The sequence below is a fragment of the Microbacterium helvum genome, from assembly GCF_014779795.1.
GTDB lineage: Bacteria > Actinomycetota > Actinomycetes > Actinomycetales > Microbacteriaceae > Microbacterium > Microbacterium helvum.
In genome coordinates, this window is record NZ_JACXZS010000001.1 from 1 (window position 1) to 55,906 (window position 55,906).

Sequence of the window (55,906 nt, forward strand, 5' to 3'; positions counted from 1 at the left end):
GACTGCTGTCGGAAGTCGTCGCGACGGCCGGCCTCGTCTTCCTGATCTTCGCGCTCGCGCGCACGGGACGATCCCACCTGGCGGCGCCCGCGGTGGGCGCGTACATCGGTGCGGCGTACTTCTTCACCTCGTCGACGAGCTTCGCCAACCCCGCGATCACGATCGGGCGGATGTTCAGCGACACGTTCGCGGGCATCGCGCCCGCGTCGGTGTTGCCGTTCATCGGAGCGCAGCTCATCGGCGCGGCACTCGGGTACGCGATCGTCCGCTTGCTCTTTCCGACGCCGCTCGTGGAGCAGACGTTAGCGTCGTAGGCGTGGCGAGCATCGACCTGCGCCGTGCCGGTCTGGCACCGCTCTACCTGGCGGGCTTCACGACCGCGTTCGGCGCGCACGGTGTGGCGAGCGTCCTCGGGTCCGAGTCCGAAGACATCGGGCTCTCACTGCTCGGGCTCGGCGCGGTCCTCGCTCTCTATGACGTCGCCGAAGTGCTCCTCAAGCCGATCTTCGGCGCGCTGAGCGACCGCATCGGCACCAAGCCGGTCATCGTCGGCGGCCTGCTCGGCTTCGTCGCTGCATCCCTCATCGCTCTCATCAGCCCCACCCCGCTCGTCCTCGGACTCGCCCGTCTCGGCCAGGGCGCCGCAGCATCGGCGTTCTCGCCCGCGTCGTCCGCGGCCGTCGCGCGGCTGGCCGGCAAGGAGAGGCTCGGCCGGTACTTCGGGCGCTACGGCGCCTGGAAGAGTCTCGGCTACGTCCTCGGGCCTCTCATCGGCGTGGCCCTGACGTACACGCTCGGGATCGCGTCGCTCTACATCGCCCTCGGCGCACTGGCCGCCGCGGCGGCGCTCTGGGTGCTGCTCGCGATGCCGTCCCTGCCGGTGGTGCCCCGGCCGCGATACACGCTGGCCGATCTGGTACGCCAGACCACGGAGCGCAGCTTCCTCGTGCCGACCCTGCTGCTGGCGACCAGCACGGCGGTCCTGGGCGTGGCCGTCGGGTTCCTGCCGCTGCTGGCCACGCGGCTCGACCAGCACCCACTCACCGGCGCGGCCGCCGTCGCCGTCCTCGCCCTCGTCTCGACGGTGGCGCAGCCGCTCGTCGGGCGTCTGCGCGACACCGACCGGATCACCACCCGCGCGGGCGCGGTGGCCGGCCTCGCGATCGCCGCGGCCGCCACCGCGGCACTCGCGCTCGCTCCGTCTGCGGTCGCGCTGTTCACCGCGGCGGTCGCCTTCGGCGCGATGGTCGGCACGGTCACGCCGCTCGCGTTCGCACATCTGGCGGCCGCGACGCCGGACGAGCGGATGGGCCGCACGATGGGCAACGCCGAGCTCGGCCGAGAGCTGGGCGACGCCGGCGGTCCGCTCCTGGTCGGGGCGGTGGCGACAGCCTGGACCCTTCCGGCCGCGCTGCTCGTGCTCGCCGGCATCACCGCGGGATCGGGCGCCATCGGCTGGGCGGCGCTGCGCACACCGAAAGCCGCCGACAGGTCCGACGTCGCCTGACCCGTTCGCGTCCCGTCACCCCTCGCTGGAGTCGATCGGGGTCGGCGTCGGCTCGTCCGGCGCCGGCTGGGTGAGTTCTTCGAGGGCCATCTCGAGGGCGCTGACCGTCGCGGCGTCGACCGCCCCCGTCGGCTCCACCCCGAGCTCGGTCTGCAGCTCGACCACCGCGTCGGTCAGCTCAGGCGTCCACACACCGTCGACCGGCCCGTCCCAGAAGCCGAGCAGTGCGAGAGTCTGCTGCACGGCGGCCGTGCTCGCGATCGACTCCTGGGCGGCCGCGCCGCCGAGAGCCGCGAGGTCGGCCTCAAGCGCAGCCGCCGTGGCATCGTCGACCGTTCCCGTCGCAGGCAGGCCGTTGGCCTGCTGCAGCGCCTCGATCGCGGCGACCGTCTCGGGTCCGTAGACGCCGTCGACCGCTCCCGCGTAATAGCCCGCGTCGGCGAGGTCCTGCTGCAGCGCCGAGGTGTACGCGCTCACGGCCTGCTGCGCCTGCAGCACCTGGTCCTCGGCGATGCAGCCGGCATCCGCGTACAACCGCAGCCACGAGAACTCCAGTGCGACGACGGCGCTGTTGAACTGCTCCGACGCGGCCGCCAGCGGGGTGTCGTCGGTGATCGCCCCCTGTGCATCCGCGAAGTCCGATTCGGCCTGCTCGACCCGCTGCACGTCCGCCTCGGGCACCACCGCGGTCGGCGTCGGCTGCGGCGTCGCCACGGCCGCGGGGGTCGCCGACGGACCGGCCTTCGCCTGCTCGAGGGCCGCCTGCGCGTCGGCCAACTCCGCCTGCGCGACTGCCACCTGCTGTCGGGCGGCGATCGCGGCTTCGGCACCGTCGAAGGCGTCTTCGCGCGGCTCCACCAGGTCGGCCCCAGCCGCGCGGACGTCTCCCACGGTCGGCGCGGTGTCGTGAAGGACGTCGCCGTAGCGATCCAGCGCCAGGATGTAGTCCTTGCTCGCGTCGCAGAACGCGTTCGCGGCGTTCGCGGCATCCTGTTCGGCCTGGGTGAGAGCCTTCTGCTTCGCGGCGACACGCGTCTCGGCGCGATCCACCGGCGAGCCCTCGCTCGCGCACCCTCCCAGGCCGAACCCCAGGATGACGACGCCGATCGCCCCACCCGCAGTCACGGCCCACCACTTCACCGACCTGACGCGCACGGCGTCCTCCCCTCGCAGCACCACTGGCGCACACGCTACTGGCCAGCCTGCGCGACCATCTCACCCGAATCGGATGATGTCCCGTCGGCACCCCGAGCGGCACAGCACTGCCGCAGGCGGCGGGGTCGCTAGAGTCGCGACATGCGGATCGTCGTCTCGGGAACGCATGCGAGCGGCAAGAGCACCGTGATCTCGGACTTCACCGCCCGCCACGCAGAGTACGTCGCCCTCTCCGACCCGTTCGACCTGATCGACGAGGCGTGGGATGCGCCGGGCGCGGCATCCTTCGCGGTCCAGTTGCGCATCGCCGCCGATCGGCTGCTCGACGACGATCTCGGCGACGACGTGATCGCCGAGCGCGGTCCCCTGGACTTCCTCGCGTACCTGCTGGCGCTGGCTGAGCTGTCCGGCGGCTCGGTCTCGCGCGAGCTTCTGTCACGCGCCACCGCGCTCGCCGCCGAAGCACTGCGCACGTTGGACCTGCTCGTCGTGGTGCCGCTCGATGAGCGACATCCACTGGTGCACGACTTCGACGAGCACGCCGAACTGCGGGAGACGATGAACAGCGTCCTGCTCGATCTCGTCGACGACACCGACCTCATCGGAGACCTGCGGGTCATCGAACTCGCGGGCAACCGCGCGCAAAGGCTCGCCGCACTGGAGTCGGCCACGGATTCCGCGCGCTAACGCGCTCATCCTCGATCAAGCCTGTCAGACGGCCGTTGCGCGGTGTCGGCGGCCCCTGAGATCGTGGAGTCCGACGCAGGAGGCGGACGATGGCGACACTCGGCAACATCACGTTCTACGCGGACGACCCGCGCATGCTGGCCCACTTCTGGTCGGCGGTCTTCGGCTACCCGGCGGCGGAGTGGGAGGATCCGCTGCGCCAAGAGCTGCTGGACTCCGGGCTGACGGCGGACGATCTCGATAGACGCGCCCTCGCCGAGGATCCCGAAGGACGAGGCCCGCGCCTGTTCTTCCATCACGCAGACGGTGCGAAGACCGGACGCAACCGCATCCATCTCGATGTCAACGTGCCGCGTGACCCCGGCGACCCTCGCTCGCACGACGAGATCCTCGCCGCCGAGAAGGACCGGCTCGTCGGGTTGGGAGCGACCGTGGTGCGGGTCATCGACCAGGAGTGGGGGCCGTGGGGCGAGCACTACTACCAGCTGCAGGATCCCGAGGGCAACGAGTTCTGTCTGCAGTGACCTTCCGACCCCGACCTTGCGGTGCGGCACCCGCGCCGCGGAATGAAAGGATCGAGGCATGAGCGCACGCACCCCGCAGCCCGTCGCGTACCAGCGCAATGCGCTCGCCCCGGGCGTACTGGCGGCGATCGCGCTGTTCCTCGCCCCGCTGCTGATCGGCAACGACTGGTTTCTGCTGATCAGATTCGTGGTCGCCATCTTCGCCGTCATCGTCGGGTGGTTCGCGATCCAGGCCAAGCAGTGGTGGTGGGTCCCGGTGTTCGCGGCGATCGCGGTGATCTGGAACCCGGTCTACCCGTTCGAGTTCAGCGGCCCGTTCTGGGTCGCCGCGCAGCCCGTCGCCGCGATCGTGTTCCTCGTCGCGGGCGGGCTGATCAAGTACCAGCCGGCCGAGAGCGACAGCAAGAAGCGCTGATCTCGCACCGGGACGCGGGTCAGTCGAGGGCCTCACGGAGCCTCCTCTCGCTCGCGCCCGTTCAACGACCGGGAAGAGCGGGAGCGCACCCTAAGCTCACGCTGTGAGCACGTTCGTCGCCGATGATCTGGCGCAGCTGCGACCCCGGCTGCTGGCCTTCTGCTACCAGATGCTCGGGTCGCCGTTCGAGGCCGAGGATGCCGCCCAGGACGCGCTCGAACGGGTGTGGCGGTCGCGTGAGACCTTCGATCCCGCGCGGGCGGGCCTTGCCACCTGGGCTTTCCGCATCGCCCGCAACGTGTGCATCGACCGGCTGCGCGAGACGCCGCGCCGCCCGCTCCCCCGCGATCTGCGGGCGCCGGGGATCGAGGTCGGCGCACCGCTCGTGCCGGCGTTCGACGTGCCCTGGCTCATGCCGGCGCCGACCGGCTGGGTGGCGGCATCCGAGGTCGAGACCGCAGCCGAGCGGCGCAGCGACGTGCGCCTCGCTGTCACCGCGATGCTGCAATCGCTGTCGCCGCTGCAGCGGGGCGCGTATGTGCTCCGCGACCTGATCGGCCTGTCGGGCGCCGACACCGCCGCCGTGCTGGAGGTCTCGGTCGCCGCCGCGAACTCCGCACTGCAGCGTGCCCGTGCGGCGATCGCGGCCGGGACTCGGCGTCCGCACGACCTCGCGCCCGAGGCCGTCGAGGGCTACGCCCGCGCGATCGAGCGGGCCGACGTCGACGCGCTCGCGGCGCTCGTGTCGGACGACCTCGTGTTCGAGATGCCGCCTGTGCCCGCGTGGTCGACGGGCCGCGAGACCTACCGCGCGTTCATGGCGGACTTCTTCGAACGTCGCGGCACCGCGTGGCAGACGGCGCCGCTCTCGGCGAACGGGCAGCGCGGCATCCTGCTCTCGCGCGTCACACCGGACGGACTCGAGCCGCACACCGTCCACCTGTTCGACGGCGACGCCTCCGGCGCGATCGGGCATGTGCTCGTGTACCAGGACCCGCGCCTCTTCGCGCTGCTGTCGAACGGATCCGCCGCGCAGCGATGAGTTCGTGGCATCCCCTCCGTATCTCTTGGTGAACCCGCTCCACGCGGGACGACACGAGGAGGACGACATGGGCCGATTGATGGTCGTGCAGTACATCACGCTCGACGGCGTGGTGGAGGATCCCGACGGCCGCGGCGGCACGCCGTTCGGCGGGTGGGCGATGGCCTACGGGCCGGAGGGGGTGGCGGGCGACAAGTTCCGTCTCGGGAGCATCTTCGACACCGGCGTGCTGCTGTTCGGGCGCCGCACGTGGGACCACTTCTCGACGCTGTGGCCGACGCGCGACAATCCGTTCGCACGGGCGATGAACCGCGCCGAGAAGGCCGTGGTGACGAGTCGTCCGCTTCCCGGCGGCGTGTGGGCGAACTCGCACGCCGTGCCCGGAGACATCGCCGGCTGGGTCACCGCGACCCTCGCGACCCGCGACGTGGTCGTGATCGGCAGCCACTCGGTCGTGGATGCGCTGCGCTCGGCCGATCTCGTCGACGAGTACCGGCTGATCACGTTCCCGACGGCCGTCGGCGAGGGGCGCCGGCTGTTCGGGGATGCCGTGCAGCTCGACCTCGTGTCGTCCGAGCTCACCGGACCGGCGAGCCTCACCGTGCACCGGACGCGCCGCACCGCGGCGTGAGGCGGCGTGAGGCGGCGGCGGTCGCGCCGGGCACAGCCTCCCGGTGCGGCCGGACGCCGTCGCTACACGCCCATCCCGCGGCGCAGCGTCGCGAGCCCGTAGTCGAAGGCCGCGTCGACGTCGCCGCCGAGGCGGAACGATCCGGCGAGCTCCATCTGGACGAAGCCCGTGACCCAGGCGGTCACCAGGCGTGCGGCGTCCAGGGCGTGCTCCTCGCCGGCGAGCTCGCCCGCGCTGCGCACGATCATGAGGCCGGCGCGATCGAGCGGCTCCTGCGGGGCATTCCTGCCGAACATGAGGCGGAACCCCTCCGGACGGTCGTGGGCGAACGCGCGGTAGGCGCGCGCGAGGCCTTCGAGAGAACGATCGGATGCCTCCAGCCGCCCGGTGAGGTCCGCGACGGTCGCGGCGGCCACTTCTTCGACGAGTGCGTCGCGGTCGCGCACCCGCTTGTACAGCGAGGGCGCCCGCACGCCCACGCGCTGGGCGACGCTCTGCATCGTCAGTCCGGCGAGCCCGGTCTCTTCGAGCAGGTCTCGCCCGGCGGCGACGATCTCGGCGTTCGTCGTGCGTTCCGGAGTCGGCATGAGGAATCCTCCCGATGGCTATTGACGTGAGCCATGATAGCTACGTATCGTAGCCATGCCAACCCCACGGCCCACACCCCAAGGACACGCCATGAAGCTCGCTCCCCACCTGCACCGCATCGGAAACGACATCGTCGCCGCCTACCTCATCGTGACCGACGAGGGCGTCACGGTGGTCGACGCCGGCCTTCCCGGTCACTACGGCGACCTCGTGCGCGAACTGAAGAGCCTCGGGCTCACCCCCGCCGACGTGAAGGGCGTCGTGCTCACCCACGGCGACAGCGACCACATCGGGTTCGCCGAGCGTCTGCGCCGCGACCAGGGCGTGCCCGTCTACGTGCACGAGGCCGACGCCGAGCGGGCGCGCACCGGCGAGAAGGGCAAGGTCGAGATGCCGCCGATGAAGCTCGGCCCCACGGTGGGCTTCTTCGCCTACGCGCTGCGCAAGCGGGCGATGCCGACGAAGTACGTGACCGAGGTGGTCGAAGTGCACGACGGCGATGTGCTCGATCTCCCCGGTTCGCCGGTGATCGTCGGGATGCCGGGGCACTCGGCCGGCAGCATCGCCGTGTACTCGCAGACGGCGGACGCCGTGTTCGTCGGCGATGCGCTGACCACGCGCCACGTGCTGACCGGCCGCGCCGGACTCCAGCCGGCGCCCTTCACCGACGACCCCGCCGAAGCACTCGAATCGCTCGATCGGCTCGCCGGGCTGCAGGCGTCGTGGGTGCTGCCCGGGCACGGCACGCCGTGGCGCGGCTCGCCCGCCGACGTCGCGGCCGAGGTGCGCAAGAGCGCGGCCTAGCAGGTCCGTCCCCCGGCCTCAGGGGTCGGTGCGCGTGCCGCGCACCGACCCCTGATCGTCACACCGGGCGCGCCGCGGCGAACAGGTTCGCGGGGTCGTACTCGAGCTTCAGCTGACGCAGGTGAGAACGCGCCGCACCGAACCCGAGCGACCGGTCGGCGCCGGGCGCATCGATGAAGGTCAGCGCCAGCGCGTCGGTGTGCCACGCGGCCAGGGCATCGACGCCGGCGTGCACCGCGGCGGTGGCCGCCGGCGCCGCCTCGGGTACGGGCACCATCGCGACCGAGTGCAGCGCATACTGCCCCGCGAGCGAAGCGATCGCACCGCCGCCCTCGGGCCGACGGTTCAGCGCGCCGCCCAGATGACGCAGCTCGTGCACGAACAGGCCGGGCTCGTCCGCAGCGGCCACGAACGCGTCGACCGCTGCGGCCGGCAGCTCGTCCAGCATCGCGTGCCACGTCGCCGACGGCGACGGCTCGGGCGGGTCCATGTGCACCTGCACGAGGGCCGGCGCCGGGATACGGGCGAAGGTGTCCATCTCAGGCTGCAGCGCGCGCAGCGGCCCGAGAAGAGCGGATGCGACGGCATCCGTCTCTTCGATGGCGCCGTCGATCACCACGAGCGAGCGTCCCGACAGGAACGGGGGCAGCTCGGGCAGCGGCGGGAGGTGCAGGATCCGCAGTGCGGTCGTGGCGGACTCGGGAGCCGTCGCGGTCCACTTCGCCCAGGCGTGCGCGACCTCGCTCGCGTGGGAGGCATCCCACAGCAGCATGCCGGCGAAGATGTCGGCGACCGGCAGCAGGTCGATCTCGATCGCGACCACGACGCCGAAGGCGCCCGAGCCGCCCCGCAGCGCCCAGAACAGGTCGGCGTGCTCGTCGGCGCTCGCGCGGACGATCGTGCCGTCGGCCGTGGCCACCTCGACGGCACGCACCGTGTTGACGGCGAGACCGTGCGCGCGGCCGTAGAACGACAGGCCGCCGCTGAGCAGATAGCCGACGACCGACACGTCGCCGGCGCTCCCGTGGGGAGCGGTGAGACCGTGCGGCGCGGCCGCCTCGAGGACGTCGTTCCACAGCGATCCGCCGAGCACGCGCGCGGTGTGCGCGGCCGCGTCGACCTCGACGCCGCGCAGTCCCTTCAGCGACACGATGACGGTGTGGGTCAGGTCGGTCTCGCTGAGCGCGGCGGCGGCGTGGCCGGTGGACTGCGGCGCGATGCGCAGTCCCGACAGCACCGCGGCGCGCACGACGTCGACGACATCGGCTGCCGAGCGCGGCACGGCCACGGCGAACGGGTTCTGCACGACGGCGAGGTTCCACGGCGTCCGCGCGGCGTCGAACCCGGCGTCGCCGGGGAGGAGCACCTTGTCGCCCAGCGCGGCGCGCAGCTCTGCGGCGGCGGCACCGGCGGCGGCGTGAGGGACGTCGATGGCGAGGTCGTTCAACGACATGGGGATGCCTTTCGGTCGAGGTGGGGCCACGCTCCCTGCGCAGCACACCCCGTGATGGAGCGGCATGCCCCGCTCCTGATACACGTCAGCCGTCGAAGTCCTCGGGTTCGACGTCGTCGAGGAACTTCTTGAACTCGTCGAGCCGCTCGGCGGCGTCGGTGTCGGTGAGCACGTCGGGCACCCCGGCTTCGGCGATGACCTCGTCGGCGACCCACATCGCGGCGCCCACCCGCGACGCGAGGGCGATCGCGTCGGAGGGCCGCGCGTCGACCACCCGATCGCCCAGAGCGGTCGACAGCGTCACCTCGGCGTAGAACGTGCCGTCCTCGACGCGGGTCACCTCGACGCGGGTCGCGACCGCGTCGAGCGCGGCGAGCATCGAGCGCATCAGGTCGTGCGCGAGGGGACGCGGCACGTCCGCGTTCTCGACGGCCACGAGGATGGAGGTGGCCTCGAGCTGCCCGATCCAGATCGGCAGCACGTAGCCGTCGCCGGGCATCTGATCGACGGGCTTGAGCAGCAGGACGTGCTGACCCGAGGCGTCGAGGGCGACGCCGGCAACCCGGACCTGGACCATGCTCACATCGTAGGCACGGCATGCGCACCCGCACAGGGGTGCACACGCCGTGCCGGCCGATGCGGGCAGGTCAGCCGACGCGGACGGGCACCGTGCTCGTCGTGACAGACGCGGCGACCCGCGGGATGGATGCCGTGACGCGGCTGCGTCGGGCGGCCACGGCCGCGACGACCATGACCGCGAACCCGGCCGCCGAGATCGCCGCGCCGATCCAGACCGGCGCCGTGTAGCCGAGACCGGCGCTGATGCCGACCCCGCCGGCCCAGGCGCCGAGCGCGTTGCCGACGTTGAATGCGCCGATGTTGGCTCCTGACGCGAGCGTCGGCGCACCCCCGGCGTAGTCCATGATGCGGCTCTGCAGTCCGGGCACCGTGCCGAACCCGAACGCACCCATGAGCACGAGGGCGACGATCGTCGCCAGCTGAGATCCCGCAAGCAGCGCGAACGCCACCAGCACGACCACGAGCGCGCCGATGAGGACCACGAGCGTCAGATCGAGGCGACGGTCGGCGAGGCGACCGCCCAGCCAGTTGCCGGCGACCAGGCCCGCGCCGAACAGCACCAGCAGCCACGGCACGGCGCCGGCCGCGAATCCGCTCACCTCGGTGAGCGTGTAGGCGATGTAGGTGAAGGCGCCGAACATGCCGCCGAAGGCCAGCACGGTGACGGCGAGCGAGAGCCACACCTGTGTCGAGCGGAAGGCGCGCAGTTCGCGCCTCAGGCTGATGCGCTCCTGCGGCCCCTTGGCCGCGGGGACGAGCGCTGCGATGCCGGCGAGGGCGAGCACGCCGATCGCCGAGATGACCCAGAAGGTCGACCGCCAGCCGAACTGCTGACCGATGAAGGTGCCGAACGGCACGCCGAGCACGTTGGCCGCGGTGAGTCCGGTGAACATGATCGCGATCGCGCCGGCGCGCTTCTCGGGAGCGACGAGGCTCGCGGCGACCACCGAGCCGATGCCGAAGAACGCTCCGTGAGAGAGGGCCGCCAGCACACGACCCGTCATCGCGAGGGCGTAGTCCGGCGCGACGGCCGTCAGCACGTTGCCGGCGATGAAGAGCACCACGAGGCCCAGCAGCACCGGCTTGCGTGGCAGTCGGGTGGTCGCCGCCGTGAGTCCGAGGGCGCCGACGACGACCCCGAGCGCGTAGCCCGAGATGAGCCAGCCGGCCGCGGCCTCTGTCACCCCGAAGTCCTGGGCGACCTCGGGCAGCAGGCCCATGATCACGAACTCGGTGAGTCCGATGCCGAATGCGCCCATGGCGAGGGCGATGAGTCCGAGTGGCACGGGGGTTCTCCTGTTACACTGAGGTTTAGTTGCACACGCGGGATATTGCGTGAGCGAGATATATAGTTGCACACGCTAGATATTTGCGCAAGCAACTATCTCTTCACTTCGATCCAGGAGGACTTCATGGGCATCGCCGACGACGCCGTCGAAGTGCGCGCACAGGGCTGGCGCACGCTCGCCGCCCTGCACGGACTGATCGACTCCGAGCTGGAACGCGCCCTGGCGGCATCCGTCGAGCTGTCGGTCGTCGAGTACACGGTGCTCGACGCGCTGAGCCGGCAGGACGGCTGGCACATGCGCATGCAGCAGCTCGCCCGCGCGACCGCCCTCAGCCCGAGCGCGACCACTCGGCTCGTCAACCGCCTCGAAGACCGCGCTCTCATCACGCGCATCCTGTGCGCGGACGATCGGCGCGGCATCTACACCGAGCTCACCCCCGCGGGGCGTGCGCTCTACGAGCAGGCGCACCCGATCCACGACGAGACGCTCGCACGGGTGCTCGCCGAGGCGGCACAGCAGCCCGAGCTCGCGCCCGTCGTCGAGGTGCTGCAGGCGGGCGTCGTCCAGCCCGCCTGAACCGCGTCCTACCCGTGACCGGCCGCCGACCCCGCCGGCTGCGCCAGCGGACCGCCCAGGAACCGCGCGAACCACCGCCCGCTCTGCTTGGGCGTGCGCCGCATCGTGTCGTAGTCGACATGCACGATCCCGAAGCGGCGGGTGTATCCCCACGCCCACTCGAAGTTGTCGATGAGGGACCAGGCGAAGTACCCGCGCAGCGGCAGTCCTCGGCGGATCGCCTCGCTGCACGCGTCCACATGCAGGCGCAGGTATGCCGTGCGCTCCGGGTCGTCGACAGTGCCGTCCGGCCCGACCACGTCCTCGTAGGCTGAGCCGTTCTCGGTGATGTAGAGCGGCAGACCGGGCGCGCGGTCGGCGGCCATCTCGAGCACGTCGACGAGCGCGTCGGGGTGGATCTCCCACCCCATCTGCGTGCGCGGCGCGTCGGTGCCGACGAAGGCGACAGCCTCGCTCCCCGGGTACGCGCTCGGCGCGGCCTGCTGCGCCTCGAAGCCGGCGGCGTCGGTCGTCAGAGCATGGTCGGCCGGGGCGCCCGCGGCGACCGTGTGCCTGCTGTAGAAGTTGACCCCGAGGAAGTCGATCGGCGCCGAGATCGCTGCCAGATCCTGCTCCGATACGTTCTCGGCGAACCACGCGCTCTCGCCGAGGTCCGCCACGACGTCGGCCGGATACCCGCCGCGCAGCACCGGGTCGAGGAACAGCCGGTTGCTCAGGCCGTCGATGCGTCGGGCCGCGTCGAGGTCGTCCGCCGAGTCGCTCGCCGCTCGCACCGAGTACAGGTTCAGGGTGATCCCGGCGGTCGCCGCCGGGCTGTGCCGACGGATCTCATCCAGCCCCCATCCGTGCGCGAGCAGCAGGTGGTGCGCCGCCCGCGCCGAACCACTCCCCTCGTGCCGGCCCGGCGCGTGGTGTCCGCTCGCATACCCGAGGAACGCCGAACACCACGGTTCGTTGAGGGTGATCCAGTGCGAGACGACATCGCCCAGCCCCTCCACCGCGAGTGCGGTGTACTCGGCGAAGCGCGACGCGGTGTCACGCTGCATCCAGCCGCCCTCGTCCTCGAGCGTCTGCGGCAGGTCCCAGTGGTAGAGGGTCGCCCACGGCGTGATGCCGTGCTCAAGGAGTGCGTCGACGAGCCGGCGGTAGAAGTCGATGCCGGCCCGGTTGACGCCGCCCCGCCCGTCGGGCTGGATGCGCGGCCATGCCAGCGAGAAGCGGTACGCGTCCAGGCCGAGGTCGGCCATGAGCGCCACGTCCTCACGGAAACGGTGGTAGTGGTCGTCCGCGATATCGCCCGTGCTGCCGTCGGCGATGGCGCCCGGCCGGCGGCTGAAGGTGTCCCAGATGCTGGGAAGTCGTCCGTCGGCCACCGTCGCGCCTTCGATCTGGTACGACGCGGTCGCGGTCCCCCAGACGAATCCCGGGGGGAAGGCGGTGCGGTCCATGTCAGTGCTCCTTCGCGGGTGCGAGCCAGTCGCCGTCGCCGTTCTCGTGCAGCGCGATGAGCACGTCGTCGCGCTTGATGCCGAGAGCCGCGAGCCGATCCGCCACGAGCTGCGCACCCTGTTGCTTCTGCTGCGGGCTGTAGCCGTTGAAGGCGAGGATCTGCACGAACACGATGTCGGAGCGGTCGGCGTCGGGGAACGTCCGGCTGTAGAAGAGATCGCCGAGCTGGTGCACCTGGAAGATCTGGAACAGGTCGTCGGCCGGCATCCCCCACGCCTCGACGAGAGCGCCGTGGATGGCCTCGCTCATCTGGGGACGCAGCGGCGCCAGTCGGTCATGGATGTCGACACGGACAAGGGGCATAGATCTCTCGCTCTCGATGGGGGTGGGGTGGGTGGATGCCGCATCAGCGGCCGGCCGGTGCGTCCAGCCAGTTCTCGGCGGCAGGGACGAGCGACTCGAGCTCCTGCCACAGCGCTTCCGGAAGATCGGCCGTCGCCGCCTGGATGGTCGACTCGATGCGGGCGATCTTGCTGATGCCGACGATGGTCGTCGCGAACCGGGTGTCCCGCGTCGAGAACCGGATCGCCGCGGTGGCGAGATCGGTGCCGTGGCGCTCGCACACTCGGCGCATCTGTGCGACGGCGGCGAGGGTCGCGCGCGGCGCAGGCCGATAGCCGTAATTGGTGTTGCGACCGGTGGGATCGGCGAGGATGCCGCCGCCGAGCACCGCCGCGTTCACGACCGCGACGCCCTGGTGGTGAGCGCGTTCGATGAGCGGGCCGGCGCTGCGGTCGACGAGCGTCCAGCGGTTGTGGACCAGGAGGACTTCGAACACGCCCAGTTCGAAGTACCGTGCCATCTGACGGACGTCACCGCCGGCCAGGCCGATGTGGCCGACCTCTCCTCGGTCACGTGCCGCGACGAGCGCCTCGACCGCGCCGCCCGGCCGCGTCATCTCGTCGAAGTCATGGAACTCGGGGTCGTGGAGGTGCACGACCGGCAGCGGCGCGATTCCGAGCCGCTCCGCGCTCTCGGCGAGCGAGCGGCGGATGCGGTCGCCGCTGTAGTCCGAGCCGGCCGGGTCGACCTTCGTGATCACGACGGCATCCGACGGCAGGCCGCCGTTCTCGGCGATCGCGCGGCCGATGCGCTCCTCGCTCCTGCCGCCCGAGTAGCCGTTCGACGTGTCGATCGTGCGGATGTCGCTGTCGAGTACGGCACGCACGAGATCGATGGCATCGCGTTCCGCGACGTCGTAGCCGAAGTTCTCGGGCATGCCGCCGAGCGGCCCGCCGCCCAGGGTGACGGGGCTCACCTCGACGCCGGTCGCGCCGAGGGGGTTCAGCTTCCAGCGCACCTCAGGCACCGCCGACCGCGAGCACCAGCCCGTCGGCGTCGGCGACGAGCGTGCGCCCTGCCGCGTCCGCGACGGGCACGGCCGCCTCGGGGAGCGCGCCGTCCAGCTCGACCGCGGCGAAGCCCGGTGCATCGACCTGCGGCTCGCGCCGGTTCGTCTCGGCCGCGCCGAACTCGAAGATCTCGATCGAGCTGTCGCCGCCGCGCAGGTACGTGATCTCGAAGCCGCGCGGATCCGACGGCTGGTGGATGCCGCCCATCAGCGTGTAGCCGAGCCCGCGGAAGAACTCGTGGGTGGCCGGGGCGTCCGCCACGGTCTCGGCGACGTGGTCGAAGCGGGGGCGGTCGGGGTCGCCGAGCCCCCAGTCGGCGTCCACCGCGTCGCGGTCGTAGACCTCGTGGTACTGCAGCGGCCCCTCGACGAGCTCCAGCAGCGTGCCGTCAGGGTCGTAGAAGAAAGTGATCCGCACATCCCCCTCGGCGTGGATCGGCTCCAGCTGGAAGGGCACGGCATCCGCGCGCAGCCGCTCGACGCGCTCGTCCAGGTCGGAGACCTTGAACCCGACGTGGCGGAACCCCGCCTGCAGATCGTCGGCGATCCATGTCGAGTCGGCGGGTGCGTCCAGACGCGTCAGCCGGATCGTGGCGGTCACGGCGTCGAGCACCGCGCCGTCGGAGGTGACCTCGACGGGGACGACGTCCAGGTGGCGTGTGTAGAAGTCGACCGCACGCGAGATGTCGGCGACGTTGATGAGTACGGATGTGATGGCCAAGGGAGTTCCTCTCTCTACTTCATGACTTTGGGGTAGTAAGTACTGGGCAGTCGTCGGCGCCTCGCCCGATCGCGGTGGATCAGGCCTCGAGAGCGACGGCGGCGGGACGGGACGAGCGGGCGTGCGGCGTCAGCACGTACTGCAGCGCGAGGGATGCCGCCCCCACTGCCGCGGCGTCGATCCCGGGGTCCGACAATTCGACCGAGACGCCGTGCACCGCGCGTGTGCGTGCGAGCGCGCGGACGGCATCGCGGATGTGCCGGACGTACACGGCCCCGGCATCGGCGAAGCCCGGACCCGCGAGATACAGGCGATCGAGATCGAGCAGGTTGACCACCGACAGCATCGCGACCGCGACGTACCGGGCCGAGCGCTCGATCAGCGCGAGGGACCGCCCCTCGCCGCGCGCGGCCGCCCGGGCGATCGCCTGGAAGTCGTGCCGCAGGTGGGCGTCGCCGCCGGCGAGCGACAGCTCGGCGCGCAGACCTTCGTCCGCCATCGCCTGCGCGACGATGGCACGCGGTGCCGCGAGCATCTCGAGGCATCCGCGAGAACCGCACCAGCACCGCGGACCGTCGATCTCGAGCACCATGTGGCCGATCTCACCGACGTTCGCCGAGACGCCGCGGCTCAGCCGACCGTCTGTCAGCAGGCCCAGGCCGAAGCCGTTCGACATGTACAGGGTCGCGAAGTCGTTGCTCGCCGCCAGGCGACCGACCCAGAACTGTCCGAGCGCCGCGCACGCTGCGTCGTTGTCGCGCACGGTCGGCAGACCGGTCGCGGCCTCGAGCGCCTCCTGCACCGCGAACGACTCCCACTCGTCGGCGGTGAGCGAGAGCCGCTCGGCGCCGCCGCGGATGTCGAGGCCGGCACCCGCGACTCCGACGCCGACGACGGCGGCCACGGGGATGTCGAGCTCGTGGAAGACGCGTTCGAGCTCCTCCCCGATCCTGGCCACCACCTCGCTCGGCAGCGCCTGGCGGATGCCCGGGGTCACCAGCTGGCCGACCACGTTCCCGCCGAGATCGGTGACCACGTAGGTGAGCCGCGCGTCGTCGAGCGAGAGCCCCACCGCATAGCGGGCCTGCAGGTTGAGCTCGAGCAGGCTCGGCCGCTTGCCGCCGGTCGAGTCGCCGTAACCCGTCTCGACCACCAGCCCGACGTCGATGAGCGATTTGATGATGCGGGTGATGGACGTCGCGGTGAGACCGGACATCTCGGCGAGCTCGATGCGACTGACGGTACCGCTGGAGCGGATCATGTCGAGCACCGCCGAGCGCGTGTTCTCGAAGGACGGTCCTAGCCGCCGTACGCCCGTCATGCGCTCTCCCGCCTCACGATGAACGGATCCGGCGCCCGGTCTGCGCGGGCCTCCCCGCCGCCGATGGTCGCCAGCATCCGGTGCCCCAGCAGCCGCCCGATCTCGCCGCCGCGACGGTCCACGGCGGTCAGCGACGGCGTCGCGCTGCGGCACAACGCGGAATCCGTCCACGAGACGATCGCCACGTCGTCGGGCACGGTGAGCCCGCGCGCGATGAAGGCCGAGGCGGCGGCAGCCGCGTGGACGTCGCTGTCGAACAGCAGCGTCGCCGGGCCCGTCGCGAGCACCGCTGACGCGGCTGCGACGGCGGCTGCGGCATCCCGCTCCACATGCACGGTCTCGAAGCGGTCTCCGACGGCGTTCGCGCGCGCCTGCGAGGTGACCGAGTCGCCTGGAGAGGCGAGGTAGACCGTTCGCTCGTGCCTGCCGGCTGCGAGGAAGCCGCTGATCACGTCGACCGACGCGGCGGCATCGACGACCACCGCAGGGAAGTCGCCCTGCTGCGAGACGTCGGCGATCGCGGCGAAGAGCACGCCGAGCGAGCGCAGCAGCTTGACGCGCTCGTCGCCGCGACCTGCGCCGAGCAGGACCACCCCCGCGATGCCGTCGGACGCGGCCCACAGCCGGTACATGCGGCGCTCCGACGCGGGATCGTGCACGACGCGCGTGAACAGTCCGTATCCCTCCGCGATCATCGGCTCGGCCAGGGCGTTGACGAGTGCGGCGACGAAATGGTCGTCCGTGCTGTCTGCCGGGATGGCGAGGCCGATCCCCGTCATGCGGTCTCCGTCGCTGGTCTGTGCGCCCTGGCGCTGCTGGTCGTGCGGCCGGGGGCTTCGCGCACCGGGCCCGGCTGTGGTCGTGATCGCGCTCATCCTAGGATCGCCTACTTGATCGCACCGGCTGCCATGCCGCGCTCGAACTGCTTCTGCAGGGCGACATAGGCCACGATCGTCGGGATGGCCGTCACCACGGCGGCGGCGAGCACCTTCGGGATGTCGTCGTTGTACTGCCGGCGGAAGAACTCCGGCAGAAGGGTCACCACACCCATGTCGTCGTTGATGAGGAACACCTTCGGGAGCAGGTAGGCGTTCCACGCGTTGATCAGCACGAGCACGAGCAGGGCGACCGCGATGGGGCGAGCGAGCGGCAGCAGGACCGACCAGAACATGCGCACCGTCCCGGCGCCGTCCAGTCGCGCGGCTTCGAACAGCGTGTCGGGGATGCCGTCGACATAGCCGCGCGCGATCAGCACCGTGAACGGGATCTGGAGCGCGGCGATCGGCAGGATGACCGACCAGAAGGTCCCGAGCAGCCCCAGCGCGACGGCGGTCGAGTACAGCGGCGCGATGAGCACGACCTCGGGCAGCGTCAGCGCCGCCATCATGAGCCAGAAGAACAGCTCCTTGCTGCGGATCCGGAGCTTGGAGAAGCCGAACGCGGCCATCATCGTCGCGATGTAGATGATGACGATCGACCCGGCAGCCACGATCGCGGAGTTCACGAAGAACCGGAAGAAGCCCGGGACCGAGACGACGGCCGCGTAGTTGCCCCAGCCTGCGCCCTCGAACGACTTCGCGACCATCGTGTAGATCGGGATGAGGAAGGGGATGACGGCGATCGTGAGCACGATCTGAAGCACGGCACGGGACGTGCGCGAACGGGTCTCAAACATCGACGCCTGCCTTCACTGCCTTGGCGACCTTGGCGCGCCGCTCGCGCGAGCGCAGCTGGATGATGATCGAGGTCGCGACGGCGATCACCAGCAGGATGACCGAGAGCGCCGACGCATACCCCAGGTTGCGATCGGAGGCCGCGATCTCGGAGTAGATCATCGTCCCGAGGAACTCGGACGAGTGGGCGGGACCGCCCTGCGTGATGAGCCACACGTTGTCGAAGAGCTTCAGCGCCGTGATCAGGTTGAGGATCGCGAGCGAGATCGTGATCGGCTTCACGTTCGGCAGCACGAGCGAGAACAGGATGCGGAGGTTGCCTGCTCCGTCCACGCGGCCGGCCTCGATCATCTCGGGGTCGATCTGCGTCATGGCGCCGAAGTACAGGATGAATCCGAACCCGATAGAGCCCCAGCATCCCACCAGGATCACGACCATTAGCGACGTCGTCGACTGACCGATCCACGACTGCGTGAGCGCGCCGAGCCCGAGCGCCTCGAGGATCGCGTTGACCGTGCCGTTGCTCTGCCACACCTGGATGTGCGCCGGAGCAAGGGTCGCCGGGGCGACCACGACCGGGATCACGATGATCACCTTGTAGAGGCCGCCGAGCCACACCTTCGAATGCAGCGCGGCCGCGAAGAAGACGCCTCCGACCACCTGGACCGCGAACACGATCACGAAGTAGACGACGGTGTTGCGGATCGCCGTCCAGAACACCGGGTCGGTGAACGCCTCGACGTAGTTGTCGACGCCGACGGGGTTCATCGGCGATCGTCCGCCGCGCCAGTCGAAGAACGAGATGTAGCCCGAGTAGACGATGCTGTAGTAGATCAGCCCGACCGAGATCACCAGCGCGGGGATGATCCACCGGAATCCGCCGGGGATGAGGGGGACGCCGCGGCGGCGCCGTCCCCCCTTCTCCTCCTGCATGTCTGGCCGCGCCGGTTCGACGGTTCGCGGGGCGAGGGATGTCATGTCGTCACGTCCAGGGTCTCGATGCGGGTGGATGCCGGTTCCGACGGTCACTCGACCCCGACGGTGCTCGCTTCGGAGGACTGCTGCAGCTGAGCGGCGATGTCTTCGACCGACATGTCGATCGTCGGGTCGAGCACCTGCTGGATGGCGACGACGATCGCGTCGAGCGTCGACGAGGTGGTCTGCCACTGGCGGGACTGCGTCGTCGCAGTGCTGTCGGCGATGAGCTGCTCGATGGCCGGCTGCTGCACGTCCTCGTCGACCAGCGTGATGGCCGACCAGTCGGGCGCGACACCCTGCAGCGCAGGCAGCAGGTCGATCGCATTCGCGACGTTCTGCTGGCCGGCCTCGGACATGGTCATCCAGGTCACGAACGTCTTGGCGGCGCCGATGTTCTTCGAGTCCGCGTTGATCGCCAGACCGTAGTCGACCTCGCCGAACGGCACCGACCCGTTGCCCTTGCCCGCGACGTCCGGGAACTCAGCAGGAAGCTGCACGAAGCACTGCGGGTCGCTCACGCCGGCGGACTCCATCGCAGACTTGCACGACTCGGCGCCCGAGTACTGCGTGTACCAGAAGCCCATCTGCACCATCGCAGCCTCGCCCTTCATGAACATCTCGTTCGCGAGCGGGTACTGCCCGGCGTCCAGCGCATTCGAGGGGATGATGCCGTCGTCCTTCATGTCTTCGATGATCTGCAGCACCTCGACGCCCTCGGGGTCGTCCCACTTGGCCTTGCCGGTCGCCGCAGCGAGGAAGAAGTCGGGATCGACCGAGTTCGCGATCGCGTGGTACATCTCGGTCGGGAAGGTGTCCTCGCCGCCGGCGCCCATCGTGAAGCACGTCTTGCCGATGGCCTCGATCTTCGCGCACGCGTCGACCCACGAGTCGTAGTCGGTCGGGACCTCGGCGCCCGCCTCGTCGAAGATGCCCTGGTTGTACCAGACGAACCCGGCCGACATCCCTCCGAGCGGCAGCGAGACCTGCGTTCCGTCCGTCATGCGCAGCTGCTCGGCGTATCCGCCTCCGAACTTCGACTCCCAGTCACCGCCGAGGGTGTCCTCGGCGAGCGGGGCGAGGTCGATCGCGTACGGACCCCACAGGTCAGGCGTGCCGCCCGCCGCCGAGAGGTCGAACACGTCGGGACCCTTGCCCGACTCGAGGGCGGGGACGATCGTGTTGCGGAAGTCGACGTTCTCGAAGTTGCGGTACGCGACCTTGATGTCGGGGTACTCCTCGTTGAACGCCGCGATGTACCGCTCGGCGACCGGGGTGTCAGGGGTCCATCCCCACCACGTCACCTCGCCGGAGTCGGCAGGGGCGGCATCCGCGTCGCCGCCGGCGCCGCCCGCGCACGCCGTCAGCGAGATCGCGGCGATCGCCGCCACTCCTGCGGCCGTCAGAAACCGGGACTTCTTCATTGCAGTTCCTCTCACTTCGTTGTGCTCGGCGGGCCGGCGATGCGGCTGCCTCTCAAGGGATCGGCGTCGCGATCGGGCCGGTTCGGGTGTGCCGGATCGCGTCGACTCTGGCCACGATAGCCACGATCAGTCCGATTGGGAAGTACTTACTGAACTTTTGTTAGTTAGATTCCTGACCCGGTGATCCTCGCTGAAGGTCCGCGGCGAGGACGACGCGTGCGGCATCCCATTCACCGGAATGGATGCCGCGAGCGTACGGTTGCAGACGACATGGAACGATTCGGAACCCTCTCGTTCGGCCATTACGGCCCGCTCGGTGGCGGTCGTCAGCTCACCGCGGCGGACTCGATGCTGCAGGCGATCGACCTCGCGCAGGGCATGGACGAGCTCGGCGTGAACGGCGCATACTTCCGCGTGCACCACTTCGCCCGCCAGCAGTCCTCGCCGATGCCGCTGCTCGCGGCGATCGCGGCGCGCACCGAGCGCATCGAGGTCGGCACCGGCGTCATCGACATGCGCTACGAGAACCCGCTGTACCTCGCCGAGGAGGCGGCGGCGGTCGACCTGATCTCGGGCGGGCGGCTCGCGCTGGGCGTGAGCCGCGGCTCACCCGAATCCGTCGTGCGCGGGTACGAGGCGTTCGGCTACACGGGATCCGAGGATCCGCGCGGGGCCGACATCGCCCGCGAGCACTTCGACCTCTTCCTGCGCGCGATCGACGGCGAAGGGCTCGCCGAGCGCGACGCTAACTCGCCGTTCGGCGGAGGCAGCGGACTGCAGCGCATCGAACCGCACTCCCCCGGCCTGCGATCGCGCATATGGTGGGGCGCCGGCAACCGCGACAGCGCGGAGTGGGCCGGGCGCACGGGCGTCAACCTCATGTCGTCGACGCTGCTGACCTCGGCCGACGGCCGCCCGTTCGACATCCTGCAGGCCGAGCAGATCGACGCGTTCCGCGCCGCCTGGCGCGAGGCAGGTCACTCCGGCACGCCACGGGTGTCGGTGAGCCGCTCGATCTTCCCGATCACGACCGCGGAAGAAGAGATGTACTTCGGCGGCAGGCAGGACGGCGATCAGATCGGCATCATCGACGGCATCCGCTCGACCTTCGGCAAGACCTACGCGGCCGCGCCCGACGTGCTCGTCGAGCAGCTCAAGGACGACGCGGCGATCGCCGCCGCCGACACCCTGATGCTCACGATTCCGAGCCAGCTCGGCGTCGAGTTCAACCTGCGCGTCGTCGAGTCGTTCGCGAAGTACGTCGCCCCCGAGCTCGGCTGGAGATCCACGCGCGCCTGACCCTCCTCCGCTGCACTCAGGTTCTGATGACCAGGAGGCATCCGAACGCGAGCGCCGCAGGACGCTGCTCACTCCAGCAGGACGTCGGGCCCGTACGCGCCTGCCGGCGGTGGCGAGCCGGCGATGCGCGTCGACCTGCGCACCACGAGCTCGGTCTGCAGTTCGGTGCGCTCCGGCAGCGGATGGATGCCGGCGGCCGCGGCCGCGATCAGACGCACCGCCTCGGCCGCCATCTCTCCCGTCGGCTGGCGCACGGTCGTGAGCGGCGGGCGCAGCCACTTCGAGGGCGCGATGTCGTCGAAGCCGACCACCTGCACATCGTCCGGGATGCGAAGGGCGCAGTCCGCAGCCGCCGCGTACACACCGTAGGCGATCTCGTCGGAGCAGGCGAACACGCCGATCGGCTCGCCGCCGGCCGCCGCCGCACGCAGGTGCTCGCGCACCGCTTCGCGCACCGGGCCCGACTCCCACGGTGCGCTGATCTCGGTCACCGTGAGCGTCGGATCGTGCTTCGCGGCGGCCTCGATGAAGCCCGCGATGCGTGCGCGCCCGAACCGGTAGCGCGGTTCGCCGCTGATGATGAACAGGCGACGCGCCCCGGCGGCGAGCAGGTGCGTCGCTGCCGCCGCGCCGCCTGCGCGGTCGGTCGCGCCCACGGCGGGGACAGAGCGACGCAGATCGGTGCGAGGATCCATGAGCACCACCGGGATGCCCGCCCGCTCGAGAGCGTCGAACTGTGCGGTCGTCGGGGCGATGAGCGCCAACACGACGCCCGCCGACCCGCGATTCTGGATGCGCGTCGGCCAGTCGTCCTCGGGGGTGTCTCGCTCGCTGGTGACCACGAGATCGAAGCCTGCTTCAACGGCCGCCGCGCGTGCGCCGCCGATGACGGCGACCGACCACGGCTCGTCGAACTGGCCGAGCACCAGATCGATCAGCCGCACCGTTCCCGTCCTCGGCCTTCCCCGGCGCTCGTCGCCGCGCCGGTACTGCAGCCGGTCGGCCGCGGCGAGGATGCGCAGTCGGGTCGCCGACGACACGTCGCCCCGCCCGGCGAGGACCCGCGACGCGGTCGACACGGCGACGCCTGCGAGCGACGCGACGTCTGCGATGCGGGTTCTGGGAGCCGACACCCGACCATTATCGGCGTATCGCCGATAACGGTGATCTCGGGCCGAGTCGGCACGGAGCGAGCGGACGCGCCTCAGCGCAGCAGGTGTGCCTCGGCCGCGGTGACTCCCGCACCGAGCGTGACAGTCGCCTCGGCGGAGCCGTCGGCGATGCGGTAGTCCCCGGCGAATCCGTCCACCCGCACCCGGCCCGCATGATCGGTGCGCACGGTCGTCGGCGCGTACCACCACTCGCCCCGCACCAGTTCGCGAAGGGCCTCGTACGCCGGCTTCAGGCTGCCGTCGGCGCGCGCCAGTCCGCACGGCGCGCCCAGCCAGGAACGGGCGTCGCCGAACCCCCAGTAGGTGATCGACGCCACGGCCGGGTGGGCGACGAGCGCGCGATACTGGCGGACGATCTCTTCGGCCTGGCGCGCTTCGCCCTCGGGCGTCGACGGCCACTGGTCGACCACATAGTCGTTGAGGTCGTCGATGTGCGCGGGCATGAGGTCGCCCGAGACGAGCGTGGTCTCGGTCCAGTGCAGCGGCAGGCCGAACCTGGCGAAGCGGTCATTCACCTCGTCGAAGCGCTCTTCGCCGCGGAAGCCCTGATGCTGGTGCGACTGCAACCCGATCGCGTCGATCTCGATCCCCGCCGCGAGCACGTCTTCGATGAGGTCCTCGTACTCGGGACCGAGATCGAAGTCGTTGATGACCAGGGTGGTCGCGGCTCCCGGGCGGCGCGCCTCCTCGACGGCGAGCGCCACCATCCCGGTGCGGCCGTGGCGCTCGCAGATGCGGGTGATCGCGTTGCGCACGCCGTCGGGCTCGTTCGTGAAGCGCGGCATGATGACCGCTTCGTTGATCACGTCCCAGCTGTCGATGACGCCGGCGAAGTCGCTCACCTCGCGGCGGATCCGGGCGCGGAGCATCTCCTCGGCCTCATCCAGAGGCAGCCGATCGACCCAGCCCGCCTTGACCGTGTGCCAGACGAGCGGGTGGCCCTTCAGTCGCACACCGCGGCCGGCGAGCGACTGCGCCTGGCGCAGCATCTCGGTGTGACGGGTGACGCCGGGTCGTGGTTCGTATCGTCCCCAGTAGAACGTCAGCGTGGCGGTGTCGAAGAGCTCCAGCCACGGTGCGAGCTGCTCGTCGGCTTCGGGCGCGGTGCATCCGAAGCCGATGGAGTGCCGCTGCTGCGAGATCGTGACCGCGCTGTCTGCGAGAGGTGCGCCGTCGGCGCGGCGCAGCGTGATCGTCGCAGAGGTACGACGGTGCGAATAGGGGTCGATGCCCATCGAGTGCTCCATGGTCGGTCGGATGAAACGAGCGCTCGCGTCGGAGATGAGGGGAGGGGCCCGGACGCCTGAAGGTACGGCGCGGCGAATGCGCGCGTCAAGAAATCGCAGGCGGATGCACCGAGTTCTATTGCGCGAAAACCTCGCCGCGGATCTACCGCAGCTCGGGACGCCGCCCTCAGTCGAGGATCTCGACGCCCGTGATGCGCAGCTCCTCCACGTCGAGCCTGGTCTGGATCTGCGTCACGACGGCATCGTCGACGGCACCCTCGCGTCGCAGGCGGTAGAGCACCTCGCGCTTGCGGTCGAGCACCGCGATCCGCAGCTTCGAGTACTCCTCGTCGCGCTCACGAGGCGAGGGGAGCGGCTCGGGCGCTGCCACCATCACGGCTGTGGCATCGAGCGAGGCCTCAGCCGCGGCATCCGGTTCGCCGATGCGGCGGTCGAGATCCGCGATCTGACGGTCGACCTCGGCCTGCTGACGAGCCTGCACGCGCTCGTTGTTGCGCTCGAGGTACTCGTAGTAGTCGCGCGTGAGGCGGTCGCGGATCTCTTCGCTGATGCCGTGGTCGTGGGCGAGTTCCTTGACCGCGGTGAGAGCGGCGCCCGTGATGGCGCGCTCCGCGAGCTCCAGCTCCTGCTGCATGCCGAGGTCGTCGGGGAAGCGCGCCCAGCGCACCGCCGACGGCAGCAGAGGTCCCTGCACCAGGAGCGTCAGCACGATGACGCCCGCGGTGATGAAGACGATCTCGTCCCGGCCGGGCAGCGCGTCGCCGGCCGTCGTCGTGAGCGGCACCGACAGCGCGATCGCGAGCGACACCGCACCGCGGAACCCTGCCACGGCGCTCACCACGCGGGAGCGCCAGGTGGTGCGCCGCAGGCGCTGCGACGGCCTGCGGTCCAGCATCCGGATCACCATCACCGACGCCGTCTGCACGACGAAGCGGGTGACCAGCAGCCCCAGCCACACCGCCACCGTCACGAGCACCAGCCAGCCGATCTCACGCCCGGGGATCTCGTGGGCGACCGCCTGCACCTCGAAGCCGATGATCACGAACAGCGACCCGTTCAGCAGGAACGAGCCGAGAGGCCACGTCCACTGCGCCTGCCGGCGCGAGGCGGCCGTGCTGATGCGAGGCATGATGTACGCGACGATGAGCCCCGCGACGACCACGGCCAGCACGCCCGACGCGTGGATGAGCTCGGCCAGCAGGAACGCGGTGAACGGCACGAGCAGCAATGCGATGTTGAGGTTCAGCGTGCTGCGCAGCCGGCGCATCACGAGATACGCGACAGCGGCCACGACGACGCCCGCCACCGCACCGCCGCCGTACGACAGCAGCACGAGACCGGTGATGTCCAGCGGCGTGTATCCGCCGCCGACCGCGACGCCCACGGCCACCCCGTAGAGGACCAGCGCCGTGCCGTCGTTGGTGAGGCTCTCGGCCTTGAGGTTCATGAAGTTGCGGCGCGGCAGCATCCGCCCGAGGGCCGCAACGGCCGTCGCATCGGTCGGAGCGACGGCGGCGCCGAGGATGAGCGCGGCGTTCCACGGCAGCCCGAAAGCGTAGGCGATGCCGGCGACGGCGAACGCCGTCGCGACCACGAGCACAGTGCTCGACAGCACGATGCCCCGGAAGTCGCGGCGGATCGATCGCAGCGACGTCGTGAGGCTCTCCCAGAACAGCAGCACGGGCAGGAACAGCAGCAGCACCGTCTCGGGCGGCAGCACGATCTCGCGCACCTCGGGGATGAAGCCGAGCGCGAGCCCGGCGACGAGAAGCAGCAGCGGCACGGCCACCCGCAGCTTCGGCGCGAGGATGGCACCGGTGAGCACGGTGATCCCCACCAGGACGGTGACCTCGAGTCCGTTCATATGGCGGCTCCCTTCGGTGCAATGATGCTCGCAACCGTCAAAAGTGCGCGAGGATTCCCGGGATGCCGGCGCTCTCTGTCTTCGGGGCGGCCCGCGCCGGTAGACTCCGGGCCATCCGACGACGAAGGCGATGCCGATGGACAGCACGGATCTGGCCGACCTGATCGACGAGCTCACCGCGACGGCGCGGGACGCCTCCAGCGGCCGCGCCGCCCGCACCATCCGCGGCGGTCATGAGCACGCGCTGCGCGAGACCGTCATCGCCCTGCGGGCAGGGCACGAACTCGCCGAGCACGAGAGTCCGCATGAGGCCACGCTGCAGGTGCTGCGCGGACGGGTGCGCCTCATCGCCGGCGATGAGGCCTGGGAGGGGATCTCGGGCGATCACCTGACGGTCCCGCCGCGGCGTCACAGCCTCGCCGCGCTCGATGACTCCGTCGTGCTGCTGACGGTGTCGAACCGCATGCCCTGAGCGACTCATCCGAGCGTGGCGGCGAGCGCCTCGAGCTCCGCGCCGGTGAGGCGCTGTGTGGTCCACTCCCCCATCGGAACGGCTCCGATGGAACGGTAGAAGCCGATCGCGGGCTCGTTCCAGTCGAGCACCGTCCACTCGAATCGCGAGTACCCCCGCTCGACGCAGACGGCGGCGAGCGACGCGATCAGCGCCTTGCCGTAGCCCGCAGCGCGGTGCTCGGGCAGAACGATGAGGTCCTCGAGCCAGATCCCGTGACGACCGGTCCAGGTGGAGTACGTCACGAACCACAGGGCGATGCCCGCGATGTGTCCGTCGCGCTCGACCACGTGGGCGAACGCCTGGGGCGCCTCGCCGAACAGCGTCGCGTGGAGCGCCTCGACGGTGTTCTCGACGGCGTCAGGCTCGCGCTCGTAGTCGGCGAGCGCCTGGATGCAGGCGAGGATGCCGGACTCGTCACCCGGACGGGCTTCGCGGAGGACGGCGTCGTGGGCGAGCGCGCGGGGCATCACGACGTCGAGCGTAACGGCCGTCGGGCGGATGCTCCGCACCGGGGACTCACGCCAAGCCGGTGACTCCGACACCCAGCCACTCGGCGAGATCGGCGATCTCTGCGCGCACCATCTCCATCTCTTCGGGGTCGAACGGCAGGAACTCGTGGATCGCGTCCACGCGCAGCACGTCATGGGCACGATCGACCTCGGCGTCCAGCATCCCGACGAATCGGTCGCCCAGCAGGATCGGGTGGGCGAAATAGCCGTAGCGTCGCTGGGGCTTGGGCTTGAACTGCTCGAGCACGTAGGTGAACTCGAACACCTCTTCCAGTCGCCGACGGTCGAACAGCAGGCTGTCGTACGGGTTGAGGAAGGCCACACGGCCGCCGGCATCGTCATCCAGCGCCGCGAGGGCCTCAGGGTCGACCCGGTACCGCGCGCCCTCGACGAGCGCGGGCTCACCGGCGTCTTTCGCGACACCCGACCACCACCAGTGCGCCCGGGCGATGCCGCCCGCCTGCAGCCGCCGTTCGGACAGCAGCCGCGATGCTACTTCGTCGCTGTATTCGGGCAGATCGTTCGGGTAGACGCGCTCGGCGAGATCCCAGCGGCGGTGCCGACCCTCGCGTCCGACGACCGCCACCGCGCCCTGTCTCGACAGGAAGTCCAGCATGTGCGGCACCTGATTCGCCCCCGACCAGCCATCGGGGGCGCGACTGACCTGCGCCGTGTCAGGGATGTCGGTCGTCAGCAAGGGACCTTCCGCACGCAGTCGGGCCAGGACCTCCCGCCGGAACCCGTCGTTCGCTTCGAGCCACTGCCTGCTGCTCTCGCGCTGCGGCCAGGTCCGCATGCCGGGGAGCATGAGCGGCAGCAGGCTGATAGGACGGAACGCACCGTCGAACTCGAACAGCAGCCGATCCTGCTCGGCGGCCTTGCGCAGCTGCCCTGGCTCGTACGACCAGCCGATGCGTGACCACGGCACCGTCTGCTCGCACGGTGCGATCGTCGCCGTGGGGTCGATCTTGATGTAGGTCAGCTGCTCGGCGACCTCGACGACGTCACCCGGCCTGTCGGCGTCGAGCAGCTGCGCGCGCACGACGAGGCGGCGCGCCTGGTCGCGCGTGAGCTCGTGAGGCTTCACGGTGCGGGCTCGCCCGCGTCGAGCACGGGCAGCACGCGGTAGCGCACGTGGGTGACGAGCGAGGCGGAGCGGCCGGAGATCTGCTGAAGCCGCAGTGGACCGACGCCGTCGAAGAGCCGGAGCCCATCACGCAGGATGCTGGGCGAGATCTGCAGTGCGAGCTCGTCGACGAGCCCGGCAGCATGGTAGGCGTTGGTCGTCGTGGGTCCGCCCGCGATGTGCACGGGCAGGTCGCCGGCGGCATCCTTCGCACGCTCGAGAGCCGCATGGATGCCGTCGGTGACGAAGTGGAACGTCGTGCCGCCCTCCATCACGATCGGCTCGCGCGCGTAGTGCGTGAGCACGAAGACCGGCCGATGGTACGGCGGGTCCGCGCCCCACCACCCGCGCCAGTCGCGGTTCCACTCGCCGCGGACCGGGCCGAACATGTTGCGCCCCATGATGAAGGCGCCGGCGGCGACGATCGCGTCGATCTCGGCGCGGTTCTCGTCCGGAGTCTCGAACATCCAGCGGTGCAGCGCCCCTTCGGGCACATCGCCGAACGGCCGCTCCTCGGTCTGATGGTGACCGGAACCGATGCCGTCGAGCGAGATCGACATCGTGGCGACGACGGATGACATGCGCACCTCCGTGCGGGTCTTCAGGGTTCCGTGCCCACGCTATCCCCGGCATCCGACTGCACGACAGCCCTCAGTCCGTCGGATTCGCCGAGCGCCGGTCGGAATCGGCCGCCAGCACCGACTCGATCGCGGCGACGGACGCGGCCGCGCCGTCCTCGTTCGCATAGGCCGCCTGGACCCGCCCGGCTGCGGCACCGAAGCCGTCGTCCGACAGCAGACGCCGCACGGCGTCGGCGAGCGCCTCGGTGCCGGCCTGCTTCGGCGAAAGCGCGAGGGCGTTGCCCTGGGCGACACACTGGTCGACGTTCCACACCTGCTCGGGCTGCAGCCCCATCCCCACGAACGGGATGCCGGCGGCACACGCCGTCTGCACCGTGCCCTGGCCGCCGTGCAGCACCGCCACGTCGACCAGTCCGCCCAGCCGGTGCGCCGGCAGCAGGTCGGTCACATGGATATTGGGCGCGAGCACGTCGTCGTCGTGCAGGTAGTGGCGCACCGGCGCGACGACGTTCACCGCAAGCGTCGCCAGCTGCCCGGCCGCTGCGAGCACGAGCTCCCGGCTCGCCGACGAGCCGAGCCCCAGATAGACGAGCGGAGCGTCACGCGCCGCGAGCTCGGTCACGATCGGCGGCAGCGGTGCGTCGAGGTGCGCGAAGATCGGGCCGACCCGCTGGTACGAGTCGGGCAGCCGGTACCCCTTGAGCTCCCACGTCATGACCGTCAGCAGGTTGTGGTCGGCCTCGAGCAGCGACACGACGGTCTTCAGCGGCGCGACCCCGTTCGCCTTCGCGACCCGGCCGAACGCGCGCGGGGCGAGGGGTGCATGGTTGTAGGCCCAGCGCAGCAGCGCCGTCGCCACCCGGTCGGCGGCGCGCGCGAGCCTGCCCGACCCGCGCACGAGCCCCAGCCGCTCCGTCTGCTCGACCTGCGGTCGCGTCAGCGCGAACGGCACAGCGTAGAACAGCGGCACGTCCTCGGCCCGCGCCGAGATCATCGACGTCGTGTTCGTGCCGATGACGACCGCCGCGGCCCCGGTTTCGCGGATGAGCGCCCGTTCGACGTCGACGCGCGCCGACACGAGCGCGTCGGTGAAGGGACTGCGGAACGTCCTGCCCTGGTCGAACTTCAGCGCCTGCGCGCGCTCCGCCGCGCTCATCGACGGCTCGCACGCGCGATACTCGAACCCCGCGTCGGCGATGAGCCCCGCGAAGTCGTTCTCGTACCCCATGAACACCGCACGATGACGGGGTTCCGCCGCCTTCGCCACCTCGATCATGCGCGTCACCTCGGCGAGGTTGAACGTCACCGGGCAGAACAGCAGAGTCGCCATCGCAGTCCCTCTCCGCCGCGCGTGGAACATGGATGCCGGCACGCCATCCTCCCAGTGGCCGCCTCTGCCGCGCCACCGCCTCACCCACCGCGTCGCGGTGGGTCCGCCGCCTCGCGCCACAGCGCCGCCCACTGCTCGGATCGCAGATCGCGGGGCAGTCGATCCGGCGCGATGCCGAGGCGGGCCACGACGCCGCGCGCCTGCCCCTTCGTCAGGCCGGCGCCGTGCTGCAGGAGCGCGGGCAGACCGCTCCCCCGCCCCGTGAAGATCGCCTGGACGAACCGCTCGTATCGGCTGCGGTCGCGCGGGTGCACAAGCGGCGTCGATCGCCGCTCGATGCGCAGCACGCCGCCGTCGACACTCGGCATCGGGGCGAAGTGGCGCGCGGGAACGCGACCGTGCAGCGAGAAGGCGAACCACGGCGCCGACTGCGCGGTCATCATGGTGCCGCCGCCCACTCCCGCGCGCTTGCGTGCGACCTCCCACTGAGTGAGGAGGATCGCCTGCTGCCAGCCTCCGCGCGCCAGCATCCGCCGCAGGATGGGCGTGGTCACGTGATACGGCAGGTTGCCGACGACGACGGATCTGTCGAGCGGGTGCTGGAGGGCGTCGGCGTGCTCGACGCTCACGTGCGGCAGGCGCCGCCGCAATGCCCGCACCCGGTGCTCATCGAGGTCGATGGCGACGAGATCGCGTCCGAGCCGGGCGAGCGGCGCGGTCAGCGCGCCGTCACCCGCCCCGATCTCGAGGATGGGTCCGCGCGTGGCGGCGACGAGGTCGACGATCCCCTGGATCGTCGGTCGATGGATGAGGAAGTTCTGGCCGAGTTCGTGTCGGCCGCCGTGTGCTGAACGGTTTCGCATGGGAGCGCTCCGGGGAAGAAGATGGAGCACCCGGCAGGCACGCCGTGTGTCGATCAGCCCGCCGCAGGGGGCCGAGAGAGGCGCGCGTCCGGACGCATGGGCTTCCGGATGACGGCGCGCTGCCGCGTCGGTCGCGACGGCGCCGTCAGGCGCGGCGGTCGCGGACGAAGAACGGGCACGCCATCATCGGCGCGCTCTTGATCATTCCCATGCGCCTCACCCTACCGTGCCGCGGCTTCAGGTCCGACGGAGCACCAGGGCCGCCGGCATCCTGCGCACCACGATCCCGTGCGGCAGCCCGCGAGTGCGGTCGTCGCCTGACGTCTCAGCGGTCCACGATGTCGCGGGCGTGGACGCCGATCCACGCCATGAGCGGCATCATCCGCTCCATCAGGTCGTCGCCGAGCGGCGTCAGCGAGTACTCCACTCGGGGCGGCACCTCGGGGTACGAGGTCCGCGCGACGAAGCCGTCCTTCTCGAGGGTGCGCAGCGTCGAGGCGAGCATCTTCTCGCTGATGCCCTCGACGCGACGTCGCAGCTCGCCCCAGCGGGTCGTGCCCTCGGTGAGCGCCATCAGCACCAGGACGCCCCACTTGCTCATGACGTGGTCGAGCACGACGCGCGTGGGACACGCTTCGTCGAATGCTCCCGGAACTTCGGCCCGGATTTCTGCAAAACTCACCACCACGTGGGTACCTTACCTCAAAGTGGGTACCCGCGGTTCGGAATGTTCTGATTCGACGACGACGTTGGCGTCGGTGAGCGCGCGACGCGCGGCTCCCACCGAAAGGACTCACATGACCATCCTCGTCACCGCCGCGGGCGGACAGCTCGGCCACCTCGTCATCGAGGCCCTCCTGGATCGCGGCGTCGCGCCGGGCGACATCGTCGCAGGAGCCCGTACCACCTCCAAGGTCGCCGACCTCGAAGAGCGCGGCATCCGCATCGTCGCCCTGGACTACACCGAACCCGACACCGTCGCCACGGCGCTCGAGGGCGTCGACACCGTGCTGCTCATCTCGGGCTCGGAGCCCGGCAAGCGCTACGAGGGTCACAAGAACGTGATCGACGCGGCCGCCGCAGCTGGTGTCGGGAAGCTGGTGTACACGAGCCTCGCGCATGCCGACGCCATCGACTTCGTGCTCGCACCTGAGCACAAGTCGACCGAGGAGTACCTCGCCGCGAGCAGCGTGCCCGCCGTGGTGCTGCGCAACAACTGGTACACCGAGAACTACATCCCCGACGTCCTGCGCGCCGCCGAGACCGGCGTGATCGCGGCCTCGGTCGGCGACGGGCTCGTCGCCGCCGCGAGCCGTGCCGACTACGCCGAGGCCGCCGCGGTCGTGCTCATCGAGGACGGCCATCTCGGCAGCACCTACGAGCTGTCGGGCGACACCGCCGTCTCGTACGCCGATCTCGCCGCTGCCGCCGCCGAGACGCTCGGCCGCGACGTCGCGTACGTGCCCGCGACCCGCGAGCAGTTCGAGGCTGCCCTCGCCGAGGCGGGGCTCGACGCGGGTACCGTCGGCTTCGTCGCCGAGATGGAGGACGGCATCGCCCGCGGTGTGCTCGCCGACGCCGACCCCACGCTCGCGCGCCTCATCGGTCGCCCGACCACTCCCGTGGCCGAGGGGCTGAGCGCCGCCGTCGGCGCCGCGCGCGTCGAGGCCTGACGACGCCTGCCCGAAGACGGAAGAGGGAGGGGATGCCGCGGCGTGCGGCATCCCCTCCCTTCTGTCGTCTTCGGTCCGGCGTCGGCTACTGCGCGGTCGCGCGCTCCACCGACATCACGAGGACCACCCGATCGGCCTTGTCGCGCGGCGGCGTGGTGCTGGGATTGCCGTAGCGGTTCTGCAGCCGCACGTAGAACTCCCCCTCGGGGTCGGGACGGACCTCGACCAGGCGGCCCGCCACCTCCAGGTAGTGGAACGGCTGCTCCGGGTCGATGATCGACAGCGCCATCGACGGGTTGTGCTGCAGATTGCGGTACTTCTGCCGGTAGTTGGTGTGGGTGAAATGCACCTGGTCGCCGACGACCTCGAACCACATGGGGTTCACCTGAGCGGTGTCGTTGGGCCTGATCGTGCCGAGGTGCCCGTACACGGGCAGCTCGAGCAGGTGGCGGCGGTCAGCGGGGACGAGTTCGTCGAGCGAAGGCATGGGCCCAGTCTGCCGTGGTGCGGCGGGCATGGGGCCGATACCGGCGATCCTCGTCACGAACTACCCTCGGACCATGGCCACGCAGCCCCCGCCCGGTTGGTACGACGACGGCACCGGCAAGCAGCGCTGGTGGGACGGCACCCACTGGACCGAGCAGTTCATCGATCTGCGCGAGGCAGACATCGAGCTGCGGACGGATGCCGGTCCCGCGGGCAGCGGCCCGGCACAGGCCGGCTGGTACGACGACGGGCGGGGCCGCACCCGCCGGTGGGACGGCCGGCAGTGGACGCGCGAGGTGCGCTACAGCGGCCAGGAGCAGGAGTTCGCCGGGATCGTCGTCGACGGGCGCTGGATCCACTTCGGCGACCTGAGCCAGCCGGTGAGCGAGGTCACCGCGAGTGTCGCGACCGGTGACGCGCTGCTGCGCGATCCCGCCTTCACACGGACCGCCGCCGAACGGCGACTCCACGGCCCGGCGGGACCGATCACGCCGCGCACCCTCAACCGCGTCATCGACAGGGCCCTGCCGCACCTCGTGATCGCCGGCGCGACCCAGGTGTGGGCGGTGCGCTTCTCACCCGGGTACGAGACCGCAGCAGAGCGGTTCGCGACCTGGGTGCGCTCCAGCGCCGACCACTACCGCTACCGCTGACGCTCAATCCCGTTCGGGCAGCACGAGGGGCAGCTCGTGCCGCTCGTCCCACGGCTCGGTCCAGCCCAGGCGGTCGAACAGTCCGTCGAGCAGCATCGCGGTGAACCCCCACACGAGGTGATCGCCCGTCGTATTCCCCACGAGGAATCCGGGGCCGCGCCACTCCTGCCCGTCCCGCCGGATGACCGTGACGCCCCGGTTCGCGGGATCGATCAGGTCCGCCACGGGGGCGCGGAACACGTCCGCCGACTCCGCCTCGTCCACCACCCTGACGGGCGAGGGATGCCGCCACCATCCGAGCACCGGCGTCACCAGATGGCGCGAGTACACGAGCGGGATGGGCGAGAGCGCGCCGAGCACGTCCACGCCGGAGGTGTCGAGCCCGGTCTCTTCCCATGCCTCGCGGAGCGCCGCGGCCACAGGCCCGTCATCGCCGGGATCGAGCCTGCCGCCCGGGAACGCGACCTCGCCGGCGTGCGCCCGCAGCGTGGGCGCACGCGACAGCAGCAGCACATCGAGGTCGCGCGAGACGGCATGAGCCTGCGCGTCGTGGTCGCTCGGCCGGCCGTCCAGCACGCCGAAGAGCATCAGCACCGCGGCCGGGCGCGAGTCCTCCGGCGCCGGAAGGCGCACGAGGGGGCCCTGGGCGGATCGGGCGAACGCCTCAAGCTGGGCCCGCGCACCGAGCGCGGTCTCGGGCGACGTGTGCGGCATCCGTTCAGGCTACGCCCGCACGCCGACACCCGGACCGTGCGCGGCGCACGAGGTTCTCACCACCCGCCGGGTGGCGGCATCCACCTGGCAGCGTGTCTGCGAAGATTCCTGCGCCGCGTACGCGCTCAGCCGCGGAAGAACGTCTCGGCGACGCGGGCGAGGTCCCGCAGGTCGCTCACGCCGGCGAGCTCGCGTGCCGAGTGCATCGACAGGATCGGGATGCCGACGTCCACGGTGCGGATGCCCAGACGGGTCGCGGTGATCGGGCCGATGGTCGAGCCGCAGGGCACCGCGTTGTTCGAGACGAACTCCTGGCTCGTGACGCCCGCGTCGGCGCACCAGCCGTTCCATGCGGCTGCGCCGGGCGCGTCGGTCGCGTACCGCTGGTTCGCGTTGATCTTGAGGATCGGACCCGACCCGAGCAGCGGCTGCACCACCGGGTCGTGCTTCTCGGCATAGTTGGGGTGCACGGAGTGGCCGACGTCGCTCGACACGCACCAGGACGCGGCGAGGGCCCGAAGCTGCTGCTCGCGGTCAGCGCCCAGCGACAGCCAGAGCCGCTCCAGCACATCCGAGAGGAATGGACCCGCAGCGCCCGAGCGCGTGCCTGAGCCGACCTCTTCGTGGTCGAACACGGCGAGCATCGCGATGTGGTCGGCGTCATGGCCGTCGGCGAGGCGTTCGAGGGCGACGAGGCCGGCATGCACCGAGGCCAGGTCGTCGAGACGCCCCGAGGCGAAGAACACGTCATCGCGGCCGAACGTGGCGCCGCGCGCCGAGTCCGCCGTCACGATGTCGTAGCCGCGGATGCGCGCCGCGTCGACCCCGGCCTCGCGCGCGAGCTCGGCCAGGACGTCGGCGGAGTCGGCCTCACCGAGCCCCCACACCGGCTGCGTCTGCGACTGCTTGTCGAGGGCGAGGTGATCGTTCGCACCGCGGTCGAGGTGGATCGCCAGCTGCGGCAGCCGCAGCAGCGGTCCGGTCGCGGCGAGCGCGGTCGACCCGTCGTCGAGCACGAGCCGCCCGGCGAGGCGCAGCTCGCGGTCGAGCCAGGAGTTCAGCAGCGGCCCGCCGTACACCTCGACGCCGGCCTGCAGCCATCCGAGCCGACCGGTGGTGGGCTTCGGCTTGAGCTTGAACCCCGGCGAGTCGCTGTGGGCGCCGAAGATGCGCACCGGTGTCGCCGCCGTCGCTCCGGCCGGGACCACCCACGCGATCGCCGCGCCGTCGCGCACGACCACGTGCTTCCCGCCGGCGGGCGCGGGCCATCCCTCGCTCTCATCCAGGCGGGTGAACCCGGCGTCCTCGAGGCGGCGCGCGACTTCGGCGGCCGCATGGAAGCTCGAGGGGGATGCCGCGACGAAGTCCGCGAGGTCCTCGGCGTGAGCGCCGGCGGAGGTGGTGGCGACAGGGGTGGATGAGGGCACGGAGGAGCCTCCTCGATCGGGTGCAGACGGTGATTCGATCGTAGTTCGGAGGCTGTTCCCAGGCGCCGCGAACGCCCCGAAGCGGGCCCGTGATCTGGCCTTTTCGAGAGACGCGCTCACATGTAACGTTCAGGTAACGCACCGGAACCGCCCAGAAAGCCTCGGAAGACTCTGGGACTTGTGCCCGCCCGAACGGGTGCGAAGCGCCTCCCGATGGCGCACTTCGCTGATACGGAACTCGGTTTTTCATGCGCTCCCACACGACTTTCCTGCCCGCCCGCCGCACGCTCCGCCGTGCCGAACGACGCCTCCGCCGCCGCCCCGTGCTGGTCGTCGCGACCCTCGCTCTGGGGCTCGTCGCCACCGCCGGGTTCACCACGGCAGCCCCCGCTTCACTGGCAGAGGCCTCCGGGCAGACCCCTGATTTCGCACTCGCCTCGTACTCGACGCCCCTCGTCGCGCAGATCTCGGGCACGGACGCCCAGAACGACGCCGACAGCGCCGTCACCGCAGCGGCCGCAGCGATGACCGCCGCATCGACGGTCACGTCCGACATCACCGCGTCGGGCCTGGACGTCGGCACGCCCGACACCACGGTCGACACGACGCAGCTGTCGACGGCGGTCGAGCAGCTGGAGCGCGCACAGGCGCTCCCCCAGATGTACTCCGCCGACTTCGAAGAGACCGTCACCTCGCTGACCGCGTCGGTCAGCGAGCAGACCGCGGGTCTGCGCGGCAAGCTCGACGCCGCCATCGCCCTCAAGGCGCAGCAGGAGGCGGAAGAGAAGGCCCGCCAGGAGGCAGAGGCCGCCGCGGCCGCGCAGGCCGCTGCCGACGCCGCCGCGAAGCAGAAGAAGAAGTCCAGCGGCTCGTCGAAGTCGTCGTCGGCCGCGCCCGCGCCGTCGTACGCCGCGAGCGGGACGAGCGCCGGCGAGGCGCAGGCGACCGCGCGCTCGATGATCGCCGGCTACGGCTGGGGCGACGACCAGTTCGCGTGCCTCGTATCGCTGTGGAACAAGGAGTCCGGCTGGCGCTACAACGCCGCCAACCCCAGCGGCGCGTACGGCATCCCGCAGGCACTGCCCGGAAGCAAGATGGGCGCGTACGGCTCCGACTGGCGGACGAACCCCGCCACGCAGATCGCGTGGGGCCTCGGCTACATCTCGGGCCGCTACGGGACGCCGTGCGGTGCGTGGGGCCACTCGCAGTCGGTCGGCTGGTACTGATGCAGCGCGCTCGCAGGCGCTCCAGAAGAGCGACCGCTTCTTTCGGAGGGGCCACGTCCAACACTGAGAACGTGCCCCTCCGTCGTCTACGGCGAAGAGCAGATGAAGCGGCTGAACTCACCGCAGCGCCTCGTCGGAGTCCGCGTGTGACCGCTACGCATTTCTCGCGTTTCGATTCGTAGCGAGCCCGCGAACCCCGCGAGCCCTACTACTCCTCAACCAGGATGCAGTCATCCAACGGACAGACGTTAGGGACCGTAGGTGACACCGTGTCCAACGGATCCGGGTAGATGATGACCGTGTCGGAACAAACTTCGTCAGCGGGACATAGGCCGCCAAGATCGAGCGGATCGCTCGAAACGGATGCATTCGCCATTCCCGCCATCCCGACGGCGCCCACGACCAAGAGTGCGCTGACGACGATGCCAACTTTGGTTCGCATGGAGCCGCCCCTTCGGTCCAGAAGTGTGTTTGCGGAGATATTAGCACCCTGTTTCCTCGAAGTCACAGCGTTCGGTCGCCCCGAATGGCCCCTACTCGTTCACGAGGACACAGTCGTTGCCAGGGCAGACATCTACCACATCGGGAGAAAGCGCGGTGGCGTCGTCGAGCGTGCCCCCACCCGAGTCAATACTGTCCGACGGGGCGTCCTCTGAGGCGAACGTGAGAGTCTTGGCGAAAACCGGTAGTGTTGCGCCCCACTGGTCCAGAAGCGTGTTGATCGGGATATACGCAGCGCCAATGCGCTTCTTGTTCTGGTCCAACACAGAACCAACATGCATTCCCACCGCCCGGAGGCCCGCTCCGTCATAGCGCCAAACGGGACCACCCGAATCGCCGCCGGAAGACCAATAGTTTGTCACCATGGCCGTGGTTCCGTACCAATTGATCGAGCCGATGATGCTTCCCTCAGTCCAGCCGGTTGTGATACCCATTTTGCCTACCAGCACGCCCGTGGTCTGCGCAGCGTTTGGCATTCTTCCAGTAACTAGACCCTGGCCACCAGGGCCCGGACGTGCCCCCGTGACGGGATCAACGATTACTTGAAGTGGGGTCACGTTGCTGTAGTAGGAGAGCAACTCAGAATCGCCATATGGTGCTGGATGCTTTCGATACGCAACCGTGGCGAATGCCGCCGATGTGCCGAAAACTGTCGAACCCACGACATCACAGTGACCTGCCGTCATGATGAATGACCCTGAGGAGCCGACGACGGTATATGAACCCGTGCATGCTGGAAGCGTGCCAGGGCCACCGAAGTAAAGTGGATGGCCAGCGAGGTATGAGTAGGTCGACGTCGTCGACAAGGGCGCCAATTTCGGTGTCGTAATCTCCGCGCCAGACGCCGTTGAATTGAACGCCAAGGCGAACGCGACAGCGAGCGAGAGGGTTGCGACAACCGCGCGCATTCGATTCGAGATTCTCATTGAGCACCCTCTCATGCGGCATTTCTCGGCGATATTGCTGCCATAGCTATATCACAGAGGGAAAGAAATTGGGAAGGTCGCGTCGCGGACTGGGAGCACTAGCACACAGACCTGGTGCAGACTCGTCTGCCACTAAGGCGACTGGACCGTGGTCCGTATCGTCGAGGTGCTCGCGGCGTTCGGACTGACGCACGACGAGGACGGGTCGTGGATCATGCCGGCTCCTCTGCGGGAGTTCGCCCGCACCGCCCTCGCCGGCTCGCTCACCACCCGCCGGGGGCATGGTACTGACTTGTACGATTACGTACAATCGGGTGCATGGTGACGATCAGCGCGAGTGCGGCACGGCAGACCCTTCCGGCGCAGCTGGATCGGGTCGCGCGCGGCGAAGAAGTCGCCATCACGCGCCACGGTCGCGTGGTGGCGGTGCTCGTCAGCCCGGACGCACTGCGTGCGCGGCGCGCGCCGCTGGCGTGGCAGCTGGCCGATCAGCTCGGCGCCCGGATCGAGGACGCACGGGCTGAGGAGCTGCTCACCGTGCCGATCGACTCGTCGCGAGCGGAGTCGCTGGTCGCCGGCATACGCGCTTCGAGGTCCGGGCGGTGACGTCCGCCACGGCGTTCGACGCAGATGTGCTGATCTACGCGGCGATCGACGGCCACGCGCTGGGCTGCCGCATCCTGCCGCTGCTTCGCGACGATGAGACCGCCGCCGTCGGTTCCGTGCTGCTGCTCACCGAGGTCCTGGCGAAGCCGTGGCGCGATGACCCCGACTCCGACGAGGTCGCCGCACTGCTCAGTGTGCTCAGCCGAGTGGACCTGCGTCCGCTCGACGAGCCGACGGCGCGGCTGGCGCTCGTCCTCGCCGCTGAGCACGGCCTCCGGGCTGCCGACGCCGCTCATCTCGCGACCGCGGTCGCCGCGGGCGCCGACCGATTCGTGACGAACAACCGCAAGGACTTTCCACAGTCGATCTCCGAGATCGAGATCGTGTACCCCACCGACCTGGATGCGGACAGCTGATTCAGGCTGTGCGGAGGATCTTCGCCATCGCCTTGCCGCGCGCCAGCTCGTCGACGAGCTTGTCCAGGTAGCGGATCTTCTGCATGAGCGGGTCCTCGATCTGCTCGACCCGCATGCCGCAGATCACGCCGGTGATGAGCGAGGCGTCCGGGTTGAGCTCGGCGTCGTCGAAGAAGTCCTCGAGCGTCGTGTGCTCGTCGAGGTGCTGCGTGAGCTGGGCGTCGTCGAAACCCGTGAGCCATTCGATGACCTCGTCGAGCTCGGCCTTGGTGCGCCCCTTCTTCTCGACCTTCGCGATGTACAGCGGGTACACGGACGCGAACGGCAGCGAGTAGATCCGGTGCATGTCTTCAGGGTAGCTTCGGCCGCCGGCATCCACTCTCCCGCTCCCGGCGCGCGCTAGGCTGACCGGCACCGTCGGCGCGGCCGGCGCCAGATCGGAGTCGACGCTGATGACCGCAGCCGTGCCCGCGACCGGGAACGACGTCACCGCCCACACATCCGACGCCCGCGGTCGTGTGCCGCTGTGGGCGTGCGGGCTCCTCGGCCTGGGAGCCTTCGTGATCGGTCTGCTCCCCTGGCTCGTCACCGGGATGCGGCTGCCGCTGCAGAACCTGTGGGCGTCGACCCCGGGACCGGAAGGGATGCCGGTCGCGCTGCTGCCATTCAGCCAGTACCACCTCACCGACCTGTTCGCGCTGATCGCGGTGGGTTCCGTGGTCGCGGGCATCATCGCGCGGGCGCTGCGGCCTCGGCTCGCGCGCGGCGGGATCGCCGTGCTCGCCGGTGCGGTGCTGGTGGCGCAGGTCGTGGCGGTCGCCCAGTCCGCGATCGTCGTGAGCGCCGGGCTGCAGCAGCGCTCCGAGTCCGCGCTGTACCTCGGCGGCCTCGTGGCCGTGTGCGCCCTGTCGTTCCTGCTCGGCGCGGCAGCGCTCGCTCTCGTCGCCCTCGCGCCGCGCGGCGGTGCCCTCATCGGCCTGACGATCGGAGCACTGGCGATGGCGTCGTGGGTCGGCGTGTTCCTGCGGCCACTGATGCTCACCGGGCCGGACTGGCTGCTCGCGGTCGCGTCCGCGCTGCAGTGGCTGGCGCCCGTGCTCGTCGGCGCCGCGATCGCGTGGGCAGGCGTCAACACCGTGGGCCGGGTGCTGGCCGCGGTCGCGAGCCTCGCGCTGCTGTGGGTCGTCCCGGCGGGGATGACGGGCGTCTCGGCGGCGGCAGGCACCCGCGTGCTCGCGCACGACGTGCGCGGGATGATCGACTACGCCGTGAATGTGTTCCGGATGGCGCTGTTCACGCCCGAGCTCGCGCTGCGCCCGATCGTCGCCGCCGTGGCGGTCGCCGCCGTCGGGCTGCTGCTGCGATGGGCGGTGGCGCGGGCACGACGCTCGCCCGAGCCCGAGCCCGTTCCCGGGTCCGCGCCGGCCGGTGAGCCGATGGCCTGACACGCACCCGACGCACCGGCGGGCGGCCGGGGTGTCTGCCCCTCGTGGCAGGATGCGTGCATGCCTGATGCCCTCACGCCCGCGCAGCTCGATCGCGCCGTCGGCGCCGTCCTGGCCTCGGCCGCGGGCGACGCGCTCGGCTCGCAGTACGAGTTCGGCCCGTCGCTCGCGGACGGGACGTCGGTCGTCTTCGGCCGAGGGCACTTCGGCCACGGGATCGGCGAGTGGACCGACGACACGAGCATGGCCGTCCCGCTGCTCGAGGCTCTCGCGCGCCACGAATCGCTCGACGACCCGGTGACCCTGTCGACCGTCGTCGGCCGCTGGGTGGAGTGGTCGAAGACCTCGCTCGACGTGGGCACGCAGACGCGTCACGTGTTCGGGCTGCTCGCGGGCGACACCTCCGCAGACACCGCCACCGCCGCCGCGCGCGCCGTGCACGACGCGACGGGGCGCAGCGGCGGCAACGGCTCGCTCATGCGCACCGGCCCCGTCGCGCTCGGCTACCTGCGCCGGTCGGCGGACGATCTGGCGCGCGTGGCCGGGCGCGTCGCACGACTCACCCACTGGGAGGACGACAACCTCGACGCGTGTGCACTGTGGTGCCTCGCGATCCGGCACGCGGTCCTCACCGGCGGGCTCGACGCCAGGATCGGACTGGAGCAGATCCCCGCCGAGCGGCGACCGCGCTGGGCCGGCCTCATCGATGACGCGCTCGCTGCCGGCCGTCATCCGCGCGACTTCGCGCAGGGCAACGGCTGGGTCGTCCTCGCCTTTCAGGCGGCGCTGTGCGCGGTCGCCGGTGCCACGTCGCTCGTCGACGCGCTCGAACGCGCGGTGCGCGGCGGCCTCGACACCGACACTGTCGCCGCGATCGCGGGTGCGCTCGCGGGCGCGGTGTGGGGCGCGACGGCCGTTCCCGCAGAGTGGCGTGCGATCCTGCATGGCTGGCCGGGCATCGGCGCCGACGAGCTGGAGCGTCTCGCCGTCGCCGCCGTCACCGGCTCCGCAGTGTCCTGACCCCCCGTCCCGGCCGGCGGACGTCGGGCGGGCGGACGTCGGCACCCGGCGGCTCGGCTACCGTGAAGGTCATGCCGATCGCCACCCTCGACACGTCGGCGTTGACGGGACCGGTCGATCGCGATGCGCTCGCGGCCTACCGCGAGAGCCTGCCGCCGAGATCCGTGGCCGCCTGCGGGCGATCTGGTGGCCGGCCGTCACCCTCTCCGCCTCCTCGGTGTTCCTGGCGGCGTTCTTCGCATGGCTGCTGCTCGGCACGGGCGAGGTGTCGACCGACGACATCGTCGTCGCGGTGAGCGCGATCGTCCTCGCCGCCGGCGTGGTCGTCGTCACCGGCAACGCCGTCGCGGCCGATCTGCGTCGCCGCCGCGGCCTGCGGCAGTACCGGCTGTCACGCTTCGCCGCGGCGAACCGGCTGACGTACGCTCCCGTCGAGCGCGGCCTCGAGCTGCCCGGAATGATCTTCGGCGCGCGCGACGGTCAGGTGACGTGGGATGTGATGAGGGATGCCGGCGGCCTCGCGGTCGGCAACCAGACCTTCACGACCGGCAGCGGCAAGAACCGGCGCACGCACCGCTGGGGATTCGCGTCGGTGCGGCTGGGCACTGAACTGCCACATCTGGTGCTGGACGCGACGAGCAACGACGCGCTGCGGGTGTCGAACCTTCCGGTGTCGCTCGATCGTGCGCAGCGGTTGAGCCTGGAGGGCGACTTCGACCGCCACTTCGCGCTCTACGCGCCGGTCGGCTACGAACGCGATGCCCTGTACCTGTTCACGCCGGACGTGATGGCGCGGTTCGTCGACCATGCGGCGGCGCTCGATGTCGAGATCGTCGACGACCGGCTGCTGCTGTACGCCCGCCGGGATCTGTCGACGCTCGATCCGGAGGTGTGGGAGTGGCTGTTCGCCACGCTGCAGGCGCTCACCGCCAAGGTCGAGCAGTGGCAGCGGTGGCGCGACGACCGGCTCGGCGAGACGCACGTGGTGACCGAGGCCGGGTCGGCGCGCATCGTGCGCCCGCCCCGCGGGGTGGCGGCGCGCGGCCGGCGCCTCACCGAGCGCGTGCACTGGATCTGGATCGTGCTGGGGCTCGCGCTGGCCGGGTTCGGGCTGTTCTCGATGCTCGACGATGCCTTCGGGCTCATCCCCTGAGGCCCGACGACGTCACGGCTGCACGTCGTCATGCGGGACGATGCGGCTGAGCTCCACCGTTCCACCCGGCAGGATCCAGTAGTGGATGCGACGTGCCTGCGCCGTCTTCTGCTCGATGTAGGCGCGCCAGCACTTGGCGCCGTCGCTCGCGCGCACCGTGGGCGGGTCGCCGGCGCCGTCGCCGGTGCGCAGCAGATGCGCCTCACGACCCGGGACCTCGCGGATGCGCCCGGTGGCGGCATCCACCGCGGCCTTCATCGCCTTGTCGAAGCGGCCGTCGTCGAGGGGTGCGAGCGATTCGGCGAACCGGGGCCCGACGATGTAGTCGCCGAGGGGGTGGTCGGCGCGCTCGGCGGGTTCGACGCGGTCGACCCACGCGAGGTAGATCTCGTGCCGCACCCAGGCCTCGTCGGTGCTCCAGCGGCTGCGGCGCGTGGCGCGGTCGTCGCCGGGGGCGGACGAGGCCGCCGCCGCCTTGCGCGCCGAGCGGAGCGCCTGGGTGCCGGCGCGCTGCCGCGCATCGAGTTCGCGCACCCTCAGCTCCAGTTCGGCCCGGCCGACGAGCGCCTCTTTCAGCCGTGACTCGGCCGTCGCCGCCCGCGCGCGCAGGCGGCTCGCGGCAGAGTCGTCGGCGTCGGCCTCGGCGAGCCTCGCCTTGAGCCCGGCGATCTCGGCGCGCGCGGTGTCGAGGGCGCGCTGCGTGGAGCGCAGGGCCGACCCGTGAGGGGCGCGCGACTCGACGGCGGCCGCATGCTCGTCGGCGTGCCCGGCATCGGCGGCTGCGTCGGTCGCGGCCGAGGCGGCGCCGGCGGCCGATGCCGCGTGCGGCATCGCCGGACGCATCCCCGGCCCGGGAACCGGGCGCGCCGTGGTGGGAGGGGATGCCTCCGCCACACCCGGTGCGTCGGGCTCGGCCGCTGCTGCATCCACCGCCGGGGCCTCAGACACCGCGCCGGCCGCGCCCGCTCCCGACGCCCCCGGCACCGGTGTCCGGCGCTCCAGCTCGGCGAGTTCGCCGTGCGTGTCAGCATCCTCGGGCAGCAGCGCCCTCCCCTGCGCGAGCCAGGGCGGCCCTCCGGTCGTGAGAGCCAGCGGCGGCACGATCGCCTCGTCGTCGTCGACGTCGTACAGACTCAGGTGGATGGTGCCGTCCGACAGGTGCAGCACCCGCACCGCGACGACGTCGCCCTCGGCGAGCAGCAGGTCGACGGTGTCGAGCGGGTTCTTCGAGACGTCGTCACGGCGCACCGTGAACTCGACGGCGGGGTGCAGCAGCAGCGTCGCGCGCGCCGGTGTGACCTTCGTGACGAACGCGAGGGTCACGCTGTGGTGCGCGAACGCGGCGAGCAGCGCTGCCGTGTCGGGAGCAGGCTCGGTCACGAGCAGTCGGTGGTCGTCGAGGTCGAGCATGCCGGCCACGCGCTGCCCGCGCCGCACCACCCAGTCCAGCGGGAACGGCGGATAGGTCAGCTCGCGCGAGATCGTCGCCGGTCCGTGGCCGTCGGTCGCGACGAGCGCGCGCTCGTCGCCGGCGAACCCCTGCACGACACCGGTCACGGCGACGCGGCGCGAGGCGGGTTTGCAGTCGAACAGCCGTGCGGCGTTCGCGTGCGTCAGCACGTCGCCGACGAGCGCCGTGGCGGCGCGCGGCCCCGGGAACCGCAGCGGCGAGCGGCGCCAGTCGGGGTCGGCGCCGAAGTCGACGGGGTACGAGCGTCCCGCCCCGCCGTACACCTGCGCACGGTCGGGAAGATGCGCCGCGAGCGTGCGGGTGAGGTCGCCGGTGTCGATCAGCACGAGGTCGGCGACGCCCTGCGTTCCCGACTCGACGTCGTCCGCATCGATCGCGAACCCGTCGGTCGCCGGGTCGGTCGAGAGCACCACGACGGGCTTCTCGCGCGCACCGAGGATCCGGCCGGCCAGCGCCACGGCCTCTGCGGTCGTGCGGACGTGCTCGGCCACGCGCCCTCCTCGGGACCCCGGGTTCTCGGCATCCGGGGGTTCCGAACCTACCCTTCCCGTCGCCGGGGGAGCGTCAGCGACCTGCCGCGGGAAGCAGCGGTCTCAGCGCGTCGCCGAGCACGCCCGACAGGTCGGCGCTGATCGCCGCGGTGAGGTGGTGCGAGTCTCGGTAGACCAGGGTGTTGCCGAGGATGGGCGGGCACTGCTCGGCGTCGCACAGGTACCCGTCGAGGTCGAGCAGCGGCACGCCGCGCGCGGCGGTCGCGCTGACCTCGGCCTTCCGCGCCTCGCCCGAGAGCGCGATCGCGCGCGGCTGCCCGCACGCGCCCGCGTCCGACAGGTGCGCCGACAGGCACGGCGCGGGATCCTCGCGCAGATCGGGGGTGTCGGCGATCACGGCGGTCGGCGCGTGCAGGGCGTCGAGGGTCAGGCCGTAGGCGGCATCCCAGGCCTTCTGATCGTTCGCCGTGCCGGGGGCGACCTCGGCCCCGGTGTAGGTCGCCATCACGACCAGGGCGGGCGGGTCGGCGTTGATGCGGTCGATGACGGCGTCGCGCCACTTCGCGCACTGCGGGTAGGGCGCCCCGCGGCGCAGCGTCTCGATGTCGGCGGCGGGGCACGAGCTCTTGGTCTGCACCTCGATGGAGTAGCCGGCCGCCTCGGCGAACCGCTGCAGCGCCGGGAACCACTGAGCCGCGTGCGAGTCGCCGAACAGCACGATCCGCGGCGAGTCGGGGTCGCCGTAGCGGCAGCCGCGGGCGTCGGTGGCGGCGATGCCGCGCATGCAGCCGTCGTCGTATACCTCGGGCAGGCTGTCGCGCGCATCCCGCAGATCGGGCGCCAGGTTGTCGGGAACGAAGTCGGTGCCGCTCGGCAGCTCGGTGATCACGGTGCCCGACGCCGCACGCGCATCGTGCAGCGAGCGCGTGTCGACCACGGCATAGGCGGCGCTGGCCGCGCCGAGGCACGCCAGCGATCCGGCCACCGCGCCGATGAGCGTCACCCGTGCGCGGCGGCGGGTGAGCACCGGCGCGCGACGCACCGGGTCTTCGACGAAGCGGTACAGCAGCCAGGCCGCCGGGACGCAGGCGAGCGCGATGAGCAGCGTCGCCCACAGCGGCAGCGGCCCGGGCACGAGCGCGTCGGGCAGCACGAGCGCCGGCCAGTGCACCAGGTACAGCGAGTACGAGATCGTGCCGATGAGCACCACGGCGCGCGCCGACAGCAGGCGGGTCGGTCCGCCGCGCGTCTCGCCTGCCACGATGACGGCCGCCGTGCCCAGCACCGGCAGCGCCGCCGCGACGCCCGGGAACGTCGTCTCGGACGAGAACAGGACGATGGATGCCGCCACCCCCGCGATCCCCGTCCACCCGACGATCGGGGCCCACCGCTCGGCCACGACACGTCGCCGCTGCTGCAGCAGCACGGCGGCGAGGCCGCCGACGCCGAGCTCCCAGGCGCGGGCGGGAAGCGAGAAGAAGGCCCACGGCTGGGCGGCGGACGTCAGCCACACGCACGCGGCGAACGATGCCGCGACGATCCCGACGAGGACGCAGATCAGTGCGCGGCGCGACCGCACGGCCACCCAGACCAGGGCGAGCAGTGCCGGCCACAGCAGATAGAACTGCTCCTCCACGCCGAGCGACCAGTAGTGCTGGAACAGCGAGGGGTTCGACGACTCGGCGAGGTAGTCCGAGTCGGCGAGCACGAAGAAGTAGTTCGGCACGTACAGCGCGGTCGCCACGGCAGCCGCCCACACGTCCTTCATGAGCAGCGGCGGATACCAGACCAGCGCCGCCGCCACCGTGAGCAGCAGCACCACGAACGCGGCCGGCAGGATGCGTCGCGCGCGTCGGGCATAGAACTGGCCGAACCTCACCCGCCCGTTCGCGCGCAGCTGCTCGAGCAGATGCGACGTGATCAAGAACCCCGAGATGACGAAGAAGATGTCGACGCCGACATACCCGCCGGGCAGGAGCGGCACCCCCGCGTGATAGAGCAGGACCGACCCGACCGCGATCGCACGCAGTCCCTGGATGTCGGCGCGGTAACCCGTGTGGTCGGGCTGGGCGCTGGCTCGGTCCACCACCCGAGCGACTCTAGGCGGGCACGTCAGGGGCGGCCACCCCCTTGACGGGCGCCCGGGCCGTCGCGTAGTCGGGGCTAGGCGGCGCGCAGCCACAGCGCCGCGAAGAGCGCGGCGAGCGCGATGAGCGCCACCACGGCGACGGCGACACCGGGCCACCCGATCGCGACGAACACGAGACCGAGCGCCCACCCGAACAGGCTCGACCCCGCGTAGTAGCCCAGGTAGTACAGCGACGACGCCTGCGCCCGCGCATCGGGGACGCTCGCGACCGGGGCCCAGCCCGACGCGACCGCGTGCGCGGCGAAGAACCCGGCAGTGAACACCAGCAGCCCGGCGAGGATCACAGGCACCGACGGTGGCAGGGTGAGCGCCGCGCCCGCGGCCATCACGACGATCGACACCATGAGCACCGGGAACCGCCCGAACCGCGTCGCCAGGGCACCGGCCGCCGGAGAGGCCACGGTGCCCGCCAGGTAGGCGAGGAACAGCAGGCTCACCGCCCAATGCGGCATCGAGTATGGCGGCGCGGTCAGCGCGAACCCGAGGTAGTTGTAGAGCGCGACGAACGCGCCCATGAGCAGGAACCCCTGCGCGTACAGCGCGAGCTGGCGCCGCGACCGCAGGTTCTCGGCCAGGCGGTGCGCGAGCGAGGGGCCGGGGTGCGAGCGGTGCCGCAGCGCCACGAAACCGCGCGCCCGGGGCACGAGCACGAGGAAGGCGACCGCCGACAGCGCGCACACGACGGCCACGGCCAGGACGCCGGCCTCCCATCCCGCGATGTCGCCCACCGGCCCCGCGATCAGTCGCCCCGCGAGCCCGCCGATGGTCGTGCCCGCGATATAGCTGCCCGCCGCGGCGGCGGTGTGGGCAGCATCCACTTCTTCACTCAGGTAGGCGAGCGCGATCGCGGGCACCGCGCCGAGACCCACGCCTTCGAGCAGCCGCAGCGCCAGCAGCGTCCCGATGTCGGGGCTGAACGGCGCGAGCAGCCCGAAGACGGTCGCGATGAGGATGCCGACGGCCATCGCCGGCACGCGGCCCACGCGATCGGCGACCGCCGACCATGGGATCACGGTCGCGGCCAGTCCGAGCGTCGTCGTCGAGACGGCGAGCGCCGCCGTCGCGGGCGGCACGGCGAACTCCTCCGCGATCAGCGGCAGCACCGCCTGCGGCGAGTACAGCTGAGCGAAGGTCGCGATGCCGGCGAAGAACAGTCCCGCGATGAGTCGCCGGTACGCCCGGTCGCCGGGCAGATGCCCTGTGAACGTGACGGCCGACATCGCCTTCGAGCGTACGCCCCGCATGGCCCGGGCGTGTCGCGACTAGAGTCGTGGAGGCCGCGCGGGTCGCGGCATCCATCCCCTTCCCACTGCGGCGCAACGGCGCGCACCCGACTGGAGCCCTGTGTCTGCCGCCCACACCGAACCCGCCGACCGCTACCGGATCACCCCGACCGTGTTCCAGGCGCTGCGCAGCCCGCGCCTGCTGACACGGGAGGTGCTCGCCGGCCTCGTCACCGCCCTGGCGCTGATCCCCGAGGCCATCGCGTTCTCGGTCGTCGCCGGCGTCGATCCGCGCGTCGGGCTGTTCTCGTCGTTCGTGCTGGCCGTCGTGATGGCCTTCACCGGCGGCCGCCCGGCCATGATCACGGCGGCTGCCGGCGCCGTGGCGCTCGTCATCGCGCCCGTGGCCCGCGAGCACGGGTCCGACTACCTCATCGTGACGATCGCCCTCGCCGGCATGATCCAGGTGCTGTTCGCCGTGCTCGGCGTCGCGCGGCTGCTGCGCTTCATCCCCCGCAGCGTCATGGTCGGCTTCGTCAACGCGCTCGCGATCCTCATCTTCCTGTCGCAGGTGCCGCAGCTCGTCGACGTGCCGTGGGCGGTGTACGTCCTCGTCGCGGCGGGACTGGGGATCCTGTTCGTGTGGCCGCGGATCACGCGCGCCGTCCCGGGTCCGCTCATCGCGATCGTGCTGCTGACGACGGCCGTCGTCGTGTTCGGGCTGTCGGTGCCGAACGTGGCCGACCAGGGCGATCTGCCGCGAAGCCTTCCCGAGCTGCTCATCCCGCACGTGCCGCTCACGTGGCAGACGCTGCAGATCGTCGCGCCGTTCGCGTTGGCCGCCGCGCTCGTGGGGCTCTTGGAGTCGCTCATGACCGCGAAGCTCGTCGACGACCTCACCGACACGCACTCTCGAAAGACGCGCGAGGCGTGGGGCCTGGGCGTCGCGAACGTCGTGTCGGCGTTCTTCGGAGGCACGGGCGGGTGCGCGATGATCGGCCAGACCATGATCAACGTGAAGACCGCGGGCGGGCGCACGCGCATCTCGACGCTCCTCGCGGGCGTCTGGCTGCTCGTGCTCGTGGTGGCGCTCGGCGACATCGTCGGGCTCATCCCGATGGCGGCCCTCGTCGCGGTGATGATCGCGGTGTCGGCGATGACCTTCGACTGGCACAGCATCCGGCCGTCGACGCTGCGGCGCATGCCGCTGAGCGAGACCGCGGTCATGCTCGTCACCGTCGCCGCGACGGTGTGGACCCACAACCTCGCGGTGGGGGTGATCCTCGGCGTGCTCGCTGCGATGGTGCTGTTCGCGCGTCGCGTCGCGCACTTCACGACGGTGACCCGCACCGTCGACAGCGACACCGCCCGCTACCGCGTGGACGGCGAGCTGTTCTTCGCCTCGAGCAACGACCTCACGACGCAGTTCGCGTACGCCGCCGACCCGCCCCGCGTGGTGATCGACCTGTCCCGCACGCACGTGTGGGACGCCTCGACCGTCGCCGCCCTCGACGCGATCGTCACGAAGTACGCGCAGCGCGGCGTCGCCGTCGAGCTCGAGGGCATGAGCGACGCCGCGGCCGCGTTCCACGGGAGGCTGAGCGGCGAGCTCGGATCCTCGTGACCCGGGGTCAGGACACCCGGCCGTCCCCCGGACGCGACACCCGCAGCCAGCGGTAGCCGTACCCCGCGACCTCGAGCTCCACCCGCTTTCGTGCGTCCAGCGGGATGCGCTCCGCGCCCAGCAGGTCGACCAGGCACGTGCCGTCGGGCTCGTCCTCGAGCGAGAACCGCGTCGTCGCGGGCACCTCGTCGAAGTTGTGGACCGCGACGGTGCGTCCGACGTCGGCCCGGAGCGAATGCACGAGCACCGCGCCCGCGGGCTGGTCGATGACCTCGAACCGGCCCCACCCGAGCTCGGGCGAGATGCGGTAGCGCGAGGCGAGATCCCGGAAGAAATGCAGCAGCGACTCGCGGTCCTCGATCTGGGTGGCCGCGTTGACGTGCTCGGGCGCGTAGCCGTCCGCCGGCGGGCGGGCGACCAGCCGCGAGGGCGGCGCCACCGAGAACCCGCCGTTCTTGTCGGCGGTCCACTGCATGGGCGTCCGCACGGCGCTGCGGCCGGGCGCGTCGATGTTCTCGCCCATCCCGATCTCCTCCCCGTAGAACAGCACGGGTGTGCCGGGAAGGGTGAACATCAGGCTGTAGGCCATGCGGATGCGCCGCGGATCGCCCAGCATCGGCGGAAGGCGGCGGGTGATGCCGCGGCCGTAGACGCGCTGCCGCTCGTCGGGCGCGAAGGCCTCGAACACCTCTTCACGCTCGGCGTCGGTCAGCTTGTCGAGAGTGAGCTCGTCGTGGTTGCGCAGGAAGTTGGCCCACTGCACGTCCGGCGGCAGAGCAGGGCGTGAGGTCAGCGCCTCGACCAGCGGTGCCGGGTCGTGCCGCGCGAGCGACAGGTAGAACGCCTGCATGCCGACGAAGTCGAACTGCATCGTCAGCTCGTTCACCTCGTCGCCGCCGAAGTAGGCGATCTGCTGCTCGTACGGCAGGTTCACCTCGCCGAGCAGCACGGCCTCGCTCGAGCGTCGCTGCAGGAAGCGCCGGAAGTCGCGCAGCAGCTCGTGCGGGTCGCGCACCTCGGCGCCCGGTGGCATCTCGAGCAGGAACGGCACCGCGTCGACGCGGAACCCCGACACCCCCAGCTGCAGCCAGAAGCCGATGACGCGCGCCAGTTCGTCGCGCACCGCGGGATTGGCGATGTTGAGGTCGGGCTGGTGCTCGTAGAAGCTGTGCTGGTACCACTGGCCCGCCACCTCGTCCCTGGTCCAGACGCCGTCCGCCTCGCCGGGGAAGACCGGATTCTTCTGCCCCTTGGGCGGCGCATCGTCGCGCCAGATGTAGAAGTCCCGGTAGGGCGAATGGATGCTGCGCCGCGCCTTGCGGAACCACGGATGCCGATCCGAGGTGTGGTTGACGACCAGGTCGACGATGACCCGCATGCCGCGGTCGCGCGCGGTGCGGATCACCTCGACGAAGTCGCCGTGCGTGCCCAGGCGCGGATCGACGCCGTAGTAGTCGGTGATGTCGTAGCCGTCGTCACGGTCGGGCGTCGGCGAGAAGGGCATCAGCCACAGGCAGGTCACGCCGAGCTGGGCGAGGTAGTCGATGCGCTGGGCGAGGCCCTGCAGATCGCCGCTGCCGTCGCCGTCCGAGTCGAAGAAGGTCTCGACGTCGAGGCAGTAGACGATCGCGCTCTTGAACCACAGGTCGCTGGTGTCGGTGATCTTCATCAGGCCTCCGTCAATCGGGGAAGGATGCTGCCGGCCGAGGCCTCCAGGAAGCCCGTCTGCTCGCGGCCGACGTGGTGCAGGTAGACCCGGTCGAATCCGATCCGCGCGAGATCGGCGATGCGCTCGGCGAGGGCGACCGGGTCGGAGTCGGTCAGCACCGCTTGGCGCAGCCTGCTCTCGTCGACGTCGCCGACAGCGGCGTCGAAGTCCTCGGGCTGTTCGAGATCCCAGGCCAGCGGGGGCGTCACCAGCGCGTTGCGCCACTGGTCCTTCGCGATCGCATAGGCGGCGGCATCGGTCTCGGCGAAGCTCACATGCACCTGCAGCACGCAGGGCCCCGTGCCGTCCTGTGACCGGTAGGCGTCGACCACCCGTTCGAGCGCCCGCGGCGCCTGGGCGACGGTGGCGAGCCCGTCGGCCCACAGTGCGGCCCAGCCGGCGGTCTCGGCGCTGACGGCGGTGGCCAGCAGCGGCGGCGGCTCGGCGGGAGTGGTCCACAGCCGTGCCCGGTGCACCTTCACGAGGCCGTCGTGCGAGACCTCCTCGCCGTCGAAGAGCCTCCGGATCACGTCGACGCTCTCGGACAGGCGCGCGTTGCGCACGGACTTGGGCGGCCAGGGCTCTCCGGTGACATGCTCGTTCATCGCCTCGCCGCTTCCGAGCGCCGCCCAGAAGCGCCCGGGGAACATCTCCTCCAGGGTGGCGAGCGCCTGCGCGACGATGACCGGGTGGTACCGCTGGCCAGGCGCGTTGACCATGCCGATCGAGAACTCCGTGCGCGCGAGCGCCGCCCCCAGCCAGCTGAACGCGAAGCCGGACTCGCCCTGCCGCGGATTCCACGGCGCGAGGTGGTCCGAGCACATCGCGCCGTCGAAACCGGCCGACTCGGCGTGCTGGACGTCATGGAGCAGATCGCTCGGCGGGATCTGCTCGTGCGATGCGTGAAAGCCGACGAACACCATGCCGCGAGTCTGCGGGCGCTCCGCGCGCAAGACGAGGCACTTGAGATCCACTCCCGGAATGAGCTAGCGGGGCCAGGAACTCACAGCCCGCTCCCAGTCTCGCGGGACCAAAACCGCCGAGGCATCCGTTCTTCTTCATGACGCCGCAGCCAGCCGCGTCGAACCAGGAGGAATCGTGAGCAACGACTACCGCAAGACCCCCGAGGCGCTGAGCCGCCTCACCCCCGCCCAGTACCGGGTGACGCAGGACGACGGCACCGAGCCCGCGTTCCGCAACGAGTACTGGAACAACCACGACGCCGGCATCTACGTCGACGTGGTCTCGGGCCAGCCCCTGTTCGCGTCGACCGACAAGTACGACAGCGGCACCGGATGGCCGAGCTTCACCCGCCCCATCGAGCCCGACGCGGTGACCACCAAGAAGGACCGGTCGCTGTTCATGCCGCGCACCGAGGTGCGCTCGTCGGGCGCCGACAGTCACCTGGGTCACGTCTTCCCCGACGGCCCGCGGGATGCCGGCGGCCTGAGATACTGCATGAACTCGGCCGCACTGCGCTTCGTGCCCGTCGCGTCGCTCGACGACGAGGGCTACGGCGCCTACCTCGACCGCTTCGACACGCTCAGCGACCAGAACCCCGAGAACCAGGAGAACCCCTCATGACCAGCGGACCCTTCGACACCGGAGAGATCACCCGCACGCCCGGCACCGAGACGGCCGTCCTCGCCGGCGGCTGTTTCTGGGGCATGGAGGACCTCATCCGCCGCCAGCCCGGCGTGCTGTCGACCCGCGTCGGCTACACCGGCGGCGAGAACGCCCACGCGACCTACCAGCGACACCCCGGCCACGCCGAGGCCGTCGAGATCGTCTTCGATCCGGCCCAGACCTCGTACCGCGACATCCTGGCGTTCTTCTTCCAGATCCACGACCCGTCGACCCTGAACCGGCAGGGCAACGACATCGGCACCAGCTACCGCTCCGCGATCTTCCCGCTCTCGCCCGAGCAGGCCGAGGTCGCGCGCGACACGATCGCCGACGTCGACGCGTCCGGTCTGTGGCCGGGCAAGGCCGTCACCACGATCGAGCCCGAGGGCCCGTTCTGGGAGGCCGAGCCCGAGCACCAGGACTACCTGATCCGCTACCCCAACGGGTACACGTGCCACTTCCCGCGCGCGGGCTGGGTGCTCCCCAAGCGCGCCGACGCGACGGCGTAGCAACGCTGGACGATTGGATGCCGCGACCCGGCCGGGTCGCGGCATCCATCGTTCCCGGGCACGTGTCCCAGGTCGCTGTGGTACGGTTGCGGTCGCCCGATCGGGCCGCCGCGTCGACCTTCTCTGCCTCATTGCGGAGACCAGAGCGCTCGACGCCTCACCGCCACCGCGGTGCTTCCTTCCTTCGACTCCCGCCACGACCACGTCGCGTCGTGCGCGCACCACACTCCTGTGACACTCATTCATCCTGCATCCGTATCCGTATCCACCCGCACCGCCCTCGACTGGCGCCAGGCCGACCACGACGTCCACGTCGCGACGTCGGCCGGCGAGTATGCCGGGTTCGTCCACGTGACCGACGCCGGTTTCGTGGCCCACGGCCCCCGCGGCGAGCACCTCGGCGTGCACGCCGAACGGGCCGACGCCGCACACGCGGTGGCGGCATCCCTCACCCGCACCCCGCGCGCCCGGACGCGCGGCGTGCCCCACCTGCGTCCGCTCCGCACACGTCGGAGCGGCACCCCGGGCCGCACACGCGGTCCACAGAACAAAAGGAAAGACACGATGGCCACTGGCACCGTGAAATGGTTCAACTCCGAGAAGGGCTACGGCTTCATCGCTCCCGATGACGGCTCGGCCGATCTCTTCGCACACTTCAGCGCGATCGCCGGCAGCGGCTTCAAAGAGCTGCGCGAAGACCAGAAGGTGGAATTCGACGCCGAGCAGGGCCCGAAGGGCATGCAGGCGGCCAACATCCGCCCGCTCTGAGCGCTCGTCGGCCGGGGTGCGACTGCGCCCCGGCCGACCATCGGCTGACAAGGTCCGGTGTATTCCGGCTCCGACATACCGGTGCACGTAGCCTGGCACCAGCGAACGGCATCCGCCCTTGGCTTTCACGGCCACCGCGGTCCCGATCGAATCCACAGGTGCTCCCATCTCCTCCACCGCTCTCGAGCCTCGGCTCGGTCCCGTCCGTCAGAGCTACGCCGGAACGACGGAGTTCCCGCCTCTCGCCCGCGCCTACACCGATGTCGCGCAGGTCATCCGCGAGACCGGCCTCATGCGCCGCGCACCCTGGTTCTACGGCGGTGTCGGACTGGCCATCGCCCTCGCCTTCGGCGGTGCGATCACCGGCTTCGTCCTGCTGGGCCACTCCTGGTACCAGCTGCTGATCGCGGCCGCCCTGGGCGTGCTCTTCACGCAGGTCGCCTTCCTCTCTCACGAGGCCGCCCACCGCCAGATCCTCGCATCGGGGCCGGCCAACGACCGGCTCGCCCGGCTGCTCGGCAACGGCGTCGTCGGCATGAGCTACTCGTGGTGGGCGAACAAGCACACCCGCCATCACGCGAACCCGAATCGCGTCGGCAAGGACCCCGACATCGAAGTCGACACGATCTCGTTCCTCGATGCCGACGCCGCGCAGGCGCGCGGACTGCGCCGCCTCGTCACCCGCCGGCAGGGGTGGCTGTTCTTCCCGCTGCTCACCCTCGAAGGCCTGAATCTGCACTTCCTCGCCTTCCGCCACCTGTTCGGGCGAGCACCGGTGAAGGGCCGGTACGTCGAGCTCGGCCTGCTGGCCGCGCGGTTCGCCCTGGTGTGGACGCCGGTCTTCGTCTTCCTCCCGCTGGGCATGGCGTTCGCCTTCCTGGGCGTGCAGCTGGCCGTCTTCGGCGTGTACATGGGAGCCTCGTTCGCGCCGAACCACAAGGGGATGGCCGTCATCGCCCCCGACGCGAAGCTCGACTTCTTCAGCAAGCAGGTCCGCACCTCGCGCAACATCTCCGGCGGCTGGTGGGCGACCTGGCTCATGGGCGGCCTGAACTACCAGATCGAGCACCATCTGTTCCCGAGCATGGCCCGGCCGCATCTGGCCCGTGCCCGAGCGATCGTGATCGACCACTCCCACGCGCTGGGCGTCCCCTACGTCGAGACGTCGCTGTGGCGCTCGTACGGCATCGTGATCGACTACCTCAACCGCGTCGGCCTCGCCGCGCGCGACCCGTTCGACTGCCCGGTCGTGGCGACCTACCGCAGGGCCTGACCGCGCGCGGCGCTCCGCATAGACGGGCGCCCGCCGTTCGTCAACCCGGTGCCGTGAGGCGGCCGGCCAGTGCACGCTCGAGTCATGAC

The 55,906-nt window shown here is 70.8% G+C and carries 58 protein-coding genes and 1 pseudogene (1 of these 59 cut by a window edge); 26 read left to right on the forward strand and 33 right to left on the reverse strand.

The features are described 5' to 3' along the window. Nucleotides 1-314: pseudogene (locus tag IF188_RS00005) on the forward strand (aquaporin); the annotation flags it as partial. Between the two features lie 2 nt (nt 315-316). Then, nucleotides 317-1,507 carry an MFS transporter gene (locus IF188_RS00010; RefSeq protein ID WP_191169745.1) on the forward strand — a complete coding sequence of 397 codons (1,191 nt, stop codon included), beginning with the start codon at nt 317-319 and terminating at the stop codon, nt 1,505-1,507. Nucleotides 1,508-1,522: 15 nt separating this feature from the next. Here IF188_RS00010 and IF188_RS00015 read toward each other — a convergent pair whose 3' ends face one another. Next, entirely contained in the window at nt 1,523-2,686 is a 1,164-nt protein-coding gene (locus IF188_RS00015; protein WP_318152671.1) for a peptidoglycan-binding domain-containing protein, read from the reverse strand. Nucleotides 2,687-2,803: 117 nt separating this feature from the next. Between IF188_RS00015 and IF188_RS00020 the strand changes: the two genes are divergently transcribed. The 5 genes from IF188_RS00020 to IF188_RS00040 all read left to right on the forward strand — a co-directional run bounded on the left by IF188_RS00020 (nt 2,804) and on the right by IF188_RS00040 (nt 5,961). Beyond that, nucleotides 2,804-3,349: a hypothetical protein gene (locus tag IF188_RS00020; RefSeq protein WP_191169746.1), complete on the forward strand. Its 546-nt coding sequence runs from the start codon at nt 2,804-2,806 to the stop codon at nt 3,347-3,349. 89 nt (nt 3,350-3,438) lie between these two features. After that, the gene (locus IF188_RS00025) at nt 3,439-3,873 is read left to right on the forward strand and encodes a VOC family protein (RefSeq protein ID WP_191169747.1); all 435 of its coding nucleotides are present in this window, start codon (nt 3,439-3,441) and stop codon (nt 3,871-3,873) included. A gap of 58 nt (nt 3,874-3,931) precedes the next feature. Beyond that, nucleotides 3,932-4,288 (forward strand): DUF6804 family protein, encoded by a 357-nt coding sequence (locus IF188_RS00030; RefSeq protein ID WP_191169748.1) that lies wholly within the window; start codon nt 3,932-3,934, stop codon nt 4,286-4,288. A gap of 103 nt (nt 4,289-4,391) precedes the next feature. Beyond that, on the forward strand, nt 4,392-5,330 hold the full coding sequence (locus IF188_RS00035) for an RNA polymerase subunit sigma-70 (RefSeq protein ID WP_191169749.1): 939 nt from the start codon (nt 4,392-4,394) through the stop codon (nt 5,328-5,330). 67 nt (nt 5,331-5,397) lie between these two features. Further along, the gene (locus IF188_RS00040; RefSeq protein ID WP_191169750.1) at nt 5,398-5,961 is read left to right on the forward strand and encodes a dihydrofolate reductase family protein; all 564 of its coding nucleotides are present in this window, start codon (nt 5,398-5,400) and stop codon (nt 5,959-5,961) included. A 62-nt stretch (nt 5,962-6,023) separates the two neighbouring features. On the opposite strand, the gene IF188_RS00045 is transcribed toward IF188_RS00040, so the two are convergent. After that, nucleotides 6,024-6,548, reverse strand: coding sequence for a TetR/AcrR family transcriptional regulator (locus tag IF188_RS00045; protein ID WP_191169751.1), 525 nt, complete (start codon nt 6,546-6,548; stop codon nt 6,024-6,026). A 91-nt stretch (nt 6,549-6,639) separates the two neighbouring features. Here IF188_RS00045 and IF188_RS00050 point away from each other — a divergent pair, with 91 nt between their 5' ends. Continuing rightward, a complete protein-coding gene (locus tag IF188_RS00050; RefSeq protein WP_191169752.1) occupies nt 6,640-7,353 on the forward strand; it encodes an MBL fold metallo-hydrolase in 714 nt (237 codons plus the stop codon). Between the two features lie 58 nt (nt 7,354-7,411). Here IF188_RS00050 and IF188_RS00055 read toward each other — a convergent pair whose 3' ends face one another. The 3 genes from IF188_RS00055 to IF188_RS00065 all read right to left on the reverse strand — a co-directional run bounded on the left by IF188_RS00055 (nt 7,412) and on the right by IF188_RS00065 (nt 10,671). Next, the gene (locus IF188_RS00055; protein ID WP_191169753.1) at nt 7,412-8,806 is read right to left on the reverse strand and encodes an FAD-binding oxidoreductase; all 1,395 of its coding nucleotides are present in this window, start codon (nt 8,804-8,806) and stop codon (nt 7,412-7,414) included. 85 nt (nt 8,807-8,891) lie between these two features. Then, nucleotides 8,892-9,383, reverse strand: coding sequence for a bifunctional nuclease family protein (locus IF188_RS00060; RefSeq protein ID WP_191169754.1), 492 nt, complete (start codon nt 9,381-9,383; stop codon nt 8,892-8,894). A 70-nt stretch (nt 9,384-9,453) separates the two neighbouring features. Further along, a complete protein-coding gene (locus IF188_RS00065; RefSeq protein WP_191169755.1) occupies nt 9,454-10,671 on the reverse strand; it encodes an MFS transporter in 1,218 nt (405 codons plus the stop codon). Between the two features lie 126 nt (nt 10,672-10,797). Between IF188_RS00065 and IF188_RS00070 the strand changes: the two genes are divergently transcribed. Continuing rightward, nucleotides 10,798-11,250 (forward strand): MarR family winged helix-turn-helix transcriptional regulator, encoded by a 453-nt coding sequence (locus tag IF188_RS00070; protein ID WP_191169756.1) that lies wholly within the window; start codon nt 10,798-10,800, stop codon nt 11,248-11,250. Nucleotides 11,251-11,258: 8 nt separating this feature from the next. Here IF188_RS00070 and IF188_RS00075 read toward each other — a convergent pair whose 3' ends face one another. The 9 genes from IF188_RS00075 to IF188_RS00115 form a co-directional block, all read right to left on the reverse strand. Then, nucleotides 11,259-12,698: a GH1 family beta-glucosidase gene (locus tag IF188_RS00075; protein WP_191169757.1), complete on the reverse strand. Its 1,440-nt coding sequence runs from the start codon at nt 12,696-12,698 to the stop codon at nt 11,259-11,261. 1 nt (nt 12,699) lies between these two features. Beyond that, nucleotides 12,700-13,062, reverse strand: a complete 363-nt coding sequence (locus IF188_RS00080; protein WP_191169758.1) for a tautomerase family protein — start codon at nt 13,060-13,062, stop codon at nt 12,700-12,702. A 43-nt stretch (nt 13,063-13,105) separates the two neighbouring features. Continuing rightward, nucleotides 13,106-14,059: an aldo/keto reductase gene (locus IF188_RS00085; RefSeq protein WP_191170335.1), complete on the reverse strand. Its 954-nt coding sequence runs from the start codon at nt 14,057-14,059 to the stop codon at nt 13,106-13,108. Nucleotide 14,060: 1 nt separating this feature from the next. Further along, a complete protein-coding gene (locus IF188_RS00090; protein WP_191169759.1) occupies nt 14,061-14,831 on the reverse strand; it encodes a VOC family protein in 771 nt (256 codons plus the stop codon). A gap of 79 nt (nt 14,832-14,910) precedes the next feature. Beyond that, entirely contained in the window at nt 14,911-16,152 is a 1,242-nt protein-coding gene (locus IF188_RS00095; RefSeq protein ID WP_191169760.1) for an ROK family transcriptional regulator, read from the reverse strand. Continuing rightward, nucleotides 16,149-17,027 carry a substrate-binding domain-containing protein gene (locus IF188_RS00100; RefSeq protein WP_191169761.1) on the reverse strand — a complete coding sequence of 293 codons (879 nt, stop codon included), beginning with the start codon at nt 17,025-17,027 and terminating at the stop codon, nt 16,149-16,151. Before IF188_RS00100 ends, IF188_RS00095 begins: the two co-directional genes overlap by 4 nt. 11 nt (nt 17,028-17,038) lie before the next feature. After that, nucleotides 17,039-17,827, reverse strand: a complete 789-nt coding sequence (locus IF188_RS00105) for a carbohydrate ABC transporter permease (protein ID WP_191169762.1) — start codon at nt 17,825-17,827, stop codon at nt 17,039-17,041. Beyond that, nucleotides 17,820-18,758, reverse strand: coding sequence for a carbohydrate ABC transporter permease (locus IF188_RS00110; protein WP_191170270.1), 939 nt, complete (start codon nt 18,756-18,758; stop codon nt 17,820-17,822). Before IF188_RS00110 ends, IF188_RS00105 begins: the two co-directional genes overlap by 8 nt. A gap of 92 nt (nt 18,759-18,850) precedes the next feature. After that, the gene (locus IF188_RS00115) at nt 18,851-20,224 is read right to left on the reverse strand and encodes an ABC transporter substrate-binding protein (RefSeq protein WP_191169763.1); all 1,374 of its coding nucleotides are present in this window, start codon (nt 20,222-20,224) and stop codon (nt 18,851-18,853) included. A gap of 270 nt (nt 20,225-20,494) precedes the next feature. Between IF188_RS00115 and IF188_RS00120 the strand changes: the two genes are divergently transcribed. Further along, nucleotides 20,495-21,523 (forward strand): LLM class flavin-dependent oxidoreductase, encoded by a 1,029-nt coding sequence (locus IF188_RS00120; RefSeq protein ID WP_191169764.1) that lies wholly within the window; start codon nt 20,495-20,497, stop codon nt 21,521-21,523. Between the two features lie 68 nt (nt 21,524-21,591). On the opposite strand, the gene IF188_RS00125 is transcribed toward IF188_RS00120, so the two are convergent. The 3 genes from IF188_RS00125 to IF188_RS00135 all read right to left on the reverse strand — a co-directional run bounded on the left by IF188_RS00125 (nt 21,592) and on the right by IF188_RS00135 (nt 25,806). Then, nucleotides 21,592-22,656: a LacI family DNA-binding transcriptional regulator gene (locus tag IF188_RS00125; RefSeq protein WP_318152673.1), complete on the reverse strand. Its 1,065-nt coding sequence runs from the start codon at nt 22,654-22,656 to the stop codon at nt 21,592-21,594. Between the two features lie 71 nt (nt 22,657-22,727). Next, nucleotides 22,728-23,930, reverse strand: coding sequence for an endo-1,4-beta-xylanase (locus IF188_RS00130; protein WP_191169765.1), 1,203 nt, complete (start codon nt 23,928-23,930; stop codon nt 22,728-22,730). A 178-nt stretch (nt 23,931-24,108) separates the two neighbouring features. Next, nucleotides 24,109-25,806, reverse strand: a complete 1,698-nt coding sequence (locus IF188_RS00135; RefSeq protein WP_191169766.1) for a Na+/H+ antiporter — start codon at nt 25,804-25,806, stop codon at nt 24,109-24,111. A gap of 136 nt (nt 25,807-25,942) precedes the next feature. On the opposite strand from IF188_RS00135, the gene IF188_RS00140 reads away from it, so the two are divergent. Continuing rightward, nucleotides 25,943-26,278: a cupin domain-containing protein gene (locus IF188_RS00140; RefSeq protein ID WP_191169767.1), complete on the forward strand. Its 336-nt coding sequence runs from the start codon at nt 25,943-25,945 to the stop codon at nt 26,276-26,278. 5 nt (nt 26,279-26,283) lie between these two features. Here IF188_RS00140 and IF188_RS00145 read toward each other — a convergent pair whose 3' ends face one another. The 6 genes from IF188_RS00145 to IF188_RS00170 all read right to left on the reverse strand — a co-directional run bounded on the left by IF188_RS00145 (nt 26,284) and on the right by IF188_RS00170 (nt 31,417). Continuing rightward, the gene (locus IF188_RS00145; protein ID WP_191170272.1) at nt 26,284-26,787 is read right to left on the reverse strand and encodes a GNAT family N-acetyltransferase; all 504 of its coding nucleotides are present in this window, start codon (nt 26,785-26,787) and stop codon (nt 26,284-26,286) included. Between the two features lie 49 nt (nt 26,788-26,836). Further along, a complete protein-coding gene (locus IF188_RS00150; RefSeq protein WP_191169768.1) occupies nt 26,837-27,916 on the reverse strand; it encodes a DNA glycosylase AlkZ-like family protein in 1,080 nt (359 codons plus the stop codon). After that, nucleotides 27,913-28,536, reverse strand: coding sequence for a dihydrofolate reductase family protein (locus IF188_RS00155; RefSeq protein ID WP_191169769.1), 624 nt, complete (start codon nt 28,534-28,536; stop codon nt 27,913-27,915). The genes IF188_RS00150 and IF188_RS00155 overlap by 4 nt, the downstream gene beginning before the upstream one ends. A 70-nt stretch (nt 28,537-28,606) precedes the next feature. Beyond that, a complete protein-coding gene (locus tag IF188_RS00160; protein ID WP_191169770.1) occupies nt 28,607-29,866 on the reverse strand; it encodes a glycosyltransferase in 1,260 nt (419 codons plus the stop codon). A gap of 80 nt (nt 29,867-29,946) precedes the next feature. Next, a complete protein-coding gene (erm, locus tag IF188_RS00165) occupies nt 29,947-30,729 on the reverse strand; it encodes a 23S ribosomal RNA methyltransferase Erm (RefSeq protein ID WP_191169771.1) in 783 nt (260 codons plus the stop codon). 325 nt (nt 30,730-31,054) lie between these two features. After that, on the reverse strand, nt 31,055-31,417 hold the full coding sequence (locus tag IF188_RS00170; protein WP_191169772.1) for a winged helix-turn-helix transcriptional regulator: 363 nt from the start codon (nt 31,415-31,417) through the stop codon (nt 31,055-31,057). A 109-nt stretch (nt 31,418-31,526) separates the two neighbouring features. Between IF188_RS00170 and IF188_RS00175 the strand changes: the two genes are divergently transcribed. Next, nucleotides 31,527-32,402: an SDR family oxidoreductase gene (locus IF188_RS00175; RefSeq protein ID WP_191169773.1), complete on the forward strand. Its 876-nt coding sequence runs from the start codon at nt 31,527-31,529 to the stop codon at nt 32,400-32,402. Between the two features lie 85 nt (nt 32,403-32,487). On the opposite strand, the gene IF188_RS00180 is transcribed toward IF188_RS00175, so the two are convergent. Next, nucleotides 32,488-32,889, reverse strand: coding sequence for a PPOX class F420-dependent oxidoreductase (locus IF188_RS00180; protein ID WP_191169774.1), 402 nt, complete (start codon nt 32,887-32,889; stop codon nt 32,488-32,490). A 73-nt stretch (nt 32,890-32,962) separates the two neighbouring features. On the opposite strand from IF188_RS00180, the gene IF188_RS00185 reads away from it, so the two are divergent. Further along, nucleotides 32,963-33,541: a DUF2510 domain-containing protein gene (locus IF188_RS00185; RefSeq protein WP_191169775.1), complete on the forward strand. Its 579-nt coding sequence runs from the start codon at nt 32,963-32,965 to the stop codon at nt 33,539-33,541. 3 nt (nt 33,542-33,544) lie between these two features. Here IF188_RS00185 and IF188_RS00190 read toward each other — a convergent pair whose 3' ends face one another. After that, nucleotides 33,545-34,255, reverse strand: coding sequence for an NUDIX hydrolase (locus IF188_RS00190; protein ID WP_191169776.1), 711 nt, complete (start codon nt 34,253-34,255; stop codon nt 33,545-33,547). 125 nt (nt 34,256-34,380) lie between these two features. Then, a complete protein-coding gene (locus IF188_RS00195; RefSeq protein ID WP_191169777.1) occupies nt 34,381-35,682 on the reverse strand; it encodes a M18 family aminopeptidase in 1,302 nt (433 codons plus the stop codon). Between the two features lie 248 nt (nt 35,683-35,930). Between IF188_RS00195 and IF188_RS00200 the strand changes: the two genes are divergently transcribed. After that, entirely contained in the window at nt 35,931-36,908 is a 978-nt protein-coding gene (locus IF188_RS00200; protein ID WP_191169778.1) for an aggregation-promoting factor C-terminal-like domain-containing protein, read from the forward strand. A gap of 533 nt (nt 36,909-37,441) precedes the next feature. On the opposite strand, the gene IF188_RS00205 is transcribed toward IF188_RS00200, so the two are convergent. Next, nucleotides 37,442-38,071 carry a chymotrypsin family serine protease gene (locus tag IF188_RS00205; protein ID WP_191169779.1) on the reverse strand — a complete coding sequence of 210 codons (630 nt, stop codon included), beginning with the start codon at nt 38,069-38,071 and terminating at the stop codon, nt 37,442-37,444. A 412-nt stretch (nt 38,072-38,483) separates the two neighbouring features. Between IF188_RS00205 and IF188_RS00210 the strand changes: the two genes are divergently transcribed. From IF188_RS00210 to IF188_RS00220, 3 genes are read left to right on the forward strand one after another with little or no spacing between them, the layout of a single operon-like run. Continuing rightward, complete coding sequence (locus IF188_RS00210) at nt 38,484-38,660, forward strand: hypothetical protein (RefSeq protein WP_191169780.1); 177 nt, start codon at nt 38,484-38,486, stop codon at nt 38,658-38,660. Further along, the gene (locus tag IF188_RS00215; protein WP_191169781.1) at nt 38,654-38,941 is read left to right on the forward strand and encodes a type II toxin-antitoxin system Phd/YefM family antitoxin; all 288 of its coding nucleotides are present in this window, start codon (nt 38,654-38,656) and stop codon (nt 38,939-38,941) included. The genes IF188_RS00210 and IF188_RS00215 overlap by 7 nt, the downstream gene beginning before the upstream one ends. Continuing rightward, complete coding sequence (locus IF188_RS00220) at nt 38,938-39,357, forward strand: PIN domain-containing protein (protein ID WP_191169782.1); 420 nt, start codon at nt 38,938-38,940, stop codon at nt 39,355-39,357. Before IF188_RS00215 ends, IF188_RS00220 begins: the two co-directional genes overlap by 4 nt. Nucleotide 39,358: 1 nt before the next feature. Here IF188_RS00220 and IF188_RS00225 read toward each other — a convergent pair whose 3' ends face one another. Further along, the gene (locus tag IF188_RS00225) at nt 39,359-39,703 is read right to left on the reverse strand and encodes a DUF2200 domain-containing protein (RefSeq protein WP_191169783.1); all 345 of its coding nucleotides are present in this window, start codon (nt 39,701-39,703) and stop codon (nt 39,359-39,361) included. A 106-nt stretch (nt 39,704-39,809) separates the two neighbouring features. Here IF188_RS00225 and IF188_RS00230 point away from each other — a divergent pair, with 106 nt between their 5' ends. The 3 genes from IF188_RS00230 to IF188_RS00240 all read left to right on the forward strand — a co-directional run bounded on the left by IF188_RS00230 (nt 39,810) and on the right by IF188_RS00240 (nt 42,975). Then, entirely contained in the window at nt 39,810-40,802 is a 993-nt protein-coding gene (locus tag IF188_RS00230; protein WP_191169784.1) for a hypothetical protein, read from the forward strand. 60 nt (nt 40,803-40,862) lie between these two features. Further along, nucleotides 40,863-41,822: an ADP-ribosylglycohydrolase family protein gene (locus tag IF188_RS00235; protein ID WP_191169785.1), complete on the forward strand. Its 960-nt coding sequence runs from the start codon at nt 40,863-40,865 to the stop codon at nt 41,820-41,822. A 217-nt stretch (nt 41,823-42,039) separates the two neighbouring features. After that, entirely contained in the window at nt 42,040-42,975 is a 936-nt protein-coding gene (locus tag IF188_RS00240) for a hypothetical protein (RefSeq protein ID WP_191169786.1), read from the forward strand. A 12-nt stretch (nt 42,976-42,987) separates the two neighbouring features. Here IF188_RS00240 and IF188_RS00245 read toward each other — a convergent pair whose 3' ends face one another. From IF188_RS00245 to IF188_RS00255, 3 genes are all read right to left on the reverse strand, one after another. Next, nucleotides 42,988-44,937, reverse strand: coding sequence for a hypothetical protein (locus IF188_RS00245; protein ID WP_191169787.1), 1,950 nt, complete (start codon nt 44,935-44,937; stop codon nt 42,988-42,990). A 73-nt stretch (nt 44,938-45,010) separates the two neighbouring features. Beyond that, nucleotides 45,011-47,026 (reverse strand): acyltransferase family protein, encoded by a 2,016-nt coding sequence (locus IF188_RS00250; RefSeq protein WP_318152675.1) that lies wholly within the window; start codon nt 47,024-47,026, stop codon nt 45,011-45,013. A 74-nt stretch (nt 47,027-47,100) separates the two neighbouring features. Continuing rightward, complete coding sequence (locus IF188_RS00255) at nt 47,101-48,306, reverse strand: MFS transporter (RefSeq protein WP_191169788.1); 1,206 nt, start codon at nt 48,304-48,306, stop codon at nt 47,101-47,103. Between the two features lie 124 nt (nt 48,307-48,430). Here IF188_RS00255 and IF188_RS00260 point away from each other — a divergent pair, with 124 nt between their 5' ends. Next, complete coding sequence (locus tag IF188_RS00260; protein WP_191169789.1) at nt 48,431-49,933, forward strand: SulP family inorganic anion transporter; 1,503 nt, start codon at nt 48,431-48,433, stop codon at nt 49,931-49,933. A gap of 7 nt (nt 49,934-49,940) precedes the next feature. Here IF188_RS00260 and IF188_RS00265 read toward each other — a convergent pair whose 3' ends face one another. Beyond that, nucleotides 49,941-51,602 (reverse strand): alpha-amylase family protein, encoded by a 1,662-nt coding sequence (locus tag IF188_RS00265; protein ID WP_191169790.1) that lies wholly within the window; start codon nt 51,600-51,602, stop codon nt 49,941-49,943. Further along, complete coding sequence (locus IF188_RS00270) at nt 51,602-52,564, reverse strand: TIGR03885 family FMN-dependent LLM class oxidoreductase (protein WP_191169791.1); 963 nt, start codon at nt 52,562-52,564, stop codon at nt 51,602-51,604. The genes IF188_RS00265 and IF188_RS00270 overlap by 1 nt, the downstream gene beginning before the upstream one ends. Nucleotides 52,565-52,739: 175 nt before the next feature. On the opposite strand from IF188_RS00270, the gene msrB reads away from it, so the two are divergent. The 5 genes from msrB to IF188_RS00295 all read left to right on the forward strand — a co-directional run. Then, nucleotides 52,740-53,225: a peptide-methionine (R)-S-oxide reductase MsrB gene (gene msrB / locus IF188_RS00275; RefSeq protein ID WP_191169792.1), complete on the forward strand. Its 486-nt coding sequence runs from the start codon at nt 52,740-52,742 to the stop codon at nt 53,223-53,225. After that, nucleotides 53,222-53,776: a peptide-methionine (S)-S-oxide reductase MsrA gene (msrA, locus tag IF188_RS00280; RefSeq protein WP_191169793.1), complete on the forward strand. Its 555-nt coding sequence runs from the start codon at nt 53,222-53,224 to the stop codon at nt 53,774-53,776. Before msrB ends, msrA begins: the two co-directional genes overlap by 4 nt. Nucleotides 53,777-54,340: 564 nt before the next feature. Continuing rightward, a complete protein-coding gene (locus tag IF188_RS00285) occupies nt 54,341-54,544 on the forward strand; it encodes a cold-shock protein (protein WP_159849084.1) in 204 nt (67 codons plus the stop codon). Nucleotides 54,545-54,710: 166 nt separating this feature from the next. After that, on the forward strand, nt 54,711-55,817 hold the full coding sequence (locus tag IF188_RS00290) for a fatty acid desaturase family protein (protein WP_318152746.1): 1,107 nt from the start codon (nt 54,711-54,713) through the stop codon (nt 55,815-55,817). An 84-nt stretch (nt 55,818-55,901) separates the two neighbouring features. After that, nucleotides 55,902-55,906, forward strand: partial view of an SRPBCC family protein gene (locus IF188_RS00295; RefSeq protein ID WP_191169795.1) — the 5' portion only. The gene runs 451 nt beyond the window's last position; the window shows 5 of its 456 coding nt (coding positions 1-5); it begins with the start codon at nt 55,902-55,904; its stop codon lies beyond the right edge, outside the window.

Bases quoted from the DNA above. Each gene is read 5' to 3' on its own strand.
- IF188_RS00095 (WP_191169760.1), bottom strand. From the start codon at position 16,152: ATGACGGGCGTACGGCGGCTAGGACCGTCCTTCGAGAACACGCGCTCG.
- IF188_RS00110 (WP_191170270.1), bottom strand. From the start codon at position 18,758: ATGCAGGAGGAGAAGGGGGGACGGCGCCGCCGCGGCGTCCCCCTCATC.
- IF188_RS00120 (WP_191169764.1), top strand. From the start codon at position 20,495: ATGGAACGATTCGGAACCCTCTCGTTCGGCCATTACGGCCCGCTCGGT.
- IF188_RS00190 (WP_191169776.1), bottom strand. From the start codon at position 34,255: ATGCCGCACACGTCGCCCGAGACCGCGCTCGGTGCGCGGGCCCAGCTT.
- IF188_RS00050 (WP_191169752.1), top strand. From the start codon at position 6,640: ATGAAGCTCGCTCCCCACCTGCACCGCATCGGAAACGACATCGTCGCC.
- IF188_RS00115 (WP_191169763.1), bottom strand. From the start codon at position 20,224: ATGAAGAAGTCCCGGTTTCTGACGGCCGCAGGAGTGGCGGCGATCGCC.
- IF188_RS00135 (WP_191169766.1), bottom strand. From the start codon at position 25,806: ATGAACGGACTCGAGGTCACCGTCCTGGTGGGGATCACCGTGCTCACC.
- IF188_RS00200 (WP_191169778.1), top strand. From the start codon at position 35,931: ATGCGCTCCCACACGACTTTCCTGCCCGCCCGCCGCACGCTCCGCCGT.
- IF188_RS00100 (WP_191169761.1), bottom strand. From the start codon at position 17,027: ATGAGCGCGATCACGACCACAGCCGGGCCCGGTGCGCGAAGCCCCCGG.
- IF188_RS00265 (WP_191169790.1), bottom strand. From the start codon at position 51,602: ATGAAGATCACCGACACCAGCGACCTGTGGTTCAAGAGCGCGATCGTC.
- IF188_RS00080 (WP_191169758.1), bottom strand. From the start codon at position 13,062: ATGCCCCTTGTCCGTGTCGACATCCATGACCGACTGGCGCCGCTGCGT.
- IF188_RS00020 (WP_191169746.1), top strand. From the start codon at position 2,804: ATGCGGATCGTCGTCTCGGGAACGCATGCGAGCGGCAAGAGCACCGTG.
- IF188_RS00070 (WP_191169756.1), top strand. From the start codon at position 10,798: ATGGGCATCGCCGACGACGCCGTCGAAGTGCGCGCACAGGGCTGGCGC.
- IF188_RS00140 (WP_191169767.1), top strand. From the start codon at position 25,943: ATGGACAGCACGGATCTGGCCGACCTGATCGACGAGCTCACCGCGACG.
- IF188_RS00185 (WP_191169775.1), top strand. From the start codon at position 32,963: ATGGCCACGCAGCCCCCGCCCGGTTGGTACGACGACGGCACCGGCAAG.
- msrA (WP_191169793.1), top strand. From the start codon at position 53,222: ATGACCAGCGGACCCTTCGACACCGGAGAGATCACCCGCACGCCCGGC.
- IF188_RS00105 (WP_191169762.1), bottom strand. From the start codon at position 17,827: ATGTTTGAGACCCGTTCGCGCACGTCCCGTGCCGTGCTTCAGATCGTG.
- IF188_RS00255 (WP_191169788.1), bottom strand. From the start codon at position 48,306: ATGTCGGCCGTCACGTTCACAGGGCATCTGCCCGGCGACCGGGCGTAC.
- IF188_RS00145 (WP_191170272.1), bottom strand. From the start codon at position 26,787: ATGCCCCGCGCGCTCGCCCACGACGCCGTCCTCCGCGAAGCCCGTCCG.
- IF188_RS00235 (WP_191169785.1), top strand. From the start codon at position 40,863: ATGCCTGATGCCCTCACGCCCGCGCAGCTCGATCGCGCCGTCGGCGCC.
- IF188_RS00130 (WP_191169765.1), bottom strand. From the start codon at position 23,930: ATGGGCATCGACCCCTATTCGCACCGTCGTACCTCTGCGACGATCACG.
- IF188_RS00075 (WP_191169757.1), bottom strand. From the start codon at position 12,698: ATGGACCGCACCGCCTTCCCCCCGGGATTCGTCTGGGGGACCGCGACC.
- IF188_RS00285 (WP_159849084.1), top strand. From the start codon at position 54,341: ATGGCCACTGGCACCGTGAAATGGTTCAACTCCGAGAAGGGCTACGGC.
- IF188_RS00040 (WP_191169750.1), top strand. From the start codon at position 5,398: ATGGGCCGATTGATGGTCGTGCAGTACATCACGCTCGACGGCGTGGTG.
- IF188_RS00060 (WP_191169754.1), bottom strand. From the start codon at position 9,383: ATGGTCCAGGTCCGGGTTGCCGGCGTCGCCCTCGACGCCTCGGGTCAG.
- IF188_RS00045 (WP_191169751.1), bottom strand. From the start codon at position 6,548: ATGCCGACTCCGGAACGCACGACGAACGCCGAGATCGTCGCCGCCGGG.
- IF188_RS00215 (WP_191169781.1), top strand. From the start codon at position 38,654: ATGGTGACGATCAGCGCGAGTGCGGCACGGCAGACCCTTCCGGCGCAG.
- IF188_RS00225 (WP_191169783.1), bottom strand. From the start codon at position 39,703: ATGCACCGGATCTACTCGCTGCCGTTCGCGTCCGTGTACCCGCTGTAC.
- IF188_RS00160 (WP_191169770.1), bottom strand. From the start codon at position 29,866: ATGGCGACTCTGCTGTTCTGCCCGGTGACGTTCAACCTCGCCGAGGTG.
- IF188_RS00230 (WP_191169784.1), top strand. From the start codon at position 39,810: ATGACCGCAGCCGTGCCCGCGACCGGGAACGACGTCACCGCCCACACA.
- IF188_RS00030 (WP_191169748.1), top strand. From the start codon at position 3,932: ATGAGCGCACGCACCCCGCAGCCCGTCGCGTACCAGCGCAATGCGCTC.
- erm (WP_191169771.1), bottom strand. From the start codon at position 30,729: ATGCGAAACCGTTCAGCACACGGCGGCCGACACGAACTCGGCCAGAAC.
- IF188_RS00055 (WP_191169753.1), bottom strand. From the start codon at position 8,806: ATGTCGTTGAACGACCTCGCCATCGACGTCCCTCACGCCGCCGCCGGT.
- IF188_RS00175 (WP_191169773.1), top strand. From the start codon at position 31,527: ATGACCATCCTCGTCACCGCCGCGGGCGGACAGCTCGGCCACCTCGTC.
- IF188_RS00180 (WP_191169774.1), bottom strand. From the start codon at position 32,889: ATGCCTTCGCTCGACGAACTCGTCCCCGCTGACCGCCGCCACCTGCTC.
- IF188_RS00025 (WP_191169747.1), top strand. From the start codon at position 3,439: ATGGCGACACTCGGCAACATCACGTTCTACGCGGACGACCCGCGCATG.
- IF188_RS00155 (WP_191169769.1), bottom strand. From the start codon at position 28,536: ATGTCATCCGTCGTCGCCACGATGTCGATCTCGCTCGACGGCATCGGT.
- IF188_RS00270 (WP_191169791.1), bottom strand. From the start codon at position 52,564: ATGGTGTTCGTCGGCTTTCACGCATCGCACGAGCAGATCCCGCCGAGC.